A 57,671-nucleotide genomic window follows, 5' to 3' on the forward strand; every position below is an offset into this window, starting at 1 on the left:
ACAAATCCTCGTTCTCTAAAATAATCTTCAAATACATTTAAAAATTCTTCTATTTTCATATTCATGACTGGCAGGACGTTTTTTTCATACAATTCATGATTCATTCCTATTAGATAAGCTAATTCAACTTTAAGTTCTTCTAAGTTTTTCATGCTCATTTTCTAGCTCCTCAATATTGATCATTTTAGTCTAAATTTATCATACTATTTCTCCATAATACTTGAAAGAAAATTACACAAGTAGGGCAGTGTAATAAACACTGCCCTACTCCTAAACCTTAGTTCACTTTTTTCGGTCCCTTCCAATGCATTTCTCTTAAGCGGTATTTTTGCAGCTTACCGGTTGCTGTTTTCGGCAAAGCCTCTACAAATTCCACCGCTTTCGGTGCTTTAAAATGGGCCATATTCGAGCGGCAAAACTCGATGATTTCCTTTTCGGTTGCCGTTTCCCCCGGCTGCAGGACGATTATCGCTTTTGGCACCTCGCCCCATTTTTCATCCGGAATGGCGATCACAGCCGTTTCCAATACAGCTGGATGTTTATATAGCACACCCTCAACCTCGGTTGATGAAATATTCTCACCGCCGGAAATGATCAAATCCTTGGCGCGGTCTTGAATTTCAATGTAACCATCAGGATAGGTTACTGCTAAATCACCGGTATGGAACCATCCATCCCTCATAGCCGCAGCGGTTGTTTCGGGATCTTTATAATATCCCGCCATCACCACATTACCGCGGGTGACGATTTCTCCTAATTCCTTCCCATTCCAAGCGACTTCTTCCCCATCCTGATGAACGACCTTTGTTTCCCCGTTAAAAGCAAGTTCAATTCCTTGTCTCGCCTTAATTGTTGCTTGATCCTCCGCGGATTTGGAATCAAATTCCCGCTTCCATTCACAATATAAAATGAACGGCGATGTTTCTGTCAAACCATATACATGAATCATATTTAAGCCAAGGATATCTTGGGCTTTTTTAATTAAAGCCGCTGCAGGCGGTGCTCCTGCTGTTGCCATCCGTAGGCTTGTCTTTATCTTGATTTCCTTTGCCTTCGAGTCATTCACCAGCATATTGACAACCGTCGGTGCACCACATAATAATGAAATTCTTTTTGTTTCAAAAAGCTCAAGAATGAGCGGCGGGTCAACTTTTCTTAGACATACATGAGTAGCACCAGCAGCCGTGATCGCCCAGACCCCGCCCCAGCCGTTCGCGTGGAACATCGGCAATGTATGAAGGTAGACATCATCATGATGGACATTCAAGTGATATAAAAAGTTAGCAGCATTCAAATAGTTGCTGCGGTGTGTTAGCATAACCCCTTTTGGTTTTGAAGTTGTTCCGCTCGTGTAATTTAATGTAAGAAGCTGATTTTCATCGTTTTCCACCACTGGGAAGTCCTCACCAGAATGTTCAAGGAAATCCTCATAAAAAACACCTTTTAATGAAGTATTTTGTCCTGATACTGGTACGATCACCATTTGTTCTAAGGATAGATTATCTGCTATTTCTTCAATTGGCTTTGTGAATTCCTCATCAACAATTAACATTTTTGCATCACTATGACGAATAATATACTCTAAATCATTGGCCGAAAGCCGATAATTTAACGGCACCATCACCGCACCAAGCTGGCCGATGCCATAAAAGCATTCCAGCATATAATGCGTATTTGGCAGCATCACAGCCACATGGTCGCCTTGACTGATCCCTGCTTGGTGTAAAGCAGCAGACAGCCGGTCAACACGTTTTCCGAATTCCTGATATGTAAATTCTTTTTCCCCATCCATAACAGCTATTTTTTGTGGGTAATACTTTATTGCCCTGCGCTTCCAGTCCAGTGGTGTTAATGGTGAAAACATGACAATCAGCTCCTATACTTAATAATAGAAAATTCATATAATTAAGTAATTCACCAAACCTTATAAATCTTCCTTCATTTATTCGCTATAAAAATAAAAAACGCAAATACGTTGCGATCAATTCGCTAGCATTTGCGTTTTTTATAAAATATGATGAATATGCATTAACGGCGGAATGAGCACAGCGCCCCAAATTAAGGTAATCATGGCGGCAAAAATCATTGCCAACGATGAAAATGTCGCTGCCTGCTCGCCATAATCCAAAGCTTTGTTCGTCCCTGCTCCATGAGCTGCCATACCCAATGCCAGGCCTTTAGCAATCGGTGTACTAATAGACAGCCATTTAAGGACGGACGGACCAACTACACCGCCAATTACACCTGTTAAAATCACGAATACCGTCGTCAATGTTGGCAGCCCGCCGATTTGCTTCGATACCTCAATAGCTATCGGAGTAGTAATCGACCTCGGTAGAATAGAGGTAACAAAGTCAGATTGTAAATGAATTAATTTTGACAAGCCCAAGGTTGAAAAAATCGCCACAAGTGTTCCACCTGTAATACTGACCAAAATGGTACCCAAATACTTTTTAATCGTCGGCAGGTGCCGATAAATCGGGACAGCAAAGGCTACAGTTGCCGGTCCTAACATATGTGAAAGCCATTTGGTGGCATCGAGATATTGATTCGCAGACACATGCGCAATCGAAATCAGGACGATTAATAGAATCGGTGCAACCAATAAAGGGTGGAAAAACGGAAGAGCCCATTTACTATAAACTTTTTTTGCTAAACGATAGAATAGAAACGTAATCACCGTAAACAGAACCGTCATCATCGCTGTACACTCTCCTTTCTTCTCATCATTATTTCGGCAATTACAGCTGTCATTCCAACAACAGTCATCGTACTGATTCCAATTAACATGACAATCTCGGCCCCTTGAAGGCTGATGATTTCATCATAATTGACAATCCCAACAGCAGAAGGAATAAAGAATAAAAGCAGCTCTGCCATGAGCCAATTTGCCCCTTTTTCCACCCATTCCAGTTTGATGATTTTCAAAAAAAGTGCTAGAAATAATAGACACAAACCAAACATGGAAGCTGGAATGGGAAGAGGTACCACTTCTTTCACCGCTGCTCCCAGAAACAAAAAGACATATATGATTAACACTTGTATGATTATTACTCCAAGTTTCATTGCAAAAAATCCTTTCTTGATTTCAACTATAGAGTAATAGTACGCTGATTCCCACCATTCGTAAAATACATATTCAGAATAAACGCAATAACCTAAGGTTATAATGATGCCTTAAGAATAAATTCCAGAAAAGTTCTTCCGGCATTGGAAAGATAGCGGTTCTTTTTCGTAATGACGGCTAAACTCCACATAATATCCTGCTTCAAGCTGATCATTTTAATATCAGGACTTGCTGCTCGGTTACAGATGGAGGCAGGCAGAATTGTCACACCAAGATTGGCTGCTACCATCTCGGTCATAAGATCCCATTGAGAACTTTTAAATAAGATTTTCGGCTCAAAACCAGCCTCAATAAAATGATTTCTCATGATTTTATTTAAGGCAAATTCTTCGTGGTAAAAAATAAATTCCTCATCCTTTAAATCCTTCAGGTCCACAACATGCCGGCCAGCTAATCGGTGTTCGGCATTCACCAATAGCTTCATTTCTTCCTCCACAATCGGATATACATGAAATTCCTGCTCGTCAATTGGCATCACAGCAACACCCAGTTCAAATTCTCCTTCCTCAACACTCTTCACCACTCTAGCACCGCCATATTCCGTAATATTCAATTGAACATTTGGGTAAGCCCGATGAAATTTGGCCATAATTTTTGGGAAAAATAATCCGCCGATAATTGGTGGAAGCCCAATATTTACCTCTCCCCTGTTTAGGTTTGTCATATCATTTAACGAGCTATTCATCTCATCCAGCAGCGCATTCATTTTCTGGGCATACTCAAGAACCACTTTTCCGGCGTCCGTTACATCACTAGTCATATTGGTACGAATGATTAACTTCATGCCGAGTTCTTCTTCTAAAGCCATAATTGATTTACTTAAGGCGGGCTGGGAAATATGCATGCTCTCCGCAGCCCTCGTCATGCTTTTATGCTTCGCCACTTCCAGAAATACTTTTAATTGCCTAAGCTCCAAACTAACACACCTCCTTATTTTAAAAAAACTGCCCCGCTAAAATGAGGGTAGTTATATGTAACCTTTTATTCAGAAATAAATTTCACAAACCGGTCCACTACATCATCAATAAAGTTAATCGTAGCTTCGTCTGTTAACTTCCCGTCTGCAAATTTAGTTCCCGCTTGGTTCACTAGAATTTCATTTCCAACCGGTGATAATAGTTTCACTTGCAGCGCTGTTAAAATTTGGCGTAAATGCAGCTGTGCCCGAAGTGTACCTGCTAATCCTGTTGCGGCACCGGCAGTCATTACAGGCTTGCCGATAAGCACCTTATCTACACGGGACAGCCAGTCAAGCGCATTTTTTAGCACTCCTGGAATGGACCAATTATACTCTGGCGTTACAATAATCACACCATCGGCTTCTTTGACTTTTCTTTTAAAATCAACAACAGCTTCTGAAGGATTATTTTCTTCATCCTGGTTATAATGCGGAAGAACACTAAGATCCAGAATTTCCAGATCGAATCTTTCCATGTTTCGTTCTTGAATGGTGGCAGCCAGCTGCTTGTTATATGAATCTTTCCTTAAACTGCCGACAATTGCGACGATTTTCATTCTCTATTCACACCTTTTCTGATTGGATATTATAACAATAATTAAATTATAGTAAACCATTTATGAAAAATTCAATTAATGAGTTTCGACTTGTAAAAATTAAAGGCTTTTGAACTATTCCAGCTCAACCATTTTTATTAATTTTCCCTACTTTTAAGAAACTAGACCAAAAGAAAAACATCTCCACATTTGGTGAAGATGTTCACATTCTTAGATAGTCCCCTCTGATTTTTTCTTAACGCCCGCTCCTGAAAAATTTCCAATCCGAACGATAAACCCAGTAATCAGAATTGTAATTAGCACCGGCAGCAGCCAGCCTAAACCTTGATTATATAACGGAAGTACCCGGTCATAAAACGCAATCACAGCTTTCATCCAGCCAAAATAATTAATTTTAAATAGATCGCAGAATGTTTTCAAGCCATCAATGATACTGATAAAAAATGTTACCACGATAGCTGCGGTATAAACTAATCTTGAATGGCGGAAAATCTTTGATAAAAATGTTAAAAGCATTAACGCAACTGCCAGCGGGTATAAGAACATTAACACTGGGATGGAGAAGTTAATGATATTTGATAAACCAAAATTCGCTATCACAAAACAAATAGTAGAAAAGAATAACACAAACTTTTTATAGCTGATCTTTGGAAATAAAGTATGGAAGTACTCCCCGCAGGCTGTCACTAATCCGATACTTGTTGTTAAGCAGGCTAGAAGGATAACGATTGACAGCATCACCGTACCCAACGATCCAAAATAATAGGATGCTGCTTTACCAAGCACTGGACCACCATTATCAAATAACCCGAATGTTCCCGTCGTTGTTGCTCCTAAATAAGCAATCCCCACATAGATTAGCCCTAAGAATAATACCGCTACAATTCCGGATTTCGCTGAAGTAACTAGAATCCCGCGTGCAGACGTAACTCCCATCGAACGGATCGCATTGATCACGATAATCCCGAATACCAGCGATGCGAGCGCGTCCATCGTGTTGTACCCTTCCATGAACCCTTTCATAAAAGCTCCATGGGCATAAGCTTCCTGCGGCGCTTCAATCGCCCCAATTGGTTTCACAAAAACCATGACTAATAAAATCAAAAGCAATACAATTATCGCAGGCGATAATATTTTCCCGACATTGTCGACAATCTTCGCTGGGTTTAAAGAAAACCACATTGTGACGATAAAAAACAATAGGGTGAAAACAAATAAGCCAATTTGACCATAGCCTTCACTGACAAAAGGCGCAATCCCGATATCATAGGCAACCGCCCCTGTTCTTGGTGCAGCAAAAAACGGTCCAATCGTTAAATATAAAAGTGCCGTAAAGATCACACCGTAAAGCGGATGTACTCTCCCTGCAAGCTCTTGTAGGTTTTTACTGCCGGAAACACCCATAGCTAATATTCCAAGGAACGGCAGGCCAATTCCGGTAACCAAGAAGCCCGCAACGGCAGGCCAAATATTAGAACCTGCTTGCTGTCCGAGTGATGCCGGAAATATTAAGTTCCCTGCTCCGAAAAATAAAGCAAACAACATAACTCCTATAACAAAATATTTCGAAAATGGTAATTTGTTTTGCATTAAAACTTTTTCCTCCTAATAAACAAACAATTAACTATTATAGCGCAAAAACAATAATACTATGTGCTTTGATAAAAATCAACCTATTTTAAGGATTATTTAGACAATTTAGATATAGGCGAAAAATGTATTTTCATGTCGAATAATTTTTCGTTTGATTGACATATTTTATATTTAAAAATATCAATATTATTGTGAAAACAGTTAATTTTCAGTCAGAAACTCTAGAACTATTTAAGATACCCATTTTATCTCCTTTATTTTTCTTTAAATTCTCAAAAAAACATCTTCCCATTGAATAAAAATTCTTTTAAAATTATTTTTATGCTAAATGATAGGAGGATTATTATGGGGTATTCAAATAGAGGTTTAAAACGATCTTTAGGGGTAGCACCGCTCGTTTTTTTAGGCCTAGCCTATATGTCACCATTTGCGGTTTTTGATACTTTTGGAGTAGTTTCCGAGGCGACACATGGACATGTTCCTGCATCTTATATATTAATAACAATCGCCATCTTATTTACAGCTTTGAGTTATGGAAAAATGGTGAAAATTTATCCTGATGCAGGTTCCGCATATACATATACGAAAAAAACAATGAACCCGCAGCTTGGATTTCTAGTAGGCTGGTCTGCACTATTAGACTATTTATTTTTACCGATGATCAATGCACTGCTTGCGGGAATTTATTTGTCCGCTAGCTTTCCGGGTGTTCCTGTATGGGTTTGGGTGGTTGGTTTGGCCGTACTAATCACAATTATGAACCTCGCGGGAATTAAAATCGCTGTATCTGCTAATACATTGTTTGTTCTTTTTCAGCTTTTGGTAGCCATCCTGTTTGTCATCCTTACAATACGCACTATTCTTTTGGGAGATGGTGCGGCTGGTTTTGCCCTAAATCCCTTTTATTCAGAAGATATTAAGGTGAACCTACTATTCTCAGGTGCATCAATCCTGGCCCTGTCCTTTCTTGGTTTTGATGCGGTTACGACTTTGGCGGAGGAAACAATAAACCCGAAGAAAAACATTCCAAAGGCCATTTTTCTTATCGCCTTAATCGGCGGCATCTTTTTTATTGCCGTTACGTATTTCATGCAAAGTCTGTATCCGGACGTTTCCCTTTTTAAGGACATTGAAGGAGCCTCACCTGAGATTGCTAAACATATTGGCGGCATTATGTTCCAATCAATTTTTACAAGCGGCGCACTGATATCTGTTCTTGCCTCTGGGCTAGCCGCGCAAACAAGTGCATCCCGGTTGTTATTTGCCATGGGTCGTGACGGCGTCCTGCCAAAGAAATGGTTCGGCATGCTTCATAAAAAATATCAAACACCGATATTTAATATTATTTTCGTCGGAATCATCTCTTTAAGTGCCTTATTTTTGGATTTAACGACAGCTACGTCGCTGATCAATTTCGGTGCTTTTACAGCCTTTACGTTCGTTAATTTGTCTGTGATTGTGCATTATTTTAAAAATAATGACTTGCTGAGTCGATCCAGTATTCTTGATTACCTTATCTTCCCATCCATCGGGGTTGCATTCATGATTTACCTTTGGATAAGTCTAGATCCTTTAGCAGTCCTATTCGGTCTATCATGGTTTGCTATTGGTTTAGGATATTTATTGTGGGTTACAAAAGGATTTAAGATTCAGCCTCCGGAATATGAATTTGTGGAGAACTAATTAAATTTTTGTATTGGAAAAAGCGATAAAAATGAGTGTTTTATCGCTTTTTTAGTCGCATGTAGGTTTACATAATAATGTTATTTATTATCACTTGATTAAAAAGTAAGCATTTTTCTATCTGGCTTTTTCACGAACCCATATTTCTAAAAGTTTCACGTTTTTTCTCTTTTTTTTCCAATGCCACATTATGTTTTTCTTCAATCCAAAGGCTAATTTTAGCTAAGATAAATGTTATAAAGACGGAAGCAAAAACAATGCCGTAAAATCCCGCCCCAATTCCTATCCCAACACCCCCTGCAAAGAACACCATAGCTGCAGATGTTAAACCTTTTACGCGTAATCCATCTTTTAAAATTAGACCTGCACCTAAAAATCCAAGTCCGGAAACTATTTGGGCAGCAAGACGCATGGGATCCATCCGATTATTCATATTTGAATCACCAAAAAACTCAGCACTATAGATAGAAACAATCGTTATTAAAGTACATGATACGGATACATAGGTAAAAGTTTTTAAACCTGCGGGCTTATTTTTTGCACTGCGGTCCCAGCCAATGAACATCCCAAGAAGAGCACTTATAACTAACCTTAGATAGATCTCAATATTTTTCATAAAATGCTCTTCATAAAAAATCCCTAAATGATCCATCATACCGCCCCCATTATCGACAATCTTTTTGTCTTTAATCCAGAGAGTAGAGATTCTTTTAATAAAATTTGGTGCCTGACACCAAATAGCTATCCTAACGGTTTCATAATTCGTTCTCGTTTTTCAAAGGTTGCTATACTGGTAACCCCTTTATTTAGTAATGTTGTAGTATTTAAATCAATATATGCTCCGATGTCATCTGGAAAATGAGAGTCGGAGGAGGTGGTTAAGGCAACCCCTTTATCTATTAATACATCTAGAAATCTAGGACTTGGACACATTTCTTTAACTGGATAGCGATAATATAAACCGGCATTTATTTCTGTGGCTGTATCGGTTTCAATTAAAGCTCTGGCAATCTTTTCGTAATAAGGGAGAAGAAGTTTTTCATCTGGACGGTAATTGAATACCTTCAAATTATCCAAGTGTGCTACAAAGTTAAACAACTTACTGCGAATAGCTTTTTCTACAACATTGAAAAAATCTTCATATAAACCTTCTAAATTATATTCGTTAAATAACTCTTGTGTATCCGGGTTATCGAATCCCCATCCATGAATAAAATGGACGGAACCGATTGCATAATCCCATTCAAATTGTTCAAGCAGCTTCTTTAGTTCTTCCTCTCCACCTGGAAAATAATCTGCTTCGATTCCTAGTTTAAGAATGATTCCTTGCTTCTCCCAGCGTTGTTTTGCTTCAGATATTGCACTAACAAAATCACTCATGGATTCTGTCATTACTTGGCTTAGCCATTTTCGCTGTTTATTCCCAAGGTCAGTATTGCTTGTGTCGATATATTTTTCAAAATATGCTTTGGTTTCTTTAAAGCGATAAAGATGATCGACAATTCCCACTTCACGTAATCCCTTTCGTTTTGCCTCTGTTAAATAAAGGTCAATCCAAGACGCATCATAGGAACCCTTTTGTATACGGTCCCTAAGCCGGGACATACTTTTATGCATCCATTCAATCGAATGGACTTTTTCAGTCAGGGGGTTAAAATAATCTAATGCCTTATTCGTTCTATCTAGCCATCGTAATGAATACGGACCCTCTTCTAAATGTAAATGATAATCAACCTTCATGATGCTCCTCCCCTCCTGGCGATATCCATTGAATCATTGTATCTAACTCCTTTTGTTTCCAAGAAAATGGCATTTCCTCGTCACAAATAATATAATCAACCGTTGATAAAGAGCAAATTTTATAAAAAGACTCATGGTCAACTTTCGAGGAGTCCGCCAGTACAAATACTTGATTGGCTCTTTCAATCATGACGGTGGAAACCATACATTCTTCAAAGTCGTAATCACTGACATTGTTTGTGGTTATCCCACCACAGGAAAGAAATAGTTTATCAAACCGAAATGATTCGAGCATTTTACAGGTTAAAGCTCCTACGATTGATTTTTGTGCCGGATTGGTGGTACCGCCAAGGACAATAATTTTCCCATCAAACTCCTGACTTTCTAACCGGTTATTTAATTCTTCTGCAGCAGCAAGCGAATTCGTTACAATTGTCAGGTCCTTGACACCTGTTATAGCCTTTGCAATATGAATCGTTGTGGTACCTACATCGATCATAATGGTATCACCGTCTTGAATAAACTCCGCCGCTTTCCTGCCAATCGCTTCTTTTTCCTTTGCTCTTACGTTCATTTTTTTGATAAAATGTGGTTCATTATTGGTTTGGAGATATCTAACGGCGCCGCCATGGACTCTTTTTAGTTTTTTCTCCTTTTCCAATGTATCTAAATCTCTACGAATGGTTTCAGGTGCGACTCCTAATTCTTGAGCGAGAGAGGCTACCAATACCTTTTTCTCTCTTTCTAATTGCTCTAAGATATATTGCTGCCGGTCATTTAATAGTAAACTCATGTTAGTGGAATCACATCCTTACGGTTAAGATATAAAGTTTTTGTCTCGCGTTTTTGGGAATCTTCCTCCATTTTGTGCAAATGATCTGCAATAAAACAAATGTTATTTGCCTCTAATTCATATCGAGTGATATTACCGAGCATGGTCATTTTTTGAATTTTGCCTGTTATTTCATAACCATCTTTAACTGGTACTTCACTGAATGCTTCAGGTCTAATTGCATATATATCCCTCGTATAACCTTTATCGTCATTAAATAAATTCGATATTTCCTTTCTGCTCAAAACATTATAGTTTCCAATAAAGCGAGCTACAAATTCGCTAGCGGGACGAGTATAAATTTCATGCGGTGATCCACTTTGAGCAATATGTCCCTTATTCATAATATAAATATAGTCACTAACGGCCATGGCCTCTTCCTGGTCATGTGTCACCAAAATTGTTGTCATATTTAGTTCCTGCTGAATGCTGCGGAGTTGTTTTTGCAAATTTTTACGAATTTGTGCATCTAGGGCACTAAGTGGTTCATCAAGCAATAAAACTTTTGGTTGTGTTACCAGTGAGCGGGCTAATGCAACACGCTGCTGCTGACCGCCTGACAACTCACGGGGATACGACCTTTCTTTCCCTGTCAATTCAACTAGTTCGATAACTCGGGCTACGTTTTGTTTAATTATCTCCTTGTCGAGCTTCTTCATTTTCAAACCAAATTCAATATTCTCCTGAACAGTCATGTTTGGAAAAAGCGCATACGATTGAAACACCATGCCCACTTGACGGTCTTTAGGCTTTACCTCCGTAACGTTTTTTCCATCAATATGAATTGTACCCTCATCCGGATGGATCAGACCCGCAATAGTCCGTAACAGTGTGCTTTTCCCACACCCACTCGGACCTAACAATGTAACGAATTCCCCTTCCTTAATCGAAAGATTCAAATGGTGCAATACTGTTTCATTGTTAAAAGACTTTTTGATCTTCTCTATTGTTAAAAAACTCATTTATACAGTCTCCTTTTTTTGCCGAGTCATTTTTATCATAATGGCTGAAAGAATACTAATTAAGATAAAGTAGCATACAACAATCGCACTTGCGATATGACCACTCTGGCTTAACTTTTGATATAAATAGATTTGGACTGTGACAAAATGTCCCCCAACCAATAAATTAATAAGAACAAATTCTCCAAATAAGATTGAAAATGAGAGTAAAGATGAAACGAGAATTCCAGAAATAATATTTGGAACAATTACTTTTACAAAGGCTGTATACCGGCTTGCCCCCAATATTTCCGCGGCTTCCATCAAAACTTCAGCATTTATATTTCTTAATGAATTTCGTGTTCCTTGATACATATAAGGAAGGATGCCAACGAAATAAGCACCGATTGTAATTAACACCATTGAAACTCCACTTGTCGAATAAGCTCTAATTAAGCCAACGGCAAGGATAATTCCAGGCATGGCAAAAGTCATGACAACGAGAGATTGAACTATTTTCTCTAGCTTTGGTGCATATAAGATAATGGAAAATATGGCGGGAACCATAATAACAAGTGTTAAAATAGTCGCACCCAGTGACAAAATCAGCGATCGGCCTAATGATTCCAGGAACCGTATATCGCCAAATAATTCAATATACCATTTTAATGTTAAGCCTTCCGGTAAAATGGTTTTATGCCAGGAAGTAGCAAAGGAATAAAGGAAGGTACCTAATAATGGAATCAATAAGTACAAAACCACAATTCCAATTGTTATATAATGATAGAATGATTTTTTCATGATAAATCCCTCCGAATCCTTCGGGTCAACCATTCATTTATGAGTAATGCGATTATCAATGTTAAACCTAACAAAGTTGCGATGGCACTTCCTAACTCCGGTCTAGCAAAAATGTCACCTGTTGTAAGGGCACCGATTCGAATGGTCACTAGATTATAAGTGCTTCCTGTCAAAGCAAATGCTGAAGCATAAGCCCCCATTGCGTTTGCAAACAAAATACTAAACGTACCGGCAATACTAGGCATAATAATTGGAACACCAATTCTTAACCAAAACTGTGATGGAGAAGCTCCAAGAAGGGCTGCTGCCTCTTTCCATTGTACTTGGATCCCCTGATAAACAGGGTAAATCAGCATTACCGCCAGCGGCAGCTGAAAATAAATATAAATAAGGACTAATCCTGACCAAGAGTATAAATTAAATGAATTTAATAAATCCCAGCCAAAATGTTTAAATAACAATGTAAACAAACCGCTGTTTCCTAAGATTACAATAAAAGCAAACGCTAGAGGAATTCCAGCGAAATTTGCAGTAAGGTTTGCAAATACGAGGATTCTATCCTGTATTTTTTTTGAAAAAAGGGTTATTGAGTAAGTAGCAAATACAGCAAGGACTACTGCGATTATACTTGACAAAAAGCTGATGATAATACTATTTTTAAACGCCTGATGATAGTATGTGTTTTGAAATACTTCCAAATATTGATTAAATGTAAACCCTGATCCACCATTCCCTTGGAAACTGCTATAAAGCATAAAGAATAGCGGGACAAATAAAAATAATAAAACGAAAATTACAAACGGGATGATACTGACGAGAAGCATTCCATTTATTCTTTTCATTATAAAAACCCCTCCTTTCGAATCTTACAAGCGGAATCTTTCTGTTAATAAAGGTATAAACAAACGCCTTCTAAATAGAAGGCGCACCTTTTAAAATAGGAATGGTTAGTTGCTGCATCGCTTGAGATGATTGAATATTTAATAACTCACATGCTAAAGGAGCAATTTGTAATTGTGGAATTTCCTCTTCATAAATCCCCGGTTTCAGCCGATCACTGATAATATATAATGGTACATCTCTATCAGCGGGCGTTGTACCGCCGTGTTCACCATCATTATTCATACCATGATCAGCGGTTACAATGATTTGGTACCCCTTTTCTATCCAGACTGGAAGGAAGCTTGCCAAGATCATATCTACCCTTATAACTCGGTTTCGATATTCCATTGAGTCAGCCGTGAATTTATGACCATCGTCATCAATATTCATGGAGTGAACATATAAGAAATCCGGGTCATAAGTATTTAATAGAAAATTAGCATCCGCAAACAAATGATTATCCGGATAATGATCCTCCCAATAAAAGATTCCTCTTTCAATTGGTTTTTGCCCATCAAGTTGAATACGATCTGTACTCGGATCAAATGGAGCCGAATTGTATAGCTCGCTTACCCAATAGTAAGATGCTGTCGCATTCTTAAGCCCATGCTTCTTAGTCAAATGAAATAAACTTTCTTCATGTGAAAGACGCACTGTTTTATTTGTGGTGATACCATTTTTGTAAACTGGCGTCCCTGTTAATAATACCTCATAGAGCGGGCGTGAGAGGCTTGGCAATTCCGATTTAACTTTAAAGCGCGAAGCCTTTCCCTTTTCTATTAAATGATGTAAATATCCCATTTGGCTTACAGCTGTATCAAACCTCAAGCCATCTAACATAATAAAAACCAGTTTATTGGACATTAATTAACACCTTGCTCTCCCATAGTTCTAGCAATTTTGGAATAGTTTGTTCCCATGCTTTCATGTCTTTAACAGGTCTAACGTTTTTGTACATTTCATCTGGCAGAAGCTTTGCTTTTGCGTCTTCTGGAAGTTTAACATTTTCACGAATAGGTCTTGCATAACCCCGAGCTAAGTTTGCCTGTCCTTCATCCGAAAAAATATATTCTCTTGCCAGCATCGCAGCATGTGGATGTTTTGCATATTTATTAATGACTGATGCATACCCAGACATTACTGATACTTCTTCTGGAATGGTAACATCAAAACGATTGGTATCAATTTTGTCACGATAACCTAGTCCATTAAAGTCCCAAATAAGTGCGACATCTTCTTCCCCTTTTTCCAATGTTGTTACTTTCGGATCAGTTGTAACGAGTCGGCCCTTCTTAGCTAACTTTTCAAAAAAGTCAATCCCCGGCTGAATATTCGCCTCATCTCCACCAAAGGCATAAGCAGCAGCTAAGACGGCAAACTGACCTTGGCTTGCTTTTAGAACATCTCCTGTGGTCACCTTAAAGTCTCCGTTTTCGAGGTCTTTCCAAGATTTTGGAGGATTCTTTACCTTTGTTTTATCTGTAATAAACGCGATTGTACCTGTATAACCTACCATCCAGTGACCTTCATCATCTTTTGCCCAATCCGGTACTTCATCCCAATAGGATGTTTTATATGGAAGAGTAAGTCCTTTTTCTTTTGCAAGCGGCCCAAAATTAATTCCAACATCCCCAATATCAGCAGATGCATTTTCCTTTTCCGACTCAAACTTTGCAAGCTCTTCAGCACTAGACATATCCGTGTCTGTGTGAATAATATTGTATTTTGATTTCAGGTCATCCCATGTTTGCTTCCAGTTTGCCCATTGATCGGGCATACCGACGGAATTAAGTTTTCCTTCTTCCTTTGCTTTCTTTGTAATTTCTTCAAGGGAGAGATTGGTAGTATCTACCTCTTTCGATTCTGTTTTAGTAGTACTTGAACAACCTGTAAATAATGAAACTGATAGAATTCCAACTGCAGCCATTTTCAATAATGAGCCTTTTTTCATAAAAAAGATTTCCCCCTAACATTTTAATTATTTGTTTATATTTGTTTGTTAGGTTAAATTCGAATGAAACAAACCGAAAACGATATCAAACAAATATTAAGATTATGTTATACCATATTTATGTGATTGTAAATAAATTTTTTGAAAATTTACAAAACGTTTACACAATCTTAAAATAGCAAAAAAGCACCCCCCATCATTTTGGAGAGTGCTTTAAATCTAAGAATCTTTCAAAATTAATTTGCAGTTGTTAAAATAGTCATGACATTTTGGACAGATTGAACCGATTTGTCCAGTGCTGTCTTTTCTTCTGGGGTTAAGGGAATTTCGATTATGCTTTCAATACCGTTACCGCCTAAAATTGTAGGCACACCCAAATAAAGGTCGTGGTAGCCGTATTCGCCTTCTAGATAAGCAATCGAAGGTAAAATTCGTTTCTTATCTTTTAAAATCGCTTCGGCCATTTGGACCATAGATGCAGCTGGGGCATAATAGGCGCTTCCTTGTCCAAGCAGGTTTACAATTTCTCCGCCGCCTTTACGGGTTCTTTCCACAATGGCATCAATTCTTTCTTGCGGAAGGATTTTTTCAAGCGGGATTCCGCCTGCATAGGAATAGCGTACTAACGGAACCATATCGTCACCATGGCCGCCTAATACAAAACCGGAAATGTCTTCAATTGATACATTTAATTCCTGGGCCACAAAGGTATTAAATCGTGCTGTATCCAATACACCTGATTGGCCGATAACACGGTTTTTAGGAAACCCGGTTGTTTTATAGCAAACACATGTCATTGCATCAACTGGATTGCTTAACACGATAATATAGCTGTTTGGAGCGTATTTTTTTATATTCTTTGAAACCTCGATCATGATTTTCTCATTGGTTGCCACTAAATCATCACGGCTCATACCCGGCTTTCTTGGGAGCCCAGCAGTGATTAACACTAAGTCAGCATCCTGGATATCTTCATAATTGGAGGTACCGGTAATATTGGCATTAAAGCCTTGAACAGGACTAGCCTCAAGCATATCTAAGGCTTTCCCCTTCGTCGGATTGGTTTGCGACGGGATGTCAACAATCACCACATCGCCAAGTTCCTTTTGAGCTAGCATCAGAGCGGCAGTTGCTCCCGTAAAACCTGCTCCTATAACGGCAATTTTTCTACGCTTAAAAGTCATTTTTCTCCTCCATTCATAGCTAAATCAAAATAGGAGATTACTTTTCTTCCTCTGGTTTGACTGCCGGTTTATTTTTTGCAGTTTGCGAGGACTCTGACTTCTTTTTCGTTGAGCCCTTTACTTCAAGAATATTTTCTGTTTTCCTATTGGTTTCGCTCACTTTATGATTTTTTTTTAATAATACATCCCTAATAGATTCATCTGGGTGAGGGATAACATGAGCAGAAATAAGCTCCCCAACTCTTGCCGCTGCTTCTTTTCCAGCATCAACCGCTGCCTGAACAGCACTGACATCGCCTTGTACTAGTATCGTTACAAGTGCAGCATCCACTTTTTCCTGTTTTACTAAGGTTACATCCGCAGATTTTAACATCGCATCACCGGCTACAATGGAACCAATGAGTCCTCTTGTTTCGATCATTCCTAATGCTCTACCCATCATTATTCACCTCTTTTCGTCTCAACATCAACCGAATCAATAATTCCTATAATGAGGGCATCAATGGGCAGTTGTTTATCATTGGACATATGACTTGCTGCGCTCCCCCGGGTAACGAGGACCTGATCGCCAAAACCAGCGCCAATCCTGTCAACGGCAATAAATGGTGTGCCGGCAGAAGTTCGATCGGGCATTTCCGGCTGAACAATTAAAAATTTCAATCCCGTTAATTCATCCTCTTTCCTTGTAGCCCAGACATTTCCAATTACAGTGCCCATTTGCATTTATCTTTTCGCCCCTTTTGTTTCAATTACCTTAATGATCTTCCCTATTTCACGTGCTGTATCACGTGCAAGAGGGGTAATGATGGTTTGGTCATCAACCACAAGTTCAATGTCACGACAATCCTGAACATCTCTTTGTGTTAATAGCTTTTTCTTTTTTGTTATGGAAGTCTTTGCTGTAATGGCCTCAGCAGCGTTTCCTGATTTAGCGATAAAGCTTTCGATTGTTTCGACATTTGCGCCAAATGTTAATAACCGTTGCTTATATTCCTGCAGCTGTGATACATATGGCTTATTTTTTGGATTTTCGTTCAATAGGTGTTCCTGCAGATAAACTGTCGGAATGATCGACACAGGTACGGATTCAAAAAAACACCTTGAGAGCAGCTTACTCTCTTTCGTGTCAAAAATTCCAAGTGCACCCTTCGCCAGCAAATCTTGTGTCGCGTGTAAAAAGACCACTTGATTGACCTGATCTAACTTTATCTTTTCAAGTTCATTGTCCGTAATGGTATCCCATTTTGTTTCCAGCTTTGATAAATAGCTAGGTTCCACAAATGATGTATCACCGACAATAAGCAGTTTTGGCTTTTGTATATTAATAGAAGGAATTTGATTCTTTGAGGCTAATTGCTTCATCACTTCAAGAACAATTTGCTCTATTATATTTCGATCCATCATAGTGCTGCCTCGTCTTTAATGAGTTTCCCCTTTGTTTTTCCTGTTATAAAGCCGGCATTAGCCTCATCTGTATCGACATGCATTTCGAGCTTATATCTTGGAGAGACACGAATTAACACCTTCCCTAATGTGGCGGGACGGATTCCGCCGACCTCTACTTTGACATATTCCCCATTCTTTACGTCAAAACGGGCCGCATCATCGGGGTTCATATGAATATGAGCCTGAGCGATAATTAATCCTTCTTTTTTATAGAGGCTCCCATTAGGTCCAACTAATGTGATGGGAGCTGAACCTTTAATATCACCAGATTCTCGTAGCGGCGGCTTGCTTCCTAATTTAATAGAATCTGTCTGGCTCACTTCAACCTGGGTCATATTACGCGCAGGACCAAGAATGCGCACTTTTTCAATGCTCCCTCTTGGTCCCACAATGGTAATCGTTTCATTTGCAGCGAATTGACCAGGCTGTGATAAATCCGCCTTTTTCGTTAATTCGTACCCCTCACCAAAAAGGGCTTCAAGGTCGCTTTGACTTAAATGACAATGCCGAGCAGAAACAGCGATAGGGATCGAATCATCATTCTTCGCAGCACCGTTTAAACGGGATACTACCTCTGCCACGATTGCTTCAATCGCTTGTTGATCCATGTTTCATGCTCCTCACCTATATAAATTATTATAAAGATTTATATGTTTATGACTTAGAGAAATGTCCAGCTCCAGTGCCAAGGCGCATACGCTTTTCTACTATTATTCTTGAATTTCTAATTTTGGTAAAATGCTTTCTAGTTCGTTGTGCGGGCGTGGGATTACATGGACAGATTTAAGTTCTCCAACACGCTGAGCTGCAGCTGCACCTGCATCGGTTGCTGCCTTTACAGCGCCAACATCACCGCGTACTAATACAGTAACAATCCCGCCGCCAACGTGTACCTTACCAATTAAATGTACATTTGCTGCCTTTACCATTGCGTCAGCTGCCTCAACAGATGCTACTAAACCTTTTGTTTCAATCATTCCTAATGCTGTTAATTCTCTACTCATTTTAATTTCCTCCTAGAATGTTAGTTTGATATTTTTTGAATAACTTGATTAACCATTTCAGCAATTACTTTTGGGTCGACTTCAGCATTTGAACCTGCTTGTTTCAAAACCTGATTGACGATATTTTCTACATTGAGTGTTTCTTGTTCTGCCTTTTTGTTCGTCATTGAAGATACGGATGGCTTTGGAACGGAAACATCTTTGATACCATAGGCCATTCTCTTAATATTGATTAAATGACGCGCTGTCACGTTATCACCGGTAATGTTGCCGCCAAAGGAACCACATCCCAGTGTTAACGAAGGTGTCAACCCAGTGGTCGCCCCTACGGCACCGATGGACGAAAGGGTATTAACCATTAATCTCGACACCGGCATTTCAAGGGCAAATTCTTTTGCGACTGCATCATCGTTGGTATGAAGGGATAAGCTATGTCCTCTTCCTCCAAGGTTTAACAGTTTTAAACAAACCTCTTTAGCTTCCTCATAGCTTTCTGCCGTATAAAGCGGAAAGACGGGTGATAATTTTTCAATTGAAAACGGAATATCCTTGCCTACCCTTGTCTCTTCGGCAATTAAAACACGAGTGTCTTGAGGAACAGTGACTCCAGCCATTGCGGCGATTTTAACCGCTGATTGTCCAACAATCGCCGGATTTAAATGTCCAGGTGATAGGGTAATAACCTTTTCCAATAACGCTTTCTCATCTGCATTGAGGAAATAAGCGCCATTATTTTTAAACTCACGGATGACCATTTCCTTGATATTGCGGTCAACAACTAGCGCTTGCTCTGTTGCACAGATCGTACCGTAATCAAACGACTTACTATCTACGATCATTGAGACGGATTTTGAAATATTAGCGCTCTTCTCAAGATAACAAGGAACATTCCCTGGGCCTACACCATAAGCAGGTTTGCCCGAGCTATAGGCTGCCCTTACTAACGCACCGCCGCCTGTTGCTAAAATGACATTTACATCCCTATGTTTCATCAATTCATTAGTGGCTGCCATTGATGGCTTGGAAATCCAGCCGATCAATCCATCAGGCGCACCCGCTTTAACAGCTGCCTCCTGGCAGATTTTTAATGCTTCCACTGTACACTTGACCGCACGGGGATGCGGACTGACAACAATCGCATTTCTAGTTTTTAAAGAAATCAATGTTTTAAAAATAGCTGTTGAAGTTGGGTTGGTAGTTGGAATGATACCGGCTACGACCCCGTATGGATAAGCAACCTCCGTTACTTTATTGACTCGGTCTTCACGAATGACGCCTACTGTCTTTTCATCCTTAATGGATTCGTAGACTGCCATCGAACCAACTTCGTTTTTCATCTTTTTATGCTCCACGACACCCATTCCGGTTTCTTCTACTGCCATCTGAGCAAGCTCGAGCGATTTGGAATAAGCAGCCTCGGCCACTCTCTTTACAATCTCATCTACCTGTTCCTGTGAAAAAGACAGGTATTTTAATTGTGCCTCTTTCGCACGCTTCACAGCATCACGCATTTCTTGTATCGACTGGAGATCGTGATCAAATTGCACTATTACACACTCCCTTAAAGTTAATACTTGATTGGTTTTTCGGCGATATCGATAATAGCATCGCGAAAGGCATCCGCAGCTGCCTGGCAGGCAGATTGCGAGCCGGTTAACAATCCGCCGCCGAAGTTTGTTTCGGATGGTGGTCCGAAAAACTTAACCAGCTTGACATCAGCTGCCTTTATCGCTGCATCTAAGCCATAAACCGCTTCTAATGGCGGCGCAATCAAATACGCCAGCGCCTCGCCTCTTCTAATTCCCGCTTCCTTAGACAAATAGGAGCCGGTGCTTGAAACAACATGGGCGTAAAGGGCATGTGTTTTTTCAGGATTCAGCGCTTCAAAATAGGCTGAGGTTTCCGCTGTTTGCCGCACTGCATCAATTCCGCTTTGGACTTCATCAGGCGACGGGCCGGCAAGAATGCCAATCATCTCTCCTGACAATGGACCAGAGGCATGCCCAGAGCCGGCATAAAATGAACGGGCATAGACAACGTCAACATCTGCTCTTTTGGTTGCCTCATCAAGTGCCGTATAGCCAATGTCATCAACAGTTGATGTAAAAATAGCTAAGCTGCGGTGATGGTTTTCAAGTTTAAATTGCTTAGCCAAATCAGGGTCAACATTTGGAATAATTCGAACTGCTAAGATGTCAGCATAAATACGTTCTAAAGCCAAATTTCTTCCCCCCTAGCTTTCCTTTTGTACAAGCGATACTCCGCTAGCTTCATATTTTAATATTTTTTGTATAATCGTTCCGATATAGGCACCAGCCTCAACAGGAGGAATGCCGCCCTTATGGATATTCGAAATGACCATTCGATCTGCTTCAATTGTTCCCAGCCTTGGCATATAGCATAAATAGGCACTCAAGCTTTCTGCACTGACAAGTCCTGGGCGCTCGCCAATCAACAGGACGACCACCTTTGGCTGCAGCAATTCACCAACATCATCCATAACGGCTACCCGGCCCTTTTCGATATAGAATGGTGTACCGGTTTCAAGCCCTAGGCTTTTTAGTGATTGCTCGAGGGATAGGTAAACGTCCTCGACATTTTCTTCCACCGCACTTGAACTTAAACCATCCGAAACAATGATTTGAACGGTTGGAGCTTTCCGGCATTTTTCGCTGATTATTTGCTTCGCTTCATCGGAAAGCTTTCGTCCATAATCAGGACGGCGGATATATACTTCTTTGTCGCTTACCCTTGTGCTGACCTTAAAAAGATCCAGTCGATTTAATAGTTCTTCATTGACATCACCATAAACTGCATCCACAGCTGCAGCATGGTCAAAGCGAAATTTTAACCATGTATCGGTTTTAGGCCTTAGTCCAGCTCGGCCAATTCCAATTCGGGCTGGCGTTTTACTCATTAGCTCTTGTAATTCCTCAGGATTAAAAGGCTCTTCAATTCCGGAGGATGGGTGTATCACGTCTTTGCTTTGTGATTCAACAAAGCCGCCTGACTCCTTTGTTTCAGAATAGCTGCCAAATGGGATTAGTCCATCAGTTTCTGTCACAGACTTGTTAGGTTCCATAACCGATTGATGACCAGTACTTGGTAACGGCGAGCCTGAAGTATGGTCCCAAAATTTCACCTCAGCCCGAGGTGTTTCACTTGAAATTGCAGTATTACGCTCCGACCCATTTTGGGTCTGTAATTTTTCCACAATCAGTTTTGTGACTTTCTCTATTAGCTCAGGATTCATGTTTAATTAATTCCTCCCTTTAGAAAAAATGGTCGGATCTCCGGCAATTTTACTTAACTTGCCGTTTTCAAGGATGCCCATTTTTTCCAGCCATTCAGCAAAGATTGGGGAAGGACGCTTGTTCATCGTTTGTCTTAACGTCGCCACATCATGGTAGCTCATCGATTGATAATTCAACATACAATCATCGCCCATCGGTGTTGCGATAATGAAATTAACACCGGCAGCGGTTAAAAGTACCCCTAAATCCTCAATGTCATTTTGATCTGCCTTAATATGGTTGGTATAGCAAATGTCTACCCCCATCGGAATGCCGTGCATTTTTCCCATGAAGTGGTCTTCTAATCCGGCACGAATGACCTGCTTATTATTATACAAATATTCAGGTCCGATAAAGCCAACAACCGTGTTGACGATATATGGATCGTAATAACGGGCAAAACCGTAATTTCTCGATTCAAGCGTCATTTGGTCGATTCCATAATGAGCTTCAGCCGATAATTCAGAGCCTTGACCGGTTTCAAAGTATAAACACTGCGGGCCGGTTCCGGTTCCTAATGTTCTTGCCATATCATTGGCTTCCTCTAATAAAGAAGCTGTAATCCCAAATGATCGGTTTGCTGCTTCTGTTCCAGCAATACTTTGGAAAATCATATCGGCAGGTGCCCCCTGCTCAATTGCCTTCATTTGCGCAGTTACGTGTGCAAGCACACAGTTTTGTGTCGGAATTTCCCATTCTTGAATAAAATCATGAGTGGCATGCAGCAATCGTTTCACACTTTCAACGGAATCATCGACTGGATTAATTCCAATAACAGCATCCCCCATCCCATATGACAGCCCTTCCTTTAGGGAAGCAATCATACCTTCCACATTGTCGGTTGGATGGTTGGGCTGCAGACGGGATGCAAGCGTCCCTTTATACCCAATCGTTATATTACATTTGGTTAAAATTTCAATTTTATTTGCAGCGTGTACGAGGTCAAGATTTGACATTAGTTTGGCCACGGCAGCAATCATTTCACTATTTAACCCGCGGCTTAATCGTTTTAAATCTTCACCGGTAGTCATGTCGCTTAAAATATACTCCCTCAGTTCAGCAACGGACCAGTTTTTAATTGATTGATAAACCGGTTCGTTCAGCTGGCTTTCAATAATTCGTGATACTTCATCCTTTTCTGCTGGAAGCATCGGATTTTCGCGAATTTCACCCAATGTCAAATAGCTAAGCACTTGTTTCGCTGCGATCCGCTCCTGAACCGTCTCCGCAGCTAGGCCTGCCAAGCGATCACCGGATTTCTCTTCATTCGCTTTTGCAAATAAGTCCTTTAAGGATGAAAACTGATAAACGGTTCCTAAATAGGTCGTTTGCAGTTTCATAGAAAACTCCCCCTTTCTTAATGATGGAATGTTAATGTTTTGATTACGACAGGGACTACACCCGTTTGCAGCAGGTGTCCGATATCAATATAATCACCGTGTTCCACACGGATTTGATCAATACAAATAATACTTTGTTCTTGGTTCTGGACCTTTATCGTCTGACCGAGAACCTTGGCATGATCGCTTTCTAAAACAATGACCAAAGGCTGCGCGGGATTTGGTTTTACTTTGATTGCTTCCAAAATCATGTCTGCCAGTTCTTGTACATCGCGAAAGCCTAAATAGGGAAGCTCCGTTATATATAGTGCAAAATTTTGGCCTTCACCCTGTGGGTCAAACATATCAAGCGCCTGCTTCACTGCCTCACGCATCCTATTTAATCCCTTTTTAAATTCATGTCCAAAAGGGACTTGAAATACTGGCAGGTTGCGAAGCGGTAAATCCTTTTCCTCTACGTGAATTGTTGCACCGCTGATTTCAGTCGTCTGAGTACCTGCACCAAGTACAGTTGCCCGTACGGTTTCATCCGGGGTAATCCATTTCCATTCTGACAACTCTCTATTCTCACGAAGAGAAGCCGCCAGCATTTCTCCGATGTCATTGTATGTTACGGTACCGAATGTTCCCATTTCATATTTGTAAAGACATTCACTTATTCCGCCTGAAAACATGATTTCATCAATGTCCTCCCGCCAATTTGGATCATGCCCAAGGAGTAGCGGTTGGTCAGCTGCTGACAAATCACGCTTCAGCATTCTTGCAATTACTGCCGCCATAAAGTCAGTGAGCCTTTTAATTTCATAGCGATTTCGAATGCCTCCTACTGTTATTTCACTATAAGGTGATCCCCATTGACGAAATAATTGTTTTATAGGAGGTGAAATACTTTTTATCTGGTTCCCGGTAAATTCTATTAATCTCCCACCAATATGTAATGTGCAGGTGCCACAAAGCTTTCCGGATTTATAGACAGCAGCATTTGCCGTTCCCCCGCCGATATCGATATTGGCAATCACTTTCCCTGTTTTTTTAGAGTATTCATAAGCTCCTGAACCCTTTGCTGCAATGATTCCCTCCAGGTCTGGTCCAGCTGTGGCAACCAAGAATTCTCCTGCATGGTCTGATAGATGATGGACCATCTCTTGGGCATTCTGCTTTGTAGCTGTTTCGCCTGTAATAATGACCGCTCCTGTTTGAATATCATTTGGACCAATTCCAGCGTTGGCATATTCTTTTTTTACAAGTTCGTCAACAGCTTCCATATCAATTGTGGCCTGTGACAATAAAGGTGTACGGTAGATTGGGCTGCGATGCAAAACCTCTTTATTAATAATTTCAATCCGCGGCATATGCATTCCACCAGCCATATTCATTAGCGAAAACTTGCTAATCACCAGCTTGGTTGTACTCGTACCTATATCAATACCCGCACTCAAGATTTCCTCATGCTGCGGCTCATATTTTTTAATGGAGATCACCTCATTTCTGCACTTGCAATAAAAAAAGGCACCTTATATGAACTACCCCGGCTAGGATAGTTACATATAAGGCGCCTTTGCCTTCATAAATTCATTTTTATACTAGTAATATAGTCTATTTTTTCATTTTTGTAAAGGGTTTCAGACAAAAATGACTACCTCATCTGATACAGATTTCATTGCCTCTTTCATCTCAACAAGTGTATTACATTTGACTAAGTCCCGTATTTCCTGCAGTCCTTGTCCAGTTACGGAAGAAGAAATAACAATTGGTCCCTTTGGAATTGCTCTTTTTAACTGCTCAATCGCTTTAGGGATATCGGCAGTTTCAGCATCACATTTCGTAACCACTCCAATTGGCAGCTTATTAAAACCAGTGCTGAATCCTGGTGGGAAAATCGTTTTTGACTTTGTCGCATCCTGCAAAAATAAGATATGGGTCACTTCTAAAGCAGTGGCCATAATATTTTTATAGAAAAATGGATTTTCCGTATATTCTCCAGGTGTATCGACAATCCAATCAAAATAATTTAGCGTTTGAGTTTTAACCGCGTCTACCTTCCTCTCAAGAAGAGCATTTGTTAAGGTAGATTTTCCTGCACCAATGGATCCGATGAGCATCGCCCTATTTTTTTTTGCCACCACAAGCACCTCCGTTTATGACTTCGTTAATTCTGCCGGAGTATACCTTAATACTTCTGACAAAAAGCGGTTAATTTCTTCCATCGCCATCTGTACGGAGGAAACGCTGCCAACAATCACAAGACTGCCGGTAAAACGGTCTAAGAAACCAATTTGAACATCTGCCGCCTTTGTCGCCAAATCCCCGGCAATAATAACCGTTTCACTCGGAGTTAAGGTTAAAATACCCATGGCCCCGGCCTGTTGAATCCCTAATTTATCAAACATATCAGGATCAGGATTGGCAATTAAATGGCTTAACGTTACTTGTTTTCCAGGTACGAACTCCTGGATAAATCGTTTTTTCTCTTCACTCAACGTAAGTATCCTCCTTGGCAACTGTATTTAAAATCAAGCAATTAGGTCTTTTTCCTGTTTTGAAAGGTACTCATCCTTACCGATAATACCTGCTTCACGGTCTTTCTTCTCTAACTCCAGTGCTTTAGGTACTGATAACCAGTAGGCAAGGCCAATTCCAATAACTCCTGCGGAAAATTTCCCAATCATAATTGGCAGAATCAATGTCGGCTGAAAGTTTGCGGAAAACGATAAATGGTCCCCGAGTAGGAACGCGGAACAAACAGCAAATGCAATGTTTATAACCTTATCTTTAGGTGGCATGGTTTTTACTAGCTTAAACATCGCAAGGATATTCGCAATGGTTGCTACAAGTCCAGCACTTCCTTCTTTACTTAAACCAATCTTACGTCCAAGTGCCTCAAGCGGACCGCCGGCATACTTTTGCAGTAAGTAAACCATCGGAAAGGCACCAGCCAGCATAATTCCAATATAACCAGCCGTTTCAAGGGCACGGAACTGGTCTTCTTTGTCGGCCATAATTGGGTGGAAGCCCCAGCTGCCAAATACTGTTGAAAATAGTCCTGTGAAAATTTCAACTATTGAGAAGACTAACACAAGTTTAATTCCGGCATCCATAATTCGTCCAAACCACATGAAGGCTTTAATCATGAAATCAGGCAGGAAATATAAACCTAAAGCAATTGCCACAACAAAAATAACCAGCGGTAGTAAATTTAATAGAATATGTCCATACCCTAAGGCAAATTGGTATTTTGCTTCGCCAGAGGTTGAAATAAAATCACGTACTTTTGAATTTGACAGAAAGATAATCGTACTAGAAATTAGCGCTCCAATTGGAATGGTTAATACACCAGCCATTACCCCAAGTGCCATATATTTATGGTCGCGCTTATCAAGCATTGCTAGACCCATAGGAATTGAGAAGACAATCGTCGCACCTGCCATGAAGCCGACAATCATTGCCATAATCCAGCCCTCTTGAGTTTGCTTTAAAACTTCAGCCAATTGGTAACCGCCCATATCGGTAGCTAGTATCGAAGTGGCCGCAATTGCTGGGTCAGCACCAATAGCCGAGAAAAATGGACCGCATACTTTGCCAATGAACCACGATAAATATGGAATAGACGCCATAATTCCTGCTGCCGGTACAAAAATATGTCCAACCGCGTGAAGACCCTCCATAAACTGTGCACCTAATCCTTCATCACTGTTACGAATGGCTGCAAATGCACCCAATACGGCACACGTCATAATGATATAAATCACAACTTCTCCTATAATTTCCATTTAAAAGTCCCTCCTTGCGCATATTCATTACTATCTATTAAAACGGAAAATGTAAGCGTCTTACTATAAATAAAACCTTCCATCTCAGGCATGGTCACCAAATTATTAGAACCATGCTGCGTTCTCACCTGTCCCTTTTTTTGGAAAATATCTGGAATAAAAAAGATAATTGCCGCAAGAAGACAAAAAGGTGCCTTGCGGATTCCAAATAAAAGAAACCGCTAAAGCACCTTTGCTTGGTTTATTCACTTGTAAGGATTAAGCGTTATATTTTAATATAATCCGCTTTGCTACATTTTCCAGTGTTACCTGCTTGTTCATACTTATTTTTCTCATTTTTTTATAAGCAGCATCCTCTGGAAGATTATATTTCTCCATAATGATTCCCTTTGCCTTTTCGACAAGTTTTCTTTCAGTTAATTGTTTATTCATGTTTTCTACTTGTTCCCGATAGGCATTGGCTGTTTCCGCCTGCTTTAAGGCAATTTCTACAGCTGGAATTAAATTAGCCTCAGTAATTGGCTTTACTAAATACCCAACAATGTTTGCTTGCTTTGCTTTATCAATATATTCCCTCTGACTGTACGCCGTTAAAATGAGAATAGGGATATTTAATTTTTTGGAAATAATCTCACTTGCCTTTAATCCATTTAATTTTGGCATTTTAATATCCATTATGATTAAATCTGGTTCAAGTGAATATGCCTGTTCAATAGCTTTTTCACCATCCCCTACCTGTGCAGCTACTTCAAAACCAGCCTCTTCAAGCATCATGGCAATATCTAAGCGGACAATTGATTCATCCTCAACAACCAATATTCTTTTCTTCATAGTTGAACCTCCTCCCCTTGCAATGGGAATTTGACAGTAGCAATCGTTCCTGTCTTGGCTCTTTCTATCGAAAAAAGGCCTGATAAATCATGCTCGATCATCATCTTGACAATATCTAAACCTAGTGAAGATTTAGACTTGGGTGAATACCCTTCCCCATTGTCAATCACCTGAATTTCCATATAATTTTCTTTCTGATGAAATAAGACTTCAATTTTACCATGATGAATCGTTTTAAAAGCATGCTTCACACAGTTTTGGATTAATTCATTGACCACCAAAGCAACTGACACAGCTTTATTTGATTGAATCTGTGAATGAGTTCCAGAATAGGTAATGCTGATCTGTTTATTCTCCTGCTCAGCTTCCAAAACAAGAGTATTCCCGATTTTCTCTATTAACTTATACAAGTCAACATCATCCACACTGGACCCGGAAAGAATGATTTCGTAAACAGATGCAATACTTGTAATCCGATTCAAGCTTTCCACAAAGTGAACTTTACTCTCTTCCGGCAGCCCTCTTCTCATTTGTAGACGCAAAAGACTGGCTACTGTTTGCAGGTTGTTTTTCACCCGGTGATGGATTTCATGGATTGCCACTGATTTGACAATTAGTTCTCTTTCCTTTTCTCTAAGCTCGGTAATGTTTTTAAAGATGACAAAAGTCCCAGTCGTTTTTTCTTGCTGAAGGAGTTCGATTTTTTTCACTTGAAATACCTTATTTAACATCTTAACCTCTTGAACAATAAGTTCATCTGATGCTTCTAAAATAGCTCCGATAACAGGAAAATAGTAAACGAGTGAATTTCCAATCCAGCTTCCTTCTTCATCCATTTCCTGGATAAGATTTGTTCCGGAGGGGTTACAATAAAGGATCTTCCCGTCTTGGTCTAGAAAGAAAATGGACTCTTCAATCATTTCGGGAATTATCGGTCTATTTTCTGCAAGACCCATTAAAATTCCGCTTAGTGCCTCTGTTGCTTCTGACAACGCTTCCATTTTTTGCTGTCTTTGAACCAACTCTGTTATATCCTTTTCCATAATAAGTGTTCCAATCACATGATTGTCCATTCCCCTTATAGGAACAACACTTTGGTCAACCGTTTTACCTTCTTGAGTTAAGGCGCGATTTTCAAACATTGGTTTTCCAGTTCTTAATGTAAAGAAAACAGACGGCTCGAACGCTTCATAGGCAAACTTTCCTACAACTGGTTTTTCATATACGGATTTTACCGTTGAAGGTGCTGCCTCTGCAACAACAATAGCATGTTTTCCTACCTTTGTAGGACAATCAATAAATACGTTCGCTTTATTAATGTCAGCGATAAGCTGCAAGTTAGCAACTAACTCTTTAATTCTTTTAATATCTTCCGCTGATAGATTCGTATGCAGGAAACATAATTCTTCTACTGTGCTGTTATACATATGATGTTTCTCCTATTGTCAAGAAAGGGATTACATGAAATAATTATAGGGGCACTATGAGAATTTTGTCAATATTGTTAAAACACAAGGCAGCATTTTTCCGGATTGTACCGTGAATAAATACTGCCTTTGTCCATTATATATGCATCTAAAAATACTTATAATATTTTAAATCAATCTTACTAAACTATCTTAATTGCGTAAGTTTTACGCCGCTGGCCTTGCTTTTCAAAACATCAGCAATTAAATCAGATAAATAAGCTCCTGCCTCAATTGGTGGGATTCCGCCATCATGAATATTAGATATAACCGTCCGATCGGCCTCAACGGTTTCTTTAGTCGGACGATAAATAAGATAGACACTAAGACTTTTGGAAGTAGCTAATCCCGGGCGTTCGCCAATAAGAGAAATGACAACATCGCAGTTTGCAATAGAAGCAATCTCGTCCTGTATCCACACACGGCTCCGCCTAATAAAAATAGGTTCCCCAAAAGTAATATTTTTTACTTTCAAACCTTGAATTAATGCGGGGAGTAAGTCTGGAATATTCGCTTCTATACCCGTAGAGCTTAGTCCATCTGAAATAACGATTTGGACCTGTTTATTTTTAGAAAGATTGGTTTCTGCCCATTTTCGTGATGCCTCATTCAGTTTTCGTCCACTATCCAAATTCATTAAATATTCTTCCATTGACTCAGATTTCGATTGCAGGACAGGGAGATTCATTTCTTCTAAAAATTGATCTGACACTCCTCGCAAAACAGCATCCTGTGCTGCGGCATGGTCAATTCGGAAATCAAGGTATTCCTTCGTCTTCATCCGAGTTCCAGTCCGGCCAATACCTATTCTGGCAGGGGTTATGGTCCTTACCTTTTCAATAATACTGTAATCTAACGGATTATCTACTCTTACCTTCTTTTCTTTTTCAAAATTAATTTGTTGGACGATTTCGTTTACTTTTTCTTTATTTTTGAAAAGAGAGCTTGAATTTCTTGTGCTAGCGCTTTCAACTTTCCCAAGTTCTTCTATAACCTGCTTGACAATTGCTTGAATATCCATTTAAATACCTCCCTTCTTATTTAAAGATGGACAAGTCTCCAGCTTTTTCAGTCAGGCGCCCATCCTTCATAATCCCCATTTTCTCTAACCAAATCTCAAATTCTCTTAACGGACGAAGACCAAGCATTTCTCTTAGACTCGCATCATCATGATAGCTTGTATCTTGATAGCTTAACATGACATCATCCCCGCCAGGTACACCCATGTAAAAGTTTGCACCAGCTAGAGCTGTGAGCATTCCAGCAATCTCTTGATCATTTTGGTCTGCCTGCATATGGTTTGTATAAGTAGGAGCAATTCCCATTGGTATACCATGCAATTTCCCCATAAAGAGATCCTCAAGGTCGGCTCGAATGACTTGTTTTCCATCATAGAGTGTTTCAGGTCCGATGAAACCGGATACATTATTCACCATAAACGGTTTCCAATGCCGAGCGTAACCATAGGTTCTTGCCTCAAGAGTCTGCATGTCAACTCCTAAATGAGCATCAAGTGAAACCTCTGATCCCTGCCCTGTTTCAAAGTAAAGCTGATTTGGACCAGTAGATGTCCCGTATTTCGCCATGAGGTCGTATGCTTCATCTATAATTTCTTTCGAAACACCAAAATCGTCATTTGCTGCTTGGGTCCCTGCAAGGCTTTGGAACATCAAAGCAATCGGTGCCCCGTTTTTCAAAGCTTTCATTTGTGTAGTAATATGAGCTAGCACGCAGTTTTGCGTAGGAATTTGCCATTTTTGCATAAAGTCGTGAGTCATATGTAAAATTCTTGAAACCGACTCTACGCTATCGTTGTTTGGATTAACGCCGATTACAGCATCTCCGGATCCGAATGATAGTCCTTCCTTCAATGAAGCCAGAATACCTTCAGGGTTATCAGTTGGATGGTTTGGTTGACAACGGAAAGCTAATCGGCCAGCCTCACCTATGGTAGTATTGCAATGGGCAGTCGGTCTTATTTTTTGTGAAGCTATAACAAGATCGATACTTGACATAAGCTTTACGACTCCAGAAATCATTTCACTGGTTAAGCCCCTTGAAATTCGAAATAAATCTGATGTTGTTGTTTGATGGGCTAAAATATATTCCCTCAATTCCCCTACCGTCCAGTTTGCTATTTCCTTATAAATAAATTGATTGATATCATCATAAATGATCCTGGTTACTTCATCTTTTTCATACGGAATGACAGGGTTTTCAAAAATATCTTTCAAAGTCAATTCACTTAAAACCACTTTTGCTGCCATGCGCTCAAGGTAGGACTGTGCAGCAATCCCCGCCATCTTATCTCCTGACTTCTCCTCACTTGCCTTGGCTAGTATTTCTCTTATCGAACCAAACTGATAATTTACATTTTTGAGGGTGCATTTGAACATAAACTTCCTCCTCCCATGGATTTAAGAGACGAAAAAGCGCCTTATCAGAATTAGTCAGATTACTCGACTTATTTTGATAAGGCGCCATTGCCGTCTATTATACATTTGTCATAATTATAGCTTAAATAAATTTAAAAGGAAAGAATTTTTCGAATTAATTTTCATTATAGTAAACTTATGAGAGAATCCTTTTCTCCCCATCAATCTCTTGAATAGGAGCAATATTTTGCGTGAATTCCAAGGTCCCAATATATTTCCCATCCTCGTCACGGACCGCAAAGTAACGGATATAGACATATTTATCATGGAATTTAATCCAAAAGTCCTCGCAGTCCTTCCTGCCAGCTTTAAAGTCTGCTAACAGTTCCTCCACAACATGCACGCTTTTCGGTGGATGGCAGTTTTGCACAGTACGACCAATGACCGCTTTTGTCCGAGCAAATATTCTATCTTTACCATGTGAAAAATAACGGACAACATCATCATGATCAATGAATGTGATATCGACAGGTAAATGATTTAGAATTAATTCCATTTGTTTTAATGACAAGATCCCCGTTTCCATTTTAATATATCCTTCGGAGAGAACTTCTGCATCCAGTTGTTTTCGTTCAGGTTTCCATTCAGCCGCGGGTTCAGTCAAACAAAAGCCGATTTCATCACTTTCATGGGCAATTTTCATCCATTCATCTTCGGTAAAATTATTCAATGCCATCGGGAACAAAATGTTTTCCTCCCGATAAATCATCGCATTCACTTCTTCGATTATATAGTTAACCATTTTAATTACAGCTTGCTTGTCCCCTTGGTAATTGGTTAATATTTGTTTCGCATCCTTAATCGCCTCGCGTATAAAATCATCAATTCTCCACATATTGGTCGTTGGACCGTAAATTCCGTATTTTTCGAGGAATGGAAAGATCAGATGCTCTTTTCGATTAAAATGCTTATCAATATCGAGCAAAAGATGAATGTCCTCTAACAGTTTGTACACATTTTCAGTAGAATCCTCTTTTTCAAACTGCCATAAATGAACCTGCAGCTTTGTTTTCAGCAGCTTTTCTAATTCTTCGTTCTCTAGCTTAAACGTATGAATAGGGTGCCCCGGCTCTTCATCAGGACGTTGCTTACGGGTATCTTCTGCAACCGCTTCTTTAAAAATCTCTGTGTGCTGATTGTAAATCCGCTTCAAATCCTGTGCAGAAAGATCAACAAATTCATGAGAGAGCTGGGAAATTTCTTCAACTGTTATTTTCCCAATATAAGCATCAAAATGACCTTTCACCTCTGCTACGTTTCTTCCATTATGAAGATCGGTAAATATTTGTTTCAACATCTCAAGTCGTTCTGTATTTTGAATGGGTTGTTGTTCACGATTATTTATCATTTCACTCATCACGATTCTCCTTCGCTATGTTTCAAGTGATTTTGTTTCTCAATTATAAAATAACATTGGTGAAAACTTAGGATTGTGATGAAAATCATTGGCTAGGGTTAAACTTTTTAACATCTTGTGAACATTGAAAAAGGAGCCCGCCAAATGACGAGCTCCCATTTAATCATTTCATTATAGTAAAAACATGCCAGCAATTCCGCTGAGGATACTTAATACAACCACAGAACCTGCGACAAAAAACAATACCTTTTTAGGATACGATTTAGCCACAAGTAATAACGATGGCAAACTGATAGAAGGCAGTGCTAATAACAAAGCTCCAGCCGGACCGCCGCCAAGACCAAAGGACATGAACGTTTGAATAATTGGAATTTCGGCTGCCGTAGGAATAACGAACAGCATTCCAGCAATGGCAAAACCAATTACAGCAATCAGGCTATTGGACGCTGCATCACTAAGTTGAGGGAATAACCAAACACGCACAGCTCCCATAACAAGGACAGCTAAAATATAAGTAGGAACAATATATAAAATCATATTGCCGATACTTTTCATCCATCTAGAAACAAAAGAACCTTTTGCCTTGGTCTCAGTCTTTTCAATCATTTTCTCAAGATCGGCCGGGTTTGCCCGCGGTGCAAAGCGGTTCGCTAAATAACTTATTCCGAATGTTAAAATAAGCCCAAACACAAGTCGAAGTGCTGTGAATTTCCATGATAAGACAAACGTCATGAAAATTAATGTCGCCGGATTTAGTGTTGGATTCCCAATCCAGAATGCCAAGCTGGCACCAACAGAGACATTTTTCTTCCGTAACCCCACTGCGATTGGTGCCGCGCAGCAGGTACACATCATTCCTGGAAGTGATGCAAGCCCTGCCACAGCGGTGCTGCCAAAGGATGTTTTTCCAAGCACTTTTAGCAGCCAGTTGGTAGGAATTAATACCTGCACTAAAGAACCAAGTATGATTCCAAATACGGCCGCTTTCCATACAGCATTGAAATATGCAAGTGCGTAGGACCATGCACTATCCCATGATACCGATGGCATGTCAGCTTGCTCCCCTAGTATAGAAGTGCCAATGGAATGGGTAGTTATCGCCAAAATGGATTTATTATAATATGGATACCATTTTACATAAGACAACCCAATAATGGTAATCAGTATAAAGATAATGGCAAACACAACAGTCTTTTTCCGTTGCGGCTGAGTTGCTGTTAATGAACTGTTTACTTGAGCCATATAATTTTAAAACCTCCAATATAGTAAGAACTAGAACTTTAAAATTATATCACGACGATAGATTAATATGTATCTAAAAAACCGATAGATAAATACCATCAACTATCTAAATAACAAATATTTTTTCTCAAAAGAAAAAAAGAGGAGATGGACTCCATCTCCTCTACTGCCTAATTAATTTTACTTTGTAACGGGAACAATCGGTGCGTGCTCCCCTATTAAACTTTCCTTTTTTCCAGAAGAATACAATGTCACAAAAGCTAGGAAGCAAACAATTCCGAATGAGGTCAGTAACCATACGGCTCCATTATAAGATCCGTCAAAGGCATCAATAATGAACCCCATCCCTAATGGAGCTAAAAACCCAGCAATCTGCATTCCTAAATTAACAACTCCAATCGCAGTGCCGGCAATTTCTTGGGATAAGTGTTTAAGCGGCATGCTGAAAATGATGACGGATAAGGTACCACCAAACATAGGGATTAATGATTGAAAGATAATGACGCCTGTTATGGTTTTAGCATGAAACATTAAATATACCAACATGGCATAACCGATTCCACTAATAGCCCCAATCCATTTTTCCCGCCCATGTTTTTGTTTATCGATGACATAGCCTGCTAGTAGAAAGAAAATAACTCCTGTAACTCCTGGAATCAAGGCAAGCATTCCTAAAGACAATAAGTCAAGGCCCCGTTCATTGACTAAGTAAGTCGGCATCCAGGCGGATAATCCCCAGCTGATAAATCCATGTGAGAAGGATACAATGATTAATGCCCAAATCATCGGGGTTTTTAACATCTTTTTTATTGACCCTTTTGTTGTTTTTTGTACAGGTCTAGATGAGAAACTTGCCTGATTTAGCCCGCTCGTTCCTGCTTTTGGTTTTAAAAAGAACCAATTTAACATTCCAAAAAGCAGACCCAACAAACCAATCACAACGAACATCCATCTCCAGCCAATGTTGACCATCATCGAAGTGGCTAAAATTGGTGCAATAATACCGGCGGCGGTAAGAGCGGAAAGAAACACGGACATCGCCTTTGATCGCCGTTCTTCAGGAATGGCGTCTGCAATTAATTTTCCACCGGCCGGGAAAAAGCTCCCCTCTCCTATACCGAAAATAAAGCGAATGATCACCAAAATGCCAAACGACCACGCTACCCCAGTTAAGCCTGTAAAAATGGAGAAGCTAAAGACAGAAATGAGAATAACGATTCGAGCACCAAATTTATCAGACAGCCAGCCTCCTGGAATCTGCATAATGGCATAACCTAGAAAAAAGATACTTAATATTAACCCTGTTGAGGTGGCATCTAGTTGAAATTCCTTGGATATGGGTACAATCCCATAATTGATGACAAATCGATCCATTGCTGAAATTAAATTACTGCTAAAAAGTAAAAACAAAATAACTTTTGAATTATAAGCCATTTTTGTTTCGGTCAATGGTTTAGCCTCCCCAAATTAAGGTTGATCATCTAAACTGTCTTTACCGTATCTTTCATATAAACAGGTTTGCCATCTATAAAGGTTGACTGAATTTGAATATCTTTAATGTCCATTGGATTAACGGCTGTCGGATCTTCCTCTAATACTACAAAATCTGCCTGTTTTCCAATTTCGATACTGCCAGAAATTTTTTCGTCAAAATTTAATTCTGCTCCGTAAATCGTCATCGATTTTAATGCCGTCATAACGTCAATTCGCTGTTCAGGTCCTAATATATGACCATCCCTTGTTACACGATTGACAGCCGCCCATACAGAGAACAACGGAGAAATCGGGGTAATCGGACAATCAGAATGAAGCGTGAACAATACATTGTGTTCTACTGCTTCAGCTAATGGGCTTATTCGTCGTCCCCGGTCTGGACCTAAGAAGATTTGCTTATGTCTGTCTCCCCAGAAATAAACATGGTTGATAAAAAAGGAGCCTGCTACACCAAGTTCAGCCATCTTCAAAATGTCTTCTGTTGTAGCTGTTTGAACATGCTCAATCCGATGACGGTGATCGTTCCGAGGATATTTTATTAAAGCGTTTTCATAAGCTTCCAAAATAGAGCCAATTGCCCTGTCCCCATTCCCATGTGTAGCGATTCTGAACCCGCGGCGGTGTAAGTCTAACACTTCTTCATTAAACGCTTCCTGCGGATGAATAAACTCTCCGTACGTTTCCGGACTACTATAGTACGGTTCTCTTAACGCCCCGGTTAAGCCTTGAATAGAGCCGTCCTGAAACATTTTGGCACTGTCTAATTTGGCCCGTCCGCCAGAGCGGAACTTTATTTCTTTATCTAACTGTTCCGGTGTATAACCTCCATATGGAGTCCCCTCACGAAGAAGATGGTGCATGATCATTAACTGAGTGCGCATAGGATTGGCTCCGAGTTTAGAGGCTGTAAGATGGGCTTCAAAGTCCTCAAGCCCGAAGACGGCGGCATCTGAATTCGTTGTGATTCCATGTGCGACATATTCTTTGGATGCAACACTAATGGCTTTTACCATGTCTTCAACTGTCATTTGCGGTAATATTTTTCTGATGGGTTCCATCGCTGCTGACTCATACAGCACTCCATTAAGCCTGTCTTTTTCATCTCTCCCATAATGACCGCCCTGTGGATTAGATATGTCATCTGTTAATCCGGCCATATTGATTGCCAGCGAATTAACATATGACAAATGACCGGAAACGTGTGAAATGGAAACGGGGTTATTCGGAGAAACTCGATCTAAATCATCACGTGTAATATGACGCTTTTCATAGATTAAGGTATCATCATATCCGAATCCCTGAATCCATTCCCCATCCTTTGTCTCTTTTGCCTTCGAGCCTATCGCCTCAAGGACATCCTTGATCGATTCATTAGCTGCTGAACTGCAATTTACCATGTTTAATGTTTGACCATACATCAAAATGTGATTGTGCGTGTCGATAAATCCTGGCAATAGTGCCGCGCCGTTCAGGTCCACCACTTGGGTCTTTGGGGTTATCTCTATGGTATCTTTTGGAGGTTCCGGCATGTCCCATATCCCCACAATCTTCCCTTTCTCTACTGCTACGGAACCTGCACGCCGATTCTGATCGTCTAACGTCAATACCTTTGCATTTTTAAATAATAGATCCACTTTCATTCATCCAATCCCTCCAACTCTTACCAGCTTCTAAGAAGCTTTAAAATGTGTTCACAAAACTGTAATCTTACTACCTTAGAACCAGTTGAAAAAACTGATTAAATTTATTTAAACATCTAAGTTTTTAATTTTCAATATTTTCACATAAATATAACTATCAGTATTTTAAAATTTCCATATTTAAATTTTTAATAAATAGAAAAAGAGACAACTTAAAATTGCCTCTCCTGTTTTACTTCTTCTATTTACTTTCAAACCGTTCAATTAAGTTCAAATTAAAACAAACAAAAACCAAGACAAACCAATTTTATTGTGTTATACTTAAATTCAAGATTTGATTGAATATTTCAATTCTTTAGAAGGTAGGATAAAAAATATCAGCGAATAACCATGCGGTTTTCTATGATGAAAAGGGTTTGAGAGGGGGATGTACCATAATAAGAATACAAGGAGAAATCATTCGTAAACGTCTTTATAAAAAGAATGGTAATCTTCATTACCTCTTATTTCTGAGAATTCATGATGGGGTGATGGTCAATGGGTTAAGGATTCATTATATTCCAGTACTCATATCGAAGAAAATGAATTTAAGTTTAGGCCAACAAGTTGATATTAAGGGTCAAATAAAATACCAACGGATAATTACTCCTTCAGGAACTCTTAGTTTTTCTCCGATCCCTGTAATGATTTCTTCAGATACTGGATTATAGAAAGAAAAAGTGTAGAAAAATCGTGATAAACGTTTATTCGCTAAAAATGGATGGAGTGAAATAATATGGAGAACCTTAACACAAAACAATTGCTAGAGGTTATTAATAAAGCAATAAAATTAAAATTAAGCCAAGCTTTTATTGATTTATTACGTGCTGAGTTAAATAAACGACATACTGTACATTAAAAAAACAATGAGAGACGTTGTGGAATGTAACTATTATTTCCATACGGAAATTAAAAGAGGGGAATAATGGAAATTTCATTAATTATTCAATCAATTATAATCATTAGTATTTTAATTGCAATCGGTGCTTTTTTTTCAAAAACATTTTCTTACAATGAGCATACTCGAAAAATGTTTATTAGTTTGATTGTAAATGTAGCCATGCCATGTATTATCCTTTCAAGTATTTTTCAGGTGGATTTGAACAGAGAGACATTTAAATTAATTGCTTTCGTTTTTTTGATATCCATTTTTATTAATCTATTAGGCATTGGGCTTGGCTGGGGCCTTGCAAATATTTTTAAAAAAAATTCAAAGAAAAAAAGAGAACTGGCTATATTATCGGGATTAGGGAATACAGGTTTTATCGGAATCCCGTTATGCGCTGCACTTATCGGACCTAAAGGTGCACTATTCGCAGCTATATTTGATGCTGGAGTGGATTTTACAATCTGGACAGTTGGTGTCTTCATTCTACAGAAAAAAGGGAGCTTTACATTTCAAACCTTAAAAGCAATGGTAAATATTCCAACTGCTGCAATTGTTGTTGGAATTGTGGTTGCATTTTTTAATATAAAGCCGCCTCATTTACTTATCCAAGTAACTGAACAGCTAGCGGGGATGGCTGCACCGCTTGCTATGTTTTATATCGGTGTTCTTATTATGACGCTAAAGCGTGCAAAAGTTCGAGAATCAAGTCAGCAAGTTTGGATTCCTATTTTAGTTAAACTAATTATTATGCCTTTAGTTGTTGCACTGTTGATTCATATTTTTTCTGTTGAAAAAGAAATCACCCAAACCTTGTTGATTCAATCGATGATGCCTTCTCTAACTCTTGCTACCATTTTATTTTCTAAATATTCAGCGGATGAAGAGCTTGGGACCGTTACAACAGTGCTATCAACCATTATTTCATTATCAACCATTCCAATCATGTTTTATTTTATTAATTAAACGCAGGTTTTTAGATAAATCTACTACTCTCATAAAATGAAAAGGCCGACTTAGAAGAGTTTCCACTTTCTCTTGCTAAGTCTGCCTTTTTGTTTTGTGCATGATTTAATATTTTGCCGTATACAGAATTGACATGACGTTTTGGACAGATAGGACCGATTTATCCAACGCCCATTTTTCTTCCGCTGTTAGAGGAACTTCGATAATACTTTCGATTCCCCTGCCACCTAGAATAGTTGGCACACCTAAATATAGATCGTTGTAGCCGTACTCACCTTCAAGATAAGCAATCGATGGTAAAATCCGTTTCTTATCTTTTAAAATGGCTTCAGCCATTTGGACCATGGATGCTGCAGGAGCATAGTAGGCGCTTCCAATTCCAAGCAGTTTCACAATTTCCCCACCGCCTTTGCGAGTTCTTTCCACAATTGCGTCAATTCTATCCTGCGGAAGCAATTTTTCAAGCGGGATTCCGCCTGCATAAGAGTAACGAACTAAAGGAACCATATCGTCACCATGACCGCCTAGGACAAAGCCGGAAATATCCTCTACCGATACATTTAGCTCTTGGGCTACAAATGTATTAAAACGCGCTGTATCTAGTACACCAGATTGACCAATGACACGGTTTTTCGGAAAACCAGTCGTCTTATAGCAAACATATGTCATGGCATCGACGGGGTTGCTTAATACGATAATATAGCTATTTGGAGCATATCTTTTTATGTTTTCCGAAACTACAATCATGATTTTCTCATTGGTTGCGACTAAATCATCACGGCTCATCCCCGGCTTTCTTGGAAGCCCTGCAGTGATGAGGACCAAATCAGCATCTTGAATGTCTTCATAATTAGAGGTGCCAGTAATATTGGCGTTAAACCCTTGAACCGGGCTTGCCTCAAGCATATCAAGGGCCTTTCCCTTTGTGGGATTGGTTTGCGTGGGGATATCAACAATAACCACATCCCCTAGTTCTTTTTGAGCTAACATCAGAGCTGCAGTTGCCCCAGTAAAGCCTGCTCCAATAACAGCAATTTTCCTGCGCTTAAAAGTCATTTTTCTCCTCCGTTCACATAGAATCAGCTGAACCAATTAATTCCTCCTCTTTCAATGAAGGAAAGAGGAATCGGATACCCGATTCCCTATTTTCTTATCTCTATACATTTGCCAATTCTTTTTCTAACGCTTTCTCAACTGGAACATATTGATATCCAAGATCTTTAGCTACAGCTTGATACGTAATTTCCCCATTAGCTGTGTTAACACCAAGTTTTAATGGTTCACTGTCAAGGATAGCCTTATACACACCCTTATTAGCGATTTGCAAGGCGAATGGAATAGTAACGTTTGTTAACGCAGTGGTAGATGTCCTTGGTACCGCTCCAGGCATATTGGCAACAGCATAATGAATGACCCCGTATTTTTCATAGGTAGGCTGATCATGTGTAGTAATTCGATCAACAGTTTCAAGTACACCACCCTGGTCAACAGCCACGTCGACAATAACCGAACCTGGCTTCATTGTTTCAACCATGTCCTTAGTAACAAGCTTTGGTGCCTTCGAGCCTGGAATTAGTACGGCGCCGATGACAAGATCTGCCTCTTTCACTGCTTCTGCGATATTATAAGGATTTGACATCAATGTTTTTATTTGATGACCGAAAATATCATCTAATTGACGCAGTCTGTCCGCACTCAAATCAATAATGGTGACATCTGCACCCAAACCGATGGCCATTTTAGCAGCATTCGTCCCAACGACGCCGCCTCCGATAATTGTTACCTTGCCACGATTTACACCTGGTACTCCGGAAAGAAGAATACCTTTTCCACCGCTTGTTTTTTGTAAAAACTGTGCACCAATTTGCGTTGCCATTCTTCCAGCTACTTCACTCATTGGTGTAAGAAGCGGAAGTGTCCGATTGACGGAAACTGTTTCATAGGCAATTGCGAGTACGCCTTTTTCCTTTAATGCCTCTGTTAATTCCGGCTCTGCTGCTAAATGCAGGTACGTAAATAAAATTAAATCATTACGGAAATATTTATATTCACTTGGCAGAGGCTCCTTCACCTTCATTACCATATCTACTGCTGCCCAAACGTCAGCTGCCTTTTCAATCATTTCAGCGCCCATACTCTCGTATTGTTCATCAGTAAATCCACAGCCGGCACCAGCGCCCTTTTCGACCAGCACTCTATGACCGGAATTTACAAACGAAACCACACCAGCAGGGGTGATCGCAACCCTGTTCTCATTATTCTTAATTTCTTTAGGAACACCAATAATCAAAGTAATTCCGCCTCCCGTTAACTTTTGAAGCATACTATTGGTGCTGGCACCAATATCCAAATCTTACTCCCCTTCAAATGAATCAATAATTCCAACTACAGCTGCATCGATAGGGGCGTTTTTGTCTACAGCTAATTTTTGGGCAGGTGAACCTTGGGCAATCAGCACCGTTTCTCCAACCCCAGCTCCAATACGGTCCATCGCTACCAATGAATTTCCAACAGGCTCTTTAGAGAGTTTGATTGGTTGAACAATCAATAGTTTGATATTTTCCATCCCTTTTTCTTTTTGCGTTGCCCAAACGCTCCCTACTACTTTTGCAATCAGCATCGTCACTCATCCCTCTTAAAAAACTTAACAGTTAGTTTTTTCTCCTTTAATAAATCCTTTGCTAAAGGAGAGATGATGGTCCCCTGCTTTAAATAAACTGTACAATTAGGGAAATGAACCTGTGCTTGAATCCAGTCAGGCGTTAGTAGTTTCTTTGAAAAGATCACATTTTCCCTAGAAATATCCTGAGTGTTTCCACTCTCAACAGCGGCCGCCTCACCACCAGAGCCTTTCAAAGCCTTCTTCTCATTAATCTTTTGTTGAAACCTTTGCAAAATAGAATCAGCAAAATTTATTTGCGGCTTAAATACAATCCCAAGTCCTGTCATAAACTTTACATATTCTTCATACCGTTTCTTAAGCGGCAAAGGCAGGTTGAGTGTGTTTAATACTCGGCGGTCTGCTCGCTTGATTCCCGGTGTATCGGCACCAATTAGAATAAACTTTCCAAGTACAAGCGCGGAGAAAATTACCTCCGACTTAATCGTTCCCTTTAACCCCTGGACAACCCTAGCAGCATTATCTAAATCTATTTCCGGAATAATAATCCCATCGTAATCCTTTGCCAGTTCAATAGCAGCTGGTGAATAATCATCGGCTGCAATGATCCGTTCGGACCCAGTTGATTCCACTCGCTGCATGCCGAGCCATGAGGATGTTTCCCCATCTAAAAATAATAAATCATATCCGATATTAGCATTCTTTAATCGAATGAACTGATCTGCAAATGCTTCGTGGGCTGTACTGTCACAAAATATAAAAAGAACTTTTCCTACTTTTTCTTTTTCTTTTTCCATCTTCATTGTTTGGATGACTTCACGGACAACCGATTCAACCATTGAGCGAATATCGACTTTCCTCACCCCTCTCTATTAGAAAAAAATACACCATTTTTACCAATTAACTTAACCTTATCGCCTGTTTTAAGTCCTGCTGCATTCCCTTCATCCATATCCACGTGAAAATCCAAGCGATAATTTGGATGGATTCGGACCATAACATCTGCAAAAATGATCTGGCGCTCTCCTTCTGTTTGCAAATACAGGCAATCCCCATGTTTAAGGCTATACTTTTGTGCATCTATATCAGAAATATGAATATGGCGTTTTGCCACAATCACACCCTTTTGTAAAGAAATACACCCTTTTGGGCCCACTAAAGTGAGCCCCGGGGTGTCTTCTATCCAACCAGACAAGCGAGTTGGAGGATGGATCCCTAACTGGTATCCATCCGTATTAGAAATTTCTACTTGTGTCTCGCCTCTGGCTGGACCCAAAATCCTAACATTTTGGATAATTCCCTTAGGTCCTACAAGGGTCACCTGCTCCTTCGCCGCAAATTGACCGGGTTGAGACAATTCTCGTAACGGCATTAAAGAATAACCTTCGCCAAACAGTGCTGAAACATCCTCAGGGGCTAAATGAACATGCCGGTTGGACACCCCAACAGGAATCTGCAGACTTTCCCTGCTGCCGGCAGAGACTTTGTCCTTCTTAACAAGACGCATATCCTGTATAGGAATTCGTCTGTCACGTAGAAAGTCAGCAGCTGCAGGGGTCAGCTTATCACCCTCTCTAACAACGAAAGGATTAGGAATCCCGTTATTTATCATGGATCGTAATTTGGATTCCGTAATGAGTACCATACGTTATCCTTCCAATTTCGGAAGAATTAGCTCGATATCGGAATGAGGACGTGGAATTACGTGTACAGATTTTAATTCACCAACACTTTCAGCTGCAGCAGCACCGGCGTCTACTGATGCCTTTACTGCTCCAACATCTCCACGTACCATAACAGTCACAAGCCCTCCGCCGACATGTACCTTGCCAATCAACCTAACATTTGCAGCCTTTGCCATCGCATCAGCCGCTTCCACTGCACCTACTAATCCTTTTGTTTCAATCATTCCTAAAGCTTCTCCACTCATGTTTTATTCCTCCTCATTTAAAATTTAATTCTTTTAACACGCTTTTAACGATTTCCATAATTTCCGCCTTTGAAACACTTGGTTCGGAATATGAAGCGCTTTCTTTAAATCCAGTATTTCTTGGTGGAGCCTCATTTTTCATTTCCCGAATGCCAAAGGCAATTCGTTTCTTGTTCAATAAATGTTCTGGTCCAATATTATCCGATGAAATATTATTCCCGTAGGTACCACAGCCAAGAGTCAACGACGGTGAGATCCCGGTTGTTGCCCCAATTCCACCAAAGGTTGTACCAGAATTCACGACCACCCGTGAAGCTTTTTGTGTGATACCAAAGCTTTCAATCAATTGCTGATCTTCACAATGTATTCCAACCGTATGGCCTAGTCCGCCAATTTCAAGCAGTTCATTACAGACCTTACCAGCTTCCTCTTCATTTGCGACAGTGTAAAAAGCAAGAATAGGTGACAACTTCTCCAATGAAATTGGATGCTCTTTACCTATATTCGTTTCTTCTGCCACTAGTAATCTAGTATCCTCGGAAACGATAATACCCGCAATTTTCGCGATGTCTCTCGGTGATCTCCCTACAATTTCAGGGTTTAAACCGCTTCCGCGGAAAATAATTGCTTCTACTCTTTGCTTCTCATAATCATCTAAGAAATATGCCCCTTGTTGTTCTAGTGCAGATTTCACTTTGTTCTTAATCGCTTTATCCACCACAAGGGCTTGCTCAGAGGCACAAATGGTACCATAGTCAAACGTTTTACTATGGACAATTTGACTCACAGCTCTTGCTAAATTTGCACTTGAATGAATATATACTGGGACATTTCCAGAGCCAACGCCATATGCCGGCTTACCTGAACTGTAAGCTGTCTTCACCATGCCCGGACCGCCCGTAGCTAGAATTAAATCTGTATCCTTATGCTTCATTAATTCCTGTGCTGATGCAAGTGTCGGTTTTTTGATACAGGTAATTATCCCATCTGGTGCCCCAGCCTTTTTTGCCGCTTCCATTAGGATATTTGCTGCTTCATTTGTACATTTAGCTGCCGAAGGATGCGGGCTGAAAACAATCGCATTTCTTGACTTAATGGCAATTAATGCTTTAAAAATAACCGTTGACGTAGGGTTCGTAGATGGGATGATTCCCGCCACCACTCCAACTGGTTCGGCTGCCTCCAGCACTTTCTTTTCGTTATCACGTGAAATGATTCCAACTGTCTTTTTATCCTTAATAGATTCATAAACATCTTTAGCAGAGAAAAGATTTTTTGTCATTTTATCTTCCATTTTGCCAAATCCTGTTTCATCAACCGCCATTGCTGCAAGTCTGCCTGCTTCTCTCATAGCAGCCTGGGCCATGCAGTGTACGATTTGATCAACCCGTTCCTGTGTCATATTTGCCATTGCCTTTTGTGCCGCTTTAGCTAATTTCAGATTTTCTCTCGCCTCTTGAATCGATTCAAGATCGGTATCCAAGTACATCACTTATCGCCGCCTTTCCCTGTTTGGAACTTTACAATCACTTGAATTAACTCCTCTTTTTTCGTCTTTGCTATTTCATCTGGCGATAACGGAAAATGTTCTAAGGAGTGTGCAATTTCGCGAAGCTCCTGCAAATTCTTTTTATTTAAATCTCGATTATTTTTTTCTTGTGTACTTGACTCTTGTACTTCCTGACTAGATGGTTTCTCATTTTCTTCCGTTAACTGAGGAAAGAGCATTTGAATGACATTTTCATCCGGTCTAGGAATAACATGTGAGTGTCGATGTTGACCAACTATTTTGGCTGTGTCTGTTCCAACATCGACAGCGCTTTTTACTGAAGCCACATCGCCAATGATGTAAATCGTTACAATCCCCGAATCCGCCTTCTGATAGGTGGTAACCATCACATCGGCCGCTTTGGCAGCAGCATCGGCAGCAGCTACCATTGCCGGAAAACCAATTGTCTCGACCATCCCGAGTGCATAGGTATGTTTTTTCAATTAAAATCACCTCTCCATCTCTCGGTTGCTAATATTTAGAATTCTAAGTATTTTTTAATCTCCGTTGGCTAAACGCTGGTTAATTTTTGGAATTAATTTATCCAGTTCGCCAATACTGTCAATGACATAATGAGCTCCTGCGTCTTTAAATCTTTTCGTAACAGTCTCTAGCTTTTCTGCCAGTGTATCAGGGTCAAGCGCATTCACTTCGTGTTCCTTCAGTCCAAGTTCACTGCCGCCTTTTAGAATACCAACACTCCATGCCCCGGCATTTACACCCTCTTTAATATCACTGATTGTATCTCCTACTTTTATAATATGTTTCATTGGGTAAACCCCAAGATTCATGGCATTTTGATAGCACATCCATGGATACGGCCTTCCTGCAGGAACATCACTTGGAGTGATCATAAAATCAGGTGCATAACCCATTTTTTTCGCTTCAGGTGCCACTACAGCCATCATTTCTGCAGTATACCCTGTAGTCGAGCCAATTTTGATTCCCTGTTTTCTTAATCTTTCTACTAGTTCTACTGCCCCAGGAATCGGTGTACAATAGTTTCGAAGAATAGAAAACAACATTGGCTCAAAGTCGGCATACAAATCATCAACATCTTTTTTCTCCGGAAGTTGACCAAACTTTTCTTTCCAGACCTGCGCGATGCGATCCATTTGACACATGACGTTAATATGATCCCACTTTAAAAGACCCATTGGCGCCCGTGCTTCCTCGTCTAATACTTCAATACCTCTTTTTCTAAAGATTTCAATAAATACATCTAAAGGTGCAAAACAGCCATAGTCTACTGTGGTGCCTGCCCAGTCAAAAATAACAGCTTCAATCTGGGGAGTTTGATTTCCCAAAACACGAACCCTCCTTTATCAGCAACTAATCCAACAGCATAGAATTGTTAAATTTGCTATTTTATTAGTTCATCCATTCTTTTAGGAACATAGGGGTTTTCTTAATAAAATTACCTGTTCCACTATTCATTCAATTTGTGTTTAAGCATTTGCAGATATTTCTTCTTCGGATTCCATTTTGATTTCTTCAATTACCTCATGTACATGAATCCCGCGTTTCTTCAATTCTTCGAAAATCATTGTCGGTTCGAATGCTTCTTCAGGAATTAAAACACCTGTTTTTTTCACTAAGCCTTTAGCAATAATTTCCGTGGCAATCGCCATTGGAATGCCGACATTTCTTGTATAAGCCCTTAATTTCTCCCAGCCTTTGACGGATCCGTCACTTGCAGGATGGGTATGATAAAGGACATGACGTTTCTTTATGCCGTCCTTATTACCGACAACTTCTATATGAAGGGAGTAGCCATATAATTCTGTTTCTTGACCTTCTCTGGATTGGATTAAGTATTCTCCTATTACATCCATAACCCCTATTTCATTACCATTTATTTTTATTTTTGGATTTCGCATAATCCCGTAATCATAAAGTGCTCGAACAAGCTGCATATTTTTCTGCGGCCATGTCCCTCTTACTTCAATTAATTGCACACCTTTATGCTCAAGTGCTTTTGCTAGTGTGCGAGTTTCTGAATGTGGAATGATATATTGTACGGTTTCACCATATGGTTCTGGAAGCTGAATTTTTCTAGGTCGTGCAAATGGAGGAACCTGAACAAACTGACCCTTTTCATATACAATCCGGCCTGGAAGATCTGGGTCATATTCATAGGTAGTTGTTTCTGTGATGGATTTTGAAAACGCAATTGGCCGGAAGGAACCGTGGCTGACTCTTACTTCCTCTACTTCATCTAATTGGTTAGCAGCATGCATAACCATCATTTGAGTGACCCCTGGAGTCATTCCAAAACCAGGCACTGCGGTGCGGTTGTTCTTTTTGAATATTTCAGAATATTCATCTTCGGCTCCAAAGCCATTTAGATTTATTCCATGACATCGTGCTTCAGCAATACAGGCGGTTGAACGGCCGTTTAGTGTAATAGCGGTACCATCCATAACAATATCGTAGCCCTTCATCTTCTGAACAGTTTCATCATGATCAAATACATTTACTTTGACAAAGCTAACACGCGGATCATTAAGTTCTCTTACCAGCTCTAATCCAATTTCCTCATTAAAATCAGCGATCGTGATAGCATCAAATTCTGAATACTCTACTAAATCTAATACCGCCTCTCTGCAAATCCTGCCTGCACCACCCAAGCAAAAAACTTTCATACCTTTCCTCCTCTTAAAATTAAAAATTTTCACTCAATTAATGAGTTGACTTGAGTATATCACAAGTTATTTGGTTTGTCTTGGTTTTTCTTGGTTCTTTTTAAATTTATTTTACATTTTTGCTCATTAATATACTTAAAACCAAGAGATATAAAGAAAAACCGCCATGTAATAAAACAAGGCGGTTTAAACTATATTTGGGTCATCCAGAACTTCGCTGGAAAGGACGTTGTTTTTCACTTTGATCAATAGCTGATAAATGTCTATTTTCGATAAACTGACCGATTTTTGCCAAGATAAACGTAATAAACACAGAGGCCAATACAATTCCGTAGAAACCGGCGCCGATTCCGATGCCGACACCTCCTGCGAAAAAAACCATGGCTGCTGAGGTCAATCCTTTTACTTGTAATCCGTCTTTTAGAATAAGACCGGCCCCTAAAAAACCTAAGCCTGAAACAATTTGTGCTGTTAAGCGCATTGGGTCCATTCGGTTATTAATGTTCGAATTTCCAAAAACCTCTGCACTGTAGATTGAAACAATTGTAATTAAGGTACACGATACAGAAACATAAGTGAAAGTTTTAAGACCGGCCGGTTTATTTTTTGCACTTCGGTCCCAGCCGATTACCATACCGAGAAGTGCGCTAATGACAAGCCTGAGATATACTTCGACATTTTTCCATAGATGGTCTTCGTATAAGACTCCCAAGTGCTCCATTTTACATGCCTCCTTTTAGGCAGTGAAATACCTTAATTCCAGAGGAGCCTTCGCTTATTTTTAGTTATTGGGAAGCCGCCAGCCACTCGACTTCATTTTCTCTTAGCATATGTTCCCAATCTTCCGGATGCGGTTGGTCACAAATAATCATGCTGATGTCTTTTAAATCTGCCATTTTAAAATTCGTTCGTTTTCCGACTTTGGAATGGTCAATTAGTAAGATCGTCTTATTGGAATGTTCAATCAATTTTTTCGTTACCATTCCCTTTGAATAATCATATCCAGTAATTCCATCGTCCTTTGAAAGTCCATCTGCAGATATAAAGTATTTGTCAACATAAATATTGTCAAGCATTTCCATTGTAAAACCGCCTGTAACCCGATGATGGACGGTATTAATTTCCCCGCCCAATACGAAGATTTTCCCTGTGAAAACATTTTGCTGGCTTAATTCAATGAGGACGGAAAGAGCGTTAATTGAAGTGGTAAAAATCGTTAAGTTTCGTTTTTTTTGCAGGTTTTTTACCAATTGTAATGGAGTACTTCCATCATCTATCGCAATTACATCGTTATCATTAATTAAATTAGCGGCCATTTCTCCAATTTTTTTCTTCTCATCTGAATGGATTACTTCCCGTTCCGATGTAGAAGGTTCTTCATCAAAAAACGCAAGATTAATTGCCCCGCCGTAAACTTTTTTGAGTTTTTCCTCCTGATGCAGTTCATCTAAATATTTTCGAATAGTTTCAGTTGATACCTCAAGCATTTCTGACAGGTCTCTAACCTTCACCTTACCCTTTATTTCTAGTAATTCAAGTATTTTTCTTTTTCGTTCTTCTCCCGCTAATGACAAGACATTCACCCCATGATAAATATTTCCATTATAATTATACTACTTGAAAAGGAAAGAATCATCAAAAACAAGAATTCTTTCCTTTTTCCTTGGTTTTATCCGAGTCCTAACAGTATTAGCGGAAGAAAGACATTATTTACTTTGGCTTTCTTCAAAAACAGGGCTAAGCCAATATCTACTTTCTTCAATCGCCTTTAATAATAATTCGATATTATGCTGACGTACATCACCGATATTTCCAATACGGAACGTATCTAGATCTAATACTTTACCAGGATAAATTACAAAGCCTTTTTCTTTTAATTTATTATAGAAGACAACAAATTCAAAATTTTCAGTCTTCGGATAATAAAAGGACGTAATTATCGGTGATTGTAAATCTTCTGAAAGGATTGGTTCGAAGCCGAGCTGCTTCATTCCTTCAGATAATGTCTTCTGATTATTTTTATATCTAGCAGCTCGCTGACTTACTCCGCCTTCTTCTTCAAGTTCTTTTAGTGCCTGTGCAAAAGCTCTTACTACATGTGTAGGGGAGGTAAAACGCCACTTGCCATTCTGCTCTTCCATCGTTTTCCATTGGTCATAAAGATCAAGCGATATAGACCTTGCATTATCTTGGCATTTTTCAAACTCTTCCGTTTTAACAATGGCAAAACCAAATCCTGGTACACCTTCAATACACTTGTTTGCACTGCTAATAATATAATCGATTTGAAGATCATCAATATCGAGTTCAACACCTCCTAAGCTACTCATCGCATCAACAATATAGATTTTATTATATGTTTTTACGATTTTGCTTACCTTTTCAATAGGGTTTAACATACCGGTTGTTGTCTCACAGTGAACTATTGCAACATGAGTGATATCCGGATCGTTTTCTAATTGATTCGTTAACCTGTTTAAATCTAACCCTTCAACCTCTCCGCTTTCTAACACCACTGTGTTGATCCCTAATTTGTTTGAAATTTTTGCAATTCGGTGCCCATAAACCCCATTTGCTATAACTAATAATTTCCCATCCTCTGGCAGTACAGTCCCAATAACAGATTCAACGGTGAATGTGCCGCTTCCCTGCATCAGAACAGCCGAGTATTTTTCAACTGACTTTGTCGCAAGGTTTACCAGTTTTTGGCGGACCCCCTGTACAATATTATTATAATCATCATCCCATGTACACCAGTCCTTCATCATCGCCAGCCTTACAGTGTCAGTCGTAGTTAATGGTCCGGGTGTTAATAATAAATACGGATTATTCATCATTTCATTTTGAGTCATAGTTTACTTCTCCTTAGAATGGTTATTATTTTTACCTAAATGAACGGGTATTGCCTCAATAATCGTTATGATGCTGTATTGATTCGCTTTTTCATTCCTTCTTTTTCTTCTTCACTCATCCCCTTAATGAGGCTTACACAAATAAGCGACATTACACCTAATAGCATCAGATAAATAGCTGCTGGAACCCATGAGCCATGGAAGGCAGCAACTAATGAAGTTGCAATGAGGGGAGCAGTTCCACCGAATATTGCCGCTCCTAGCTGGTATCCAACCGAAATTCCAGTGTATCGAACTTCTGCTCGGAACATTTCGGAGAACATTGTGCCCAATACCGCAGTAATGACTGACCATAATGCATAACCGATCATAACGGCAATTGTCAGTAGAAGAATTGACTTTTTTGACAGTAAATAGAAATACGGCATTGAAAATAGAATGACACCAAGTGTACCGGAAACAAAAACTTTCTTACGTCCAACATGGTCAGATAGTCTTCCCATTAATGGAATCATCACCAATGAGATCAAAGTTCCAATAGTGATTGCATTAAGCACTGGACCTTCCGGCATTTTCAATGTATTGGTAGCGTAAGAAATTCCAAAAGTAGCGAAGATATAGAATGGAGCTGTTTCAATTGCCTTTGCTCCTGTAGTCAAAATAATTTCCTTCCAGTGATATTTAAACGTATCGACAATTGGTAATTTTGATACCGCTCCTTCTTCCTTTGCTTGTTGGAAATCAGGTGTTTCTTCCAATCCATTTCGTATCCACAACCCAAGGAAAACCAACACTAGACTTCCGATAAAGGGTACGCGCCAGCCCCATGCTAGAAATTGTGCATCGGGTAATAATCGTAATAGCGCCATGGTTGCAGTTGCGAGGATCATCCCCACTGCTGCGCCCATCATGGGAACACTTCCGGCAAAACCCCGTTTCTTCTTATCGGAGTATTCAACAGCGAGCAATACTGCTCCCCCCCATTCTCCGCCAACAGCAATTCCCTGGATTAATCTAAGCAGCACGAGGAGGATAGGAGCCCAAATACCTATCGTTTCATATACCGGTAAAAAACCAATTAACGCTGTGCTTATTCCCATTATCGCTAGTGTATACACCAACGATTTCTTCCTGCCAATCTTATCACCGATATGGCTGAAGATCACCCCGCCGAGCGGACGGAAGAAATAAGGAATTCCAAAAGATGCCAAAGAAATCAAAAGACCAACAGTTGGATCGAAATTCGGGAAGAAAAGTTTGTTGAACACAAGAGCTGCAACAGTTCCATATAAAAGGTAGTCATAATACTCAATTGAACTTCCTATTAAACTTGCAACTAACGCCTTTTTCCTCACCTTTTTTGTTTGGACATTTGCTGACATAAAAGACCTCCCCAATTACTAAGATTAAAGTTCGATGTCTGTAAACGCTTACCTGTAAACCCTGTATTAAGAATACCATTATTTCTGACAATTGTGAATAGTTTTTTCGATATTTTTTTGTTTTTTCTTTGTTCTCGTATCATCATTTGGTTGTTTTTAGTTTGTTTTATTATTTATGCCCCTATTTTTTAGCTAAATTTGATCATTCCTACACCTAAAACAATCATCAAAATAGCGATCCATTTTACATAATTAACCTCTTCTTTCAGCCAAATAACCCCAATCAAAGCAGCAAAAACAATGCTTATTTCTCTTACTGCAGCAACATAAGTAATGGGTGTTGTTTCCATCGCATAAACCGCAAGCGCATTAGAAATAAATACAAACAACCCGCCAATAAGAAGTTGAATCGGATACTTTTTGATTAACGATAAATAGGAAACCTCAACCCTTAGGATACGATCAATTAACCATTTACCAATAAACATTCCTAAATAGACTAAATACTTAAATAACAGCCCGGACATTAATGCAGCTCCCATACCATCTAAAACACTGCTTAGGGCCGAAAACGTACCCGTGAGAAACACCCATTTAAGATTGTGAAAATTACCTTTGAACTTACTCGCGATCCCGGAGACTGAAAAAGTTTGTTGGTTTATATATAAAATGCCGATAATTATAACCAATATTCCTATAAAACCAAGTACTGATATGGTTACACCAAGAAATATAAAACTAAGCATTGTAGCTACTATCGGTGCCGTTCCCCGTAAAATTGGATAGGCATTACTCAGATTTCCGGTAAGTTATGCCCTGCCGAGCGCATAGAAATACAAGGTTTCAGATATAGTACTTAGAATCGCCCATTTATACGCTTTTAAATGGAAAGCTTCCGTTTGCAATAAATAAACAGCCAGCGGCAAATAAAGAATCACCGAGGCTCCTAAGATTAAGGTAAAGAATGCTTCCCGTTCTTCAATTTTTTTCCCTATCGCATTCCAAATCGCATGACAAACCGCAGCAAACATAATAATGAGCAATATTGCATTGGACATGAAATAATTCCCTTTCTTTTCTTTCGACATCTATCGGTGAAAATTAGGAAGTTTCATCCACCCTAAGGCCTAATAAAACCATCGACAACTATATTTATGTCGATGGTTCATAGGTTCATCTGATTTATTTATCTTTGCTGCCAAGCCTGCGTTTTGTTCCTGATTTTCTTTGTCACAAACTCATACATGATTCGCACAAAAATATTAGTAAGAACGATAATAATTGACATAGCTGCGGCAGGTGCAGTATCCCCGGCATCCGTCATATTAACAATAGAAATGGACGCAAGCTTTGTATCGGCCGTATACAGAAAAATAACAGCTGATATTGTTGTCATAGAGTTGACAAATAGATAGATGCCGATTTCTAAAATTGCAGGTAATGACATTGGAACCGTTACGCTTGAGAAGGTTTTGTAGAACGGAATATTCATCGACTCCGAAACTGGCTCGAATTCCCTATCCAGCTTTTTCAATGCTGTTGTTGCGGTAATAAAGTTTACTGAGTAAAAATGGATGATATTAGATATAACAATCAAGGCAAACGTCCCGTATAGAAAATGAAACGGATTAACGACAACCGCTCCAATAAATGGAATTTCAAACTCGGGTTTATTGAAGAAAAAAATATAGGCTAAACCAATAACTAGTCCTGGCAAAGCCAGCGGTAAAATCGATAAAAAGTAGCTTAACTGCCGCGTTATTTTCATAAAACGGGATTTCTCGATTAAGTAGGCACCAATAAAGATAATGAAGGTCCCTGAAACTGCCGTCATTAATGACACAAAAATACTGTTGAAATAAGGCTCCAATCCATTCCCTGCAACATTTTTAAATGTCATATGGTCCAATGTCAATGAGAAATTGTACGGCCAAACCTTAACGAACGCTGCTGCGATTACAGCACCAATAAGGGACAATACCCCTGCCGAAATTAAAAGACAGTAGATAAAATAAATTTTATCGCGCAATGAGCCTTTCTTGATTTTATAAGCTATCGATTTTGAAGAAAATGATGAACTTTGTTTCCTTTGAATCACCCGATCGACAATAAACGCAATCAGCGCCGGGATTACCAGGATAATACCAACTGTTGAACCCATACTTAAGTTTTGTTGACCGACCACCTGCTTATATAAATCAGTCGCTAAAACATTGTATTGGCCGCCTACTACCTTTGGTGCCCCAAAATCTGTAAAACTTAAAATGAAAGCAACAAAAAAGGCACTAACCAAACCATACTTTAAGCTTGGGATCGTCACGGTAAAAAACTTCTTCAGTTTACTCGCCCCAAGCGTATCTGCGGCTTCATAAATTCTGTAATCCGTAACGGCGATTGCAACCATCAGAATTAGGAACGCTTGCGGGAATGTATAAATTACTTCTGAAATGACTATTCCTACCGGACCATAAAGGTTAATATCAATGGCGAGATTAAGTCCCGTTAGTTTTTCAATTTGTCCAAAAAAACCGGTGGTGATAACACCTTTATTACCGAATAAATAAATCAGTGCAATCCCATGCATCATGGTTGGGGCAAATAAAGGGATGAATGCGATATACTTAAAAAAGGGTTTCCAGCGGATGTTGGTTCTCGTTAAGGCATACGCATAAAAAAATGCTAATACAACAGAAATGATCCCCGTTAATGTTGAGATGGACAGCGTATTATACATGGACTGCACTAGGGACGGTGTTTCAAAGTATTTAATAAAGTTAGCTACCCCAACAAACTCCCCATTCTTTTGAAGTGCGACTAGCAATAGTTGATATAACGGAAGAACAACTCCAATGATCAGCCCTATCAGTACCAATACAACTAATCCTTTGTGAACCCATTCTACTTTTCCGGTTTTTTGCCGTATTTTTTTCTTATATATAGCACTGTTTCCTGTCGCTATTTCCGTTTTTTTTATTACTTGTTCAGAATTTAACAACGGTCACCACCCCATCCTTCCTATTCCATTCCAATAATTAAGCAATTACTAGTTTAATAAGTAACTAGATGGCTTTGAGGCAGTTCCGCATAAATAGTGCTGTATTTTTGAATTGACAATTTATTTATCATGGAGGTTGGAACATCTACAGCCAATAAACCATTCGTCACACTATACTCATCTTGTTCATTAATTTGCAAAAACAAACGGTAGAAGGCACCGCGGAACTCCAAATCCTTCACAATTGTCGCAATACTTGAAGGTGTCTTTTGTTCTGCGATTTGAATATGCTCAGGTCTAATTGCCATCGAAGTTCCCTCTTGAGTCAGCATATTAACAGTACCAATAAAATCAGCGACAAAAGGTGTTTCCGGATATTCGTAAATTTCTTGCGGCGTACCAATTTGTTCAATTTGGGCATTATTCATTACGACAATCTTATCAGCCATCGTTAAAGCTTCTTCTTGATCATGAGTCACCATAATCGTGGTAACACCCAATTTTTCTTGTAAATTCCTAATCTCTGTTCTTAGTTTTAGCCTAACTTTGGCATCAAGTGCGGATAATGGTTCATCAAGCAGCAAAAAGCTTGGAGATAATGCGATCGCTCTAGCAAGTGCAATTCGCTGCTGTTGTCCCCCGGATAACTGTGACGGGTAACGGTCTTTAATATGCTCCAAATTGACAAGTAATAGGGCTTCCCTTACACGTTCGTCAATTTCTTTTTTTGGAAGCTTTTTATTTTTCAATCCATAGGCGATGTTTTGATAGGCATTTAAATTCGGAAATAAAGCATACGATTGAAATACAATACCGAAGTTCCTTTTGGACGGAGGCTGTGCGCTAATATCTTTACCTTCCAACAATACTTTGGAACCAATATTCGGATCCTCAAGACCCGCGATAATTCTAAGCAATGTGGTTTTACCACAACCGCTAGGACCTAATAAACAAACAAATTCCTTCTTTCTGACGGAAAAATTAATATGGTCCAAAGCTACAAATTTGCCAAATGTTTTGGTTACATTCTGAATTTCTAAAAATTCCATCCAAAGTCCCCCTTCCCCTTACCAAATTGGAAGAAAAGCTTGCAGGGTTAGTTTATCAGCCTGAAAAATCTATTCGCCCCGCAAGATTTTCTTTTAAATTATCGGCTATAACTATTCCTTAGGTTCGCTCTTAGAATCATATCGTTTCGTCCAATTCTCCAAGATGGAATCTCTATTCTGGGCTGCCCATTGGAAGTCATTCTGAATCAATTGTTTTTCCATTAAATCCTTTGGATAACCATCCGGAAGTTGATTCCCAAGATCTGCAGACACAACAGCAAAATTCTTATTCACGAGCTGAAGGAATCCTTCACTGACGGACCAGTCTAGGAATGTTTTGGCAGCATCTTTAATTTTATCCTTTTTAATTAAGGCATTAGCTTCCATTTCCCAGCCGGAACCTTCTTCAGGGAATACGACTTCGACTGGGGCACCGGACCCTTTTTCTTTAAAGCTTGGATAGTCAAACGAGATACCAATTGGGAATTCTCCCTGCCCTGCCAGTTTAGCCGGTTTTGATCCGGAATGTGTATAAATGCCAATATTCTCATGAAGTTTATCCATATAATCCCAAGCTTGATCTTTACCCAATAGCTGTAAAAAGGCTGATACTGTTAAAAAGCCCGTGCCGCTCGATGCTGGATTCGGCATTGAAATCAACCCCTTATATTTCGGATCTAATAAATCTTTGTAAGACTTTGGAATTGGTAATCCTTTTTTCTCTAATTCAACCGTATTAACGGCAAAAGTTGCCATATATGCGTCAATCCCTACCCAGTGGATAGGGTCAGCTTTGTCTTTTAATTGCGGCAAAATCTTATCAATTCCTTTAGGATTGTATGGCTGAAACATTCCCTGCTCATCTAGTGGAATAAGGCTGGTAATTCCTTGTCCCCAGACAACATCCGCTATAGGATTATCTTTTTCAGCTAACAATTTGGCGGCGATAATACCCGTGGAATCACGAACAAGTTTAACTTCAATATTCGGATGCTCTTTTTTAAATAATTCCATATAGGCAGGCAATTGATTATCTTCAATGGCGGTATAGACTGTTATTTCTTCTTTCTTTTTACTGGAGGAGCTTTTACTGCTGCAGGCTGTAACAATGGAGAATAAAAGAATTGTCATTATTAAAATGGCTGCTTTTTTCAAATTAAACATCTCCTTTAAATTTTTTCAGCTTTTCTT

General features: G+C 39.5%; 59 protein-coding genes (1 of these 59 running past the window's edge). 3 read left to right on the top strand and 56 right to left on the bottom strand.

From position 1 onward, the window contains the following. From A6749_RS00760 to brnQ, 7 genes are all read right to left on the bottom strand, one after another. Positions 1-158, bottom strand: the beginning of a protein-coding gene (locus A6749_RS00760) for a hypothetical protein (RefSeq protein ID WP_066383592.1). 316 nt of this gene lie to the left of the window's left edge; 158 of the gene's 474 nt are visible here — the first part of the coding sequence; it begins with the start codon at positions 156-158; the stop codon falls past the left edge of the window. 119 nt (positions 159-277) lie between these two features. Further along, positions 278-1,864, bottom strand: coding sequence for a long-chain-fatty-acid--CoA ligase (locus tag A6749_RS00765; protein WP_066383595.1), 1,587 nt, complete (start codon positions 1,862-1,864; stop codon positions 278-280). A 141-nt stretch (positions 1,865-2,005) separates the two neighbouring features. Beyond that, positions 2,006-2,701, bottom strand: coding sequence for an LrgB family protein (locus tag A6749_RS00770; protein ID WP_066383598.1), 696 nt, complete (start codon positions 2,699-2,701; stop codon positions 2,006-2,008). Beyond that, positions 2,698-3,066 (bottom strand): CidA/LrgA family protein, encoded by a 369-nt coding sequence (locus tag A6749_RS00775; protein ID WP_066383608.1) that lies wholly within the window; start codon positions 3,064-3,066, stop codon positions 2,698-2,700. The genes A6749_RS00770 and A6749_RS00775 overlap by 4 nt, the downstream gene beginning before the upstream one ends. 98 nt (positions 3,067-3,164) lie before the next feature. Further along, on the bottom strand, positions 3,165-4,043 hold the full coding sequence (locus A6749_RS00780; RefSeq protein ID WP_066383610.1) for a LysR family transcriptional regulator: 879 nt from the start codon (positions 4,041-4,043) through the stop codon (positions 3,165-3,167). A 65-nt stretch (positions 4,044-4,108) separates the two neighbouring features. After that, complete coding sequence (locus tag A6749_RS00785) at positions 4,109-4,642, bottom strand: NADPH-dependent FMN reductase (protein WP_066383612.1); 534 nt, start codon at positions 4,640-4,642, stop codon at positions 4,109-4,111. A 210-nt stretch (positions 4,643-4,852) separates the two neighbouring features. Further along, on the bottom strand, positions 4,853-6,232 hold the full coding sequence (gene brnQ, locus A6749_RS00790; protein WP_066383614.1) for a branched-chain amino acid transport system II carrier protein: 1,380 nt from the start codon (positions 6,230-6,232) through the stop codon (positions 4,853-4,855). 348 nt (positions 6,233-6,580) lie between these two features. Between brnQ and A6749_RS00795 the strand changes: the two genes are divergently transcribed. Further along, complete coding sequence (locus A6749_RS00795; protein ID WP_066383620.1) at positions 6,581-7,918, top strand: APC family permease; 1,338 nt, start codon at positions 6,581-6,583, stop codon at positions 7,916-7,918. Positions 7,919-8,048: 130 nt separating this feature from the next. Here the strand turns inward: A6749_RS00795 and A6749_RS00800 are convergent, their stop codons facing one another. The 30 genes from A6749_RS00800 to A6749_RS00945 all read right to left on the bottom strand — a co-directional run bounded on the left by A6749_RS00800 (position 8,049) and on the right by A6749_RS00945 (position 37,567). Then, positions 8,049-8,570 (bottom strand): MgtC/SapB family protein, encoded by a 522-nt coding sequence (locus A6749_RS00800; protein WP_066383622.1) that lies wholly within the window; start codon positions 8,568-8,570, stop codon positions 8,049-8,051. Between the two features lie 89 nt (positions 8,571-8,659). Further along, the gene (locus tag A6749_RS00805; protein WP_066383624.1) at positions 8,660-9,658 is read right to left on the bottom strand and encodes a histidinol phosphate phosphatase domain-containing protein; all 999 of its coding nucleotides are present in this window, start codon (positions 9,656-9,658) and stop codon (positions 8,660-8,662) included. After that, positions 9,648-10,451: a DeoR/GlpR family DNA-binding transcription regulator gene (locus tag A6749_RS00810; protein WP_066383627.1), complete on the bottom strand. Its 804-nt coding sequence runs from the start codon at positions 10,449-10,451 to the stop codon at positions 9,648-9,650. Before A6749_RS00810 ends, A6749_RS00805 begins: the two co-directional genes overlap by 11 nt. Beyond that, the gene (locus tag A6749_RS00815; protein WP_066383634.1) at positions 10,448-11,452 is read right to left on the bottom strand and encodes an ABC transporter ATP-binding protein; all 1,005 of its coding nucleotides are present in this window, start codon (positions 11,450-11,452) and stop codon (positions 10,448-10,450) included. The genes A6749_RS00810 and A6749_RS00815 overlap by 4 nt, the downstream gene beginning before the upstream one ends. Further along, a complete protein-coding gene (locus A6749_RS00820) occupies positions 11,453-12,232 on the bottom strand; it encodes an ABC transporter permease (protein ID WP_066383637.1) in 780 nt (259 codons plus the stop codon). It lies immediately after the preceding gene. Next, positions 12,229-13,074 carry an ABC transporter permease gene (locus A6749_RS00825; RefSeq protein ID WP_066383639.1) on the bottom strand — a complete coding sequence of 282 codons (846 nt, stop codon included), beginning with the start codon at positions 13,072-13,074 and terminating at the stop codon, positions 12,229-12,231. Before A6749_RS00825 ends, A6749_RS00820 begins: the two co-directional genes overlap by 4 nt. 70 nt (positions 13,075-13,144) lie before the next feature. Continuing rightward, the gene (locus tag A6749_RS00830; protein WP_066383654.1) at positions 13,145-13,978 is read right to left on the bottom strand and encodes an alkaline phosphatase family protein; all 834 of its coding nucleotides are present in this window, start codon (positions 13,976-13,978) and stop codon (positions 13,145-13,147) included. Then, positions 13,968-15,065 (bottom strand): ABC transporter substrate-binding protein, encoded by a 1,098-nt coding sequence (locus tag A6749_RS00835; RefSeq protein WP_066383657.1) that lies wholly within the window; start codon positions 15,063-15,065, stop codon positions 13,968-13,970. Before A6749_RS00835 ends, A6749_RS00830 begins: the two co-directional genes overlap by 11 nt. A gap of 236 nt (positions 15,066-15,301) precedes the next feature. Further along, a complete protein-coding gene (mdh, locus tag A6749_RS00840) occupies positions 15,302-16,249 on the bottom strand; it encodes a malate dehydrogenase (protein WP_066383660.1) in 948 nt (315 codons plus the stop codon). A gap of 37 nt (positions 16,250-16,286) precedes the next feature. Then, positions 16,287-16,688 (bottom strand): BMC domain-containing protein, encoded by a 402-nt coding sequence (locus A6749_RS00845; RefSeq protein ID WP_066383663.1) that lies wholly within the window; start codon positions 16,686-16,688, stop codon positions 16,287-16,289. Between the two features lie 2 nt (positions 16,689-16,690). Continuing rightward, complete coding sequence (locus A6749_RS00850) at positions 16,691-16,972, bottom strand: EutN/CcmL family microcompartment protein (protein WP_066383668.1); 282 nt, start codon at positions 16,970-16,972, stop codon at positions 16,691-16,693. Further along, entirely contained in the window at positions 16,973-17,653 is a 681-nt protein-coding gene (locus A6749_RS00855; protein ID WP_066383674.1) for a hypothetical protein, read from the bottom strand. Further along, complete coding sequence (gene pduL, locus A6749_RS00860; protein ID WP_066383677.1) at positions 17,650-18,303, bottom strand: phosphate propanoyltransferase; 654 nt, start codon at positions 18,301-18,303, stop codon at positions 17,650-17,652. The genes A6749_RS00855 and pduL (A6749_RS00860) overlap by 4 nt, the downstream gene beginning before the upstream one ends. A gap of 102 nt (positions 18,304-18,405) precedes the next feature. Next, entirely contained in the window at positions 18,406-18,699 is a 294-nt protein-coding gene (locus A6749_RS00865; RefSeq protein ID WP_066383679.1) for a BMC domain-containing protein, read from the bottom strand. 20 nt (positions 18,700-18,719) lie between these two features. Next, a complete protein-coding gene (locus tag A6749_RS00870) occupies positions 18,720-20,210 on the bottom strand; it encodes an aldehyde dehydrogenase family protein (protein WP_407937523.1) in 1,491 nt (496 codons plus the stop codon). A gap of 56 nt (positions 20,211-20,266) precedes the next feature. Beyond that, positions 20,267-20,920 carry an ethanolamine utilization microcompartment protein EutL gene (gene eutL, locus A6749_RS00875; RefSeq protein ID WP_066383685.1) on the bottom strand — a complete coding sequence of 218 codons (654 nt, stop codon included), beginning with the start codon at positions 20,918-20,920 and terminating at the stop codon, positions 20,267-20,269. A gap of 12 nt (positions 20,921-20,932) precedes the next feature. Next, the gene (gene eutC, locus A6749_RS00880) at positions 20,933-21,952 is read right to left on the bottom strand and encodes an ethanolamine ammonia-lyase subunit EutC (protein ID WP_066383687.1); all 1,020 of its coding nucleotides are present in this window, start codon (positions 21,950-21,952) and stop codon (positions 20,933-20,935) included. A gap of 6 nt (positions 21,953-21,958) precedes the next feature. Beyond that, positions 21,959-23,332 (bottom strand): ethanolamine ammonia-lyase subunit EutB, encoded by a 1,374-nt coding sequence (locus A6749_RS00885; RefSeq protein ID WP_066383689.1) that lies wholly within the window; start codon positions 23,330-23,332, stop codon positions 21,959-21,961. Positions 23,333-23,349: 17 nt separating this feature from the next. Next, positions 23,350-24,804, bottom strand: a complete 1,455-nt coding sequence (locus tag A6749_RS00890) for an ethanolamine ammonia-lyase reactivating factor EutA (protein WP_066400572.1) — start codon at positions 24,802-24,804, stop codon at positions 23,350-23,352. Between the two features lie 150 nt (positions 24,805-24,954). After that, the gene (locus A6749_RS00895) at positions 24,955-25,455 is read right to left on the bottom strand and encodes a EutP/PduV family microcompartment system protein (RefSeq protein WP_066383692.1); all 501 of its coding nucleotides are present in this window, start codon (positions 25,453-25,455) and stop codon (positions 24,955-24,957) included. Between the two features lie 15 nt (positions 25,456-25,470). Beyond that, complete coding sequence (gene eutS, locus A6749_RS00900) at positions 25,471-25,812, bottom strand: ethanolamine utilization microcompartment protein EutS (protein ID WP_066383705.1); 342 nt, start codon at positions 25,810-25,812, stop codon at positions 25,471-25,473. Between the two features lie 33 nt (positions 25,813-25,845). Next, the gene (gene eutH / locus A6749_RS00905) at positions 25,846-27,102 is read right to left on the bottom strand and encodes an ethanolamine utilization protein EutH (protein ID WP_066383707.1); all 1,257 of its coding nucleotides are present in this window, start codon (positions 27,100-27,102) and stop codon (positions 25,846-25,848) included. A 258-nt stretch (positions 27,103-27,360) separates the two neighbouring features. Next, positions 27,361-27,933: an ANTAR domain-containing response regulator gene (locus tag A6749_RS00910; protein WP_066383709.1), complete on the bottom strand. Its 573-nt coding sequence runs from the start codon at positions 27,931-27,933 to the stop codon at positions 27,361-27,363. Continuing rightward, entirely contained in the window at positions 27,930-29,360 is a 1,431-nt protein-coding gene (locus tag A6749_RS00915; RefSeq protein ID WP_066383710.1) for a sensor histidine kinase, read from the bottom strand. Before A6749_RS00915 ends, A6749_RS00910 begins: the two co-directional genes overlap by 4 nt. A 187-nt stretch (positions 29,361-29,547) precedes the next feature. Further along, complete coding sequence (eutC, locus tag A6749_RS00920; RefSeq protein WP_066383716.1) at positions 29,548-30,420, bottom strand: ethanolamine ammonia-lyase subunit EutC; 873 nt, start codon at positions 30,418-30,420, stop codon at positions 29,548-29,550. Positions 30,421-30,436: 16 nt separating this feature from the next. Then, positions 30,437-31,795 (bottom strand): ethanolamine ammonia-lyase subunit EutB, encoded by a 1,359-nt coding sequence (locus tag A6749_RS00925; RefSeq protein WP_066383724.1) that lies wholly within the window; start codon positions 31,793-31,795, stop codon positions 30,437-30,439. A gap of 175 nt (positions 31,796-31,970) precedes the next feature. Next, positions 31,971-33,191 (bottom strand): DUF438 domain-containing protein, encoded by a 1,221-nt coding sequence (locus tag A6749_RS00930; protein WP_066383726.1) that lies wholly within the window; start codon positions 33,189-33,191, stop codon positions 31,971-31,973. 171 nt (positions 33,192-33,362) lie between these two features. After that, on the bottom strand, positions 33,363-34,433 hold the full coding sequence (locus A6749_RS00935) for a permease (RefSeq protein ID WP_066383728.1): 1,071 nt from the start codon (positions 34,431-34,433) through the stop codon (positions 33,363-33,365). A gap of 180 nt (positions 34,434-34,613) precedes the next feature. Further along, positions 34,614-35,882 carry an MFS transporter gene (locus A6749_RS00940; RefSeq protein WP_084797591.1) on the bottom strand — a complete coding sequence of 423 codons (1,269 nt, stop codon included), beginning with the start codon at positions 35,880-35,882 and terminating at the stop codon, positions 34,614-34,616. Between the two features lie 32 nt (positions 35,883-35,914). Next, complete coding sequence (locus A6749_RS00945) at positions 35,915-37,567, bottom strand: amidohydrolase (protein WP_066383731.1); 1,653 nt, start codon at positions 37,565-37,567, stop codon at positions 35,915-35,917. A gap of 775 nt (positions 37,568-38,342) precedes the next feature. On the opposite strand from A6749_RS00945, the gene sda reads away from it, so the two are divergent. Next, entirely contained in the window at positions 38,343-38,465 is a 123-nt protein-coding gene (gene sda / locus A6749_RS29340; protein WP_084797592.1) for a sporulation histidine kinase inhibitor Sda, read from the top strand. A gap of 66 nt (positions 38,466-38,531) precedes the next feature. Beyond that, complete coding sequence (locus tag A6749_RS00950) at positions 38,532-39,458, top strand: AEC family transporter (protein WP_066383734.1); 927 nt, start codon at positions 38,532-38,534, stop codon at positions 39,456-39,458. 105 nt (positions 39,459-39,563) lie between these two features. Here the strand turns inward: A6749_RS00950 and mdh (A6749_RS00955) are convergent, their stop codons facing one another. From mdh (A6749_RS00955) to A6749_RS01045, 19 genes are all read right to left on the bottom strand, one after another. Further along, complete coding sequence (gene mdh, locus A6749_RS00955) at positions 39,564-40,514, bottom strand: malate dehydrogenase (protein ID WP_066400577.1); 951 nt, start codon at positions 40,512-40,514, stop codon at positions 39,564-39,566. Between the two features lie 100 nt (positions 40,515-40,614). Continuing rightward, on the bottom strand, positions 40,615-41,748 hold the full coding sequence (ald, locus tag A6749_RS00960) for an alanine dehydrogenase (RefSeq protein WP_066400578.1): 1,134 nt from the start codon (positions 41,746-41,748) through the stop codon (positions 40,615-40,617). A gap of 63 nt (positions 41,749-41,811) precedes the next feature. Continuing rightward, the gene (locus tag A6749_RS00965; RefSeq protein WP_066383737.1) at positions 41,812-42,078 is read right to left on the bottom strand and encodes a EutN/CcmL family microcompartment protein; all 267 of its coding nucleotides are present in this window, start codon (positions 42,076-42,078) and stop codon (positions 41,812-41,814) included. A 2-nt stretch (positions 42,079-42,080) separates the two neighbouring features. After that, positions 42,081-42,941: a hypothetical protein gene (locus A6749_RS00970; RefSeq protein ID WP_236719606.1), complete on the bottom strand. Its 861-nt coding sequence runs from the start codon at positions 42,939-42,941 to the stop codon at positions 42,081-42,083. Next, positions 42,938-43,723 carry a phosphate propanoyltransferase gene (gene pduL, locus A6749_RS00975; protein WP_066383742.1) on the bottom strand — a complete coding sequence of 262 codons (786 nt, stop codon included), beginning with the start codon at positions 43,721-43,723 and terminating at the stop codon, positions 42,938-42,940. Before pduL (A6749_RS00975) ends, A6749_RS00970 begins: the two co-directional genes overlap by 4 nt. Positions 43,724-43,726: 3 nt before the next feature. Beyond that, positions 43,727-44,008, bottom strand: a complete 282-nt coding sequence (locus tag A6749_RS00980; protein WP_066383752.1) for a BMC domain-containing protein — start codon at positions 44,006-44,008, stop codon at positions 43,727-43,729. A 13-nt stretch (positions 44,009-44,021) separates the two neighbouring features. Then, a complete protein-coding gene (locus A6749_RS00985) occupies positions 44,022-45,497 on the bottom strand; it encodes an acetaldehyde dehydrogenase (acetylating) (protein WP_066383761.1) in 1,476 nt (491 codons plus the stop codon). Then, positions 45,497-46,000, bottom strand: coding sequence for a BMC domain-containing protein (locus A6749_RS00990; RefSeq protein WP_066383763.1), 504 nt, complete (start codon positions 45,998-46,000; stop codon positions 45,497-45,499). Before A6749_RS00990 ends, A6749_RS00985 begins: the two co-directional genes overlap by 1 nt. 54 nt (positions 46,001-46,054) lie before the next feature. Next, complete coding sequence (gene phnX, locus A6749_RS00995; protein ID WP_236719607.1) at positions 46,055-46,864, bottom strand: phosphonoacetaldehyde hydrolase; 810 nt, start codon at positions 46,862-46,864, stop codon at positions 46,055-46,057. Between the two features lie 141 nt (positions 46,865-47,005). Continuing rightward, positions 47,006-48,202 (bottom strand): saccharopine dehydrogenase family protein, encoded by a 1,197-nt coding sequence (locus A6749_RS01000; RefSeq protein WP_066383765.1) that lies wholly within the window; start codon positions 48,200-48,202, stop codon positions 47,006-47,008. Positions 48,203-48,404: 202 nt separating this feature from the next. After that, positions 48,405-48,923 (bottom strand): MgtC/SapB family protein, encoded by a 519-nt coding sequence (locus A6749_RS01005; protein ID WP_066383771.1) that lies wholly within the window; start codon positions 48,921-48,923, stop codon positions 48,405-48,407. A gap of 64 nt (positions 48,924-48,987) precedes the next feature. Then, positions 48,988-49,776, bottom strand: coding sequence for a DeoR/GlpR family DNA-binding transcription regulator (locus tag A6749_RS01010; protein ID WP_066383774.1), 789 nt, complete (start codon positions 49,774-49,776; stop codon positions 48,988-48,990). Between the two features lie 132 nt (positions 49,777-49,908). Further along, positions 49,909-51,039, bottom strand: coding sequence for a 2-aminoethylphosphonate--pyruvate transaminase (gene phnW / locus A6749_RS01015; RefSeq protein WP_201787883.1), 1,131 nt, complete (start codon positions 51,037-51,039; stop codon positions 49,909-49,911). A gap of 80 nt (positions 51,040-51,119) precedes the next feature. Then, positions 51,120-52,436 (bottom strand): MFS transporter, encoded by a 1,317-nt coding sequence (locus A6749_RS01020; RefSeq protein ID WP_066383779.1) that lies wholly within the window; start codon positions 52,434-52,436, stop codon positions 51,120-51,122. 188 nt (positions 52,437-52,624) lie between these two features. Next, a complete protein-coding gene (locus A6749_RS29450) occupies positions 52,625-53,182 on the bottom strand; it encodes an EamA family transporter (protein WP_084797593.1) in 558 nt (185 codons plus the stop codon). Positions 53,183-53,245: 63 nt separating this feature from the next. Beyond that, positions 53,246-53,494 (bottom strand): hypothetical protein, encoded by a 249-nt coding sequence (locus tag A6749_RS01030; protein WP_153042987.1) that lies wholly within the window; start codon positions 53,492-53,494, stop codon positions 53,246-53,248. Positions 53,495-53,622: 128 nt separating this feature from the next. Next, complete coding sequence (locus A6749_RS01035; RefSeq protein WP_236719752.1) at positions 53,623-55,395, bottom strand: putative 2-aminoethylphosphonate ABC transporter permease subunit; 1,773 nt, start codon at positions 55,393-55,395, stop codon at positions 53,623-53,625. Between the two features lie 89 nt (positions 55,396-55,484). Continuing rightward, positions 55,485-56,480: an ATP-binding cassette domain-containing protein gene (locus tag A6749_RS01040; protein WP_066383799.1), complete on the bottom strand. Its 996-nt coding sequence runs from the start codon at positions 56,478-56,480 to the stop codon at positions 55,485-55,487. Between the two features lie 111 nt (positions 56,481-56,591). Continuing rightward, entirely contained in the window at positions 56,592-57,644 is a 1,053-nt protein-coding gene (locus A6749_RS01045) for a putative 2-aminoethylphosphonate ABC transporter substrate-binding protein (RefSeq protein ID WP_153042988.1), read from the bottom strand. Positions 57,645-57,671: the final 27 nt, after the last annotated feature.

Source organism: Neobacillus mesonae (assembly GCF_001636315.1).
GTDB classification, from domain to species: Bacteria; Bacillota; Bacilli; order Bacillales; family Cytobacillaceae; genus Neobacillus; species Neobacillus mesonae.

Bases quoted from the DNA above. Each gene is read 5' to 3' on its own strand.
- brnQ (WP_066383614.1), bottom strand. From the start codon at position 6,232: ATGCAAAACAAATTACCATTTTCGAAATATTTTGTTATAGGAGTTATG.
- A6749_RS00950 (WP_066383734.1), top strand. From the start codon at position 38,532: ATGGAAATTTCATTAATTATTCAATCAATTATAATCATTAGTATTTTA.
- A6749_RS01005 (WP_066383771.1), bottom strand. From the start codon at position 48,923: ATGGAGCACTTGGGAGTCTTATACGAAGACCATCTATGGAAAAATGTC.
- A6749_RS00930 (WP_066383726.1), bottom strand. From the start codon at position 33,191: ATGAGTGAAATGATAAATAATCGTGAACAACAACCCATTCAAAATACA.
- mdh (WP_066400577.1), bottom strand. From the start codon at position 40,514: ATGACTTTTAAGCGCAGGAAAATTGCTGTTATTGGAGCAGGCTTTACT.
- mdh (WP_066383660.1), bottom strand. From the start codon at position 16,249: ATGACTTTTAAGCGTAGAAAAATTGCCGTTATAGGAGCAGGTTTTACG.
- A6749_RS00820 (WP_066383637.1), bottom strand. From the start codon at position 12,232: ATGAAAAAATCATTCTATCATTATATAACAATTGGAATTGTGGTTTTG.
- A6749_RS00805 (WP_066383624.1), bottom strand. From the start codon at position 9,658: ATGAAGGTTGATTATCATTTACATTTAGAAGAGGGTCCGTATTCATTA.
- A6749_RS00800 (WP_066383622.1), bottom strand. From the start codon at position 8,570: ATGGATCATTTAGGGATTTTTTATGAAGAGCATTTTATGAAAAATATT.
- A6749_RS01000 (WP_066383765.1), bottom strand. From the start codon at position 48,202: ATGAAAGTTTTTTGCTTGGGTGGTGCAGGCAGGATTTGCAGAGAGGCG.
- A6749_RS00925 (WP_066383724.1), bottom strand. From the start codon at position 31,795: ATGTTCAAATGCACCCTCAAAAATGTAAATTATCAGTTTGGTTCGATA.
- A6749_RS00885 (WP_066383689.1), bottom strand. From the start codon at position 23,332: ATGAAACTGCAAACGACCTATTTAGGAACCGTTTATCAGTTTTCATCC.
- A6749_RS00965 (WP_066383737.1), bottom strand. From the start codon at position 42,078: ATGCTGATTGCAAAAGTAGTAGGGAGCGTTTGGGCAACGCAAAAAGAA.
- A6749_RS29450 (WP_084797593.1), bottom strand. From the start codon at position 53,182: ATGCTTAGTTTTATATTTCTTGGTGTAACCATATCAGTACTTGGTTTT.
- A6749_RS00915 (WP_066383710.1), bottom strand. From the start codon at position 29,360: ATGTATAACAGCACAGTAGAAGAATTATGTTTCCTGCATACGAATCTA.
- A6749_RS01040 (WP_066383799.1), bottom strand. From the start codon at position 56,480: ATGGAATTTTTAGAAATTCAGAATGTAACCAAAACATTTGGCAAATTT.
- eutC (WP_066383687.1), bottom strand. From the start codon at position 21,952: ATGAATCCTGAGCTAATAGAGAAAGTCACAAAACTGATTGTGGAAAAA.
- A6749_RS00910 (WP_066383709.1), bottom strand. From the start codon at position 27,933: ATGAAGAAAAGAATATTGGTTGTTGAGGATGAATCAATTGTCCGCTTA.
- pduL (WP_066383677.1), bottom strand. From the start codon at position 18,303: ATGGATCAACAAGCGATTGAAGCAATCGTGGCAGAGGTAGTATCCCGT.
- A6749_RS00830 (WP_066383654.1), bottom strand. From the start codon at position 13,978: ATGTCCAATAAACTGGTTTTTATTATGTTAGATGGCTTGAGGTTTGAT.
- A6749_RS01030 (WP_153042987.1), bottom strand. From the start codon at position 53,494: ATGTCCAATGCAATATTGCTCATTATTATGTTTGCTGCGGTTTGTCAT.
- A6749_RS00825 (WP_066383639.1), bottom strand. From the start codon at position 13,074: ATGAAAAGAATAAATGGAATGCTTCTCGTCAGTATCATCCCGTTTGTA.
- A6749_RS00850 (WP_066383668.1), bottom strand. From the start codon at position 16,972: ATGCAAATGGGCACTGTAATTGGAAATGTCTGGGCTACAAGGAAAGAG.
- eutC (WP_066383716.1), bottom strand. From the start codon at position 30,420: ATGGATATTCAAGCAATTGTCAAGCAGGTTATAGAAGAACTTGGGAAA.
- A6749_RS01045 (WP_153042988.1), bottom strand. From the start codon at position 57,644: ATGTTTAATTTGAAAAAAGCAGCCATTTTAATAATGACAATTCTTTTA.
- phnW (WP_201787883.1), bottom strand. From the start codon at position 51,039: ATGATGAATAATCCGTATTTATTATTAACACCCGGACCATTAACTACG.
- A6749_RS00980 (WP_066383752.1), bottom strand. From the start codon at position 44,008: ATGAGTGGAGAAGCTTTAGGAATGATTGAAACAAAAGGATTAGTAGGT.
- A6749_RS01020 (WP_066383779.1), bottom strand. From the start codon at position 52,436: ATGTCAGCAAATGTCCAAACAAAAAAGGTGAGGAAAAAGGCGTTAGTT.
- A6749_RS00935 (WP_066383728.1), bottom strand. From the start codon at position 34,433: ATGGCTCAAGTAAACAGTTCATTAACAGCAACTCAGCCGCAACGGAAA.
- A6749_RS00855 (WP_066383674.1), bottom strand. From the start codon at position 17,653: ATGATGGATCGAAATATAATAGAGCAAATTGTTCTTGAAGTGATGAAG.
- pduL (WP_066383742.1), bottom strand. From the start codon at position 43,723: ATGGTACTCATTACGGAATCCAAATTACGATCCATGATAAATAACGGG.
- A6749_RS00835 (WP_066383657.1), bottom strand. From the start codon at position 15,065: ATGAAAAAAGGCTCATTATTGAAAATGGCTGCAGTTGGAATTCTATCA.
- sda (WP_084797592.1), top strand. From the start codon at position 38,343: ATGGAGAACCTTAACACAAAACAATTGCTAGAGGTTATTAATAAAGCA.
- A6749_RS00945 (WP_066383731.1), bottom strand. From the start codon at position 37,567: ATGAAAGTGGATCTATTATTTAAAAATGCAAAGGTATTGACGTTAGAC.
- A6749_RS00785 (WP_066383612.1), bottom strand. From the start codon at position 4,642: ATGAAAATCGTCGCAATTGTCGGCAGTTTAAGGAAAGATTCATATAAC.
- A6749_RS00770 (WP_066383598.1), bottom strand. From the start codon at position 2,701: ATGATGACGGTTCTGTTTACGGTGATTACGTTTCTATTCTATCGTTTA.
- A6749_RS00845 (WP_066383663.1), bottom strand. From the start codon at position 16,688: ATGGGTAGAGCATTAGGAATGATCGAAACAAGAGGACTCATTGGTTCC.
- A6749_RS00775 (WP_066383608.1), bottom strand. From the start codon at position 3,066: ATGAAACTTGGAGTAATAATCATACAAGTGTTAATCATATATGTCTTT.
- A6749_RS00985 (WP_066383761.1), bottom strand. From the start codon at position 45,497: ATGTACTTGGATACCGATCTTGAATCGATTCAAGAGGCGAGAGAAAAT.
- A6749_RS00865 (WP_066383679.1), bottom strand. From the start codon at position 18,699: ATGAGTAGAGAATTAACAGCATTAGGAATGATTGAAACAAAAGGTTTA.
- A6749_RS00870 (WP_407937523.1), bottom strand. From the start codon at position 20,210: ATGCGTGATGCTGTGAAGCGTGCGAAAGAGGCACAATTAAAATACCTG.
- A6749_RS00815 (WP_066383634.1), bottom strand. From the start codon at position 11,452: ATGAGTTTTTTAACAATAGAGAAGATCAAAAAGTCTTTTAACAATGAA.
- eutH (WP_066383707.1), bottom strand. From the start codon at position 27,102: ATGGAAATTATAGGAGAAGTTGTGATTTATATCATTATGACGTGTGCC.
- A6749_RS00810 (WP_066383627.1), bottom strand. From the start codon at position 10,451: ATGAGTTTACTATTAAATGACCGGCAGCAATATATCTTAGAGCAATTA.
- A6749_RS00765 (WP_066383595.1), bottom strand. From the start codon at position 1,864: ATGTTTTCACCATTAACACCACTGGACTGGAAGCGCAGGGCAATAAAG.
- A6749_RS00795 (WP_066383620.1), top strand. From the start codon at position 6,581: ATGGGGTATTCAAATAGAGGTTTAAAACGATCTTTAGGGGTAGCACCG.